Annotated in this window: 53 protein-coding genes, 4 tRNA genes and 2 pseudogenes; 26 read left to right on the top strand and 33 right to left on the bottom strand. The window is 64.4% G+C overall.

Annotation, left to right across the window (positions count from 1 at the left end; translation table 11 throughout):
* Positions 1–141: 141 nt before the first annotated feature.
* The 7 genes from RN02_RS26475 to RN02_RS32815 all read right to left on the bottom strand — a co-directional run bounded on the left by RN02_RS26475 (position 142) and on the right by RN02_RS32815 (position 4,543).
* Positions 142–369, bottom strand: coding sequence for a DUF433 domain-containing protein (locus tag RN02_RS26475; protein WP_009617646.1), 228 nt, complete (start codon positions 367–369; stop codon positions 142–144).
* Positions 370–434: 65 nt separating this feature from the next.
* Complete coding sequence (locus tag RN02_RS26470) at positions 435–776, bottom strand: type II toxin-antitoxin system HicB family antitoxin (protein WP_043318088.1); 342 nt, start codon at positions 774–776, stop codon at positions 435–437.
* Positions 773–1,024 carry a type II toxin-antitoxin system HicA family toxin gene (locus tag RN02_RS26465; RefSeq protein ID WP_043318085.1) on the bottom strand — a complete coding sequence of 84 codons (252 nt, stop codon included), beginning with the start codon at positions 1,022–1,024 and terminating at the stop codon, positions 773–775. Before RN02_RS26465 ends, RN02_RS26470 begins: the two co-directional genes overlap by 4 nt.
* 246 nt (positions 1,025–1,270) lie before the next feature.
* Positions 1,271–2,344, bottom strand: coding sequence for a diguanylate cyclase (locus RN02_RS26455; protein ID WP_043318080.1), 1,074 nt, complete (start codon positions 2,342–2,344; stop codon positions 1,271–1,273).
* A 150-nt stretch (positions 2,345–2,494) separates the two neighbouring features.
* Positions 2,495–2,570, bottom strand: a tRNA-Thr gene (locus tag RN02_RS26450).
* A gap of 59 nt (positions 2,571–2,629) precedes the next feature.
* Entirely contained in the window at positions 2,630–4,063 is a 1,434-nt protein-coding gene (locus RN02_RS32820; protein WP_082033897.1) for an O-antigen ligase family protein, read from the bottom strand.
* Positions 4,064–4,123: 60 nt separating this feature from the next.
* On the bottom strand, positions 4,124–4,543 hold the full coding sequence (locus RN02_RS32815) for a pilin (protein WP_043318077.1): 420 nt from the start codon (positions 4,541–4,543) through the stop codon (positions 4,124–4,126).
* A gap of 229 nt (positions 4,544–4,772) precedes the next feature.
* Between RN02_RS32815 and pilB the strand changes: the two genes are divergently transcribed.
* The 8 genes and pseudogenes from pilB to RN02_RS34770 form a co-directional block, all read left to right on the top strand.
* On the top strand, positions 4,773–6,476 hold the full coding sequence (gene pilB / locus RN02_RS26440) for a type IV-A pilus assembly ATPase PilB (protein WP_043318075.1): 1,704 nt from the start codon (positions 4,773–4,775) through the stop codon (positions 6,474–6,476).
* A 3-nt stretch (positions 6,477–6,479) separates the two neighbouring features.
* Positions 6,480–7,697, top strand: a complete 1,218-nt coding sequence (locus RN02_RS26435) for a type II secretion system F family protein (protein ID WP_043318073.1) — start codon at positions 6,480–6,482, stop codon at positions 7,695–7,697.
* Entirely contained in the window at positions 7,698–8,570 is an 873-nt protein-coding gene (locus tag RN02_RS26430) for a prepilin peptidase (RefSeq protein ID WP_043318069.1), read from the top strand.
* Between the two features lie 73 nt (positions 8,571–8,643).
* Positions 8,644–9,252, top strand: a complete 609-nt coding sequence (gene coaE / locus RN02_RS26425) for a dephospho-CoA kinase (RefSeq protein WP_043318067.1) — start codon at positions 8,644–8,646, stop codon at positions 9,250–9,252.
* On the top strand, positions 9,249–9,458 hold the full coding sequence (gene yacG / locus RN02_RS26420; protein ID WP_043272268.1) for a DNA gyrase inhibitor YacG: 210 nt from the start codon (positions 9,249–9,251) through the stop codon (positions 9,456–9,458). The genes coaE and yacG overlap by 4 nt, the downstream gene beginning before the upstream one ends.
* Before the next feature lie 309 nt (positions 9,459–9,767).
* Complete coding sequence (locus tag RN02_RS26415) at positions 9,768–10,007, top strand: ribbon-helix-helix domain-containing protein (RefSeq protein ID WP_043318065.1); 240 nt, start codon at positions 9,768–9,770, stop codon at positions 10,005–10,007.
* A pseudogene (locus tag RN02_RS26410) lies at positions 10,007–10,416 on the top strand (putative toxin-antitoxin system toxin component, PIN family). Before RN02_RS26415 ends, RN02_RS26410 begins: the two are co-directional and overlap by 1 nt.
* Before the next feature lie 24 nt (positions 10,417–10,440).
* Positions 10,441–10,551, top strand: a pseudogene (locus tag RN02_RS34770) (DNA gyrase inhibitor YacG); the annotation flags it as partial.
* Positions 10,552–10,931: 380 nt separating this feature from the next.
* On the opposite strand, the gene RN02_RS26405 reads toward RN02_RS34770, so the two are convergent.
* The 4 genes from RN02_RS26405 to RN02_RS26390 form a co-directional block, all read right to left on the bottom strand.
* The gene (locus RN02_RS26405; RefSeq protein WP_043318062.1) at positions 10,932–11,147 is read right to left on the bottom strand and encodes a hypothetical protein; all 216 of its coding nucleotides are present in this window, start codon (positions 11,145–11,147) and stop codon (positions 10,932–10,934) included.
* A 107-nt stretch (positions 11,148–11,254) separates the two neighbouring features.
* Positions 11,255–11,971: an energy-coupling factor ABC transporter permease gene (locus RN02_RS26400; protein ID WP_043318060.1), complete on the bottom strand. Its 717-nt coding sequence runs from the start codon at positions 11,969–11,971 to the stop codon at positions 11,255–11,257.
* The gene (locus RN02_RS26395) at positions 11,968–12,444 is read right to left on the bottom strand and encodes a hypothetical protein (RefSeq protein WP_043318058.1); all 477 of its coding nucleotides are present in this window, start codon (positions 12,442–12,444) and stop codon (positions 11,968–11,970) included. The genes RN02_RS26400 and RN02_RS26395 overlap by 4 nt, the downstream gene beginning before the upstream one ends.
* 2 nt (positions 12,445–12,446) lie before the next feature.
* Complete coding sequence (locus RN02_RS26390; RefSeq protein ID WP_043318056.1) at positions 12,447–12,863, bottom strand: GNAT family N-acetyltransferase; 417 nt, start codon at positions 12,861–12,863, stop codon at positions 12,447–12,449.
* A gap of 132 nt (positions 12,864–12,995) precedes the next feature.
* Between RN02_RS26390 and RN02_RS26385 the strand changes: the two genes are divergently transcribed.
* The 3 genes from RN02_RS26385 to RN02_RS26375 all read left to right on the top strand — a co-directional run bounded on the left by RN02_RS26385 (position 12,996) and on the right by RN02_RS26375 (position 15,213).
* Positions 12,996–13,625, top strand: a complete 630-nt coding sequence (locus RN02_RS26385) for a DUF1780 domain-containing protein (RefSeq protein WP_009617612.1) — start codon at positions 12,996–12,998, stop codon at positions 13,623–13,625.
* Between the two features lie 69 nt (positions 13,626–13,694).
* Complete coding sequence (locus RN02_RS26380) at positions 13,695–13,868, top strand: DUF3094 family protein (RefSeq protein WP_009617611.1); 174 nt, start codon at positions 13,695–13,697, stop codon at positions 13,866–13,868.
* A gap of 46 nt (positions 13,869–13,914) precedes the next feature.
* Positions 13,915–15,213, top strand: coding sequence for an NAD(P)/FAD-dependent oxidoreductase (locus tag RN02_RS26375; RefSeq protein WP_043318053.1), 1,299 nt, complete (start codon positions 13,915–13,917; stop codon positions 15,211–15,213).
* Between the two features lie 383 nt (positions 15,214–15,596).
* Here RN02_RS26375 and cyoE read toward each other — a convergent pair whose 3' ends face one another.
* Genes cyoE through cyoA form a run of 5 tightly spaced genes read right to left on the bottom strand, consistent with a single transcriptional unit; the run spans position 15,597 to position 20,377 of the window.
* Positions 15,597–16,484, bottom strand: a complete 888-nt coding sequence (gene cyoE / locus RN02_RS26370) for a heme o synthase (RefSeq protein WP_009617609.1) — start codon at positions 16,482–16,484, stop codon at positions 15,597–15,599.
* Positions 16,485–16,494: 10 nt separating this feature from the next.
* The gene (gene cyoD, locus RN02_RS26365) at positions 16,495–16,833 is read right to left on the bottom strand and encodes a cytochrome o ubiquinol oxidase subunit IV (RefSeq protein WP_009617607.1); all 339 of its coding nucleotides are present in this window, start codon (positions 16,831–16,833) and stop codon (positions 16,495–16,497) included.
* Complete coding sequence (cyoC, locus tag RN02_RS26360; protein WP_009617605.1) at positions 16,833–17,462, bottom strand: cytochrome o ubiquinol oxidase subunit III; 630 nt, start codon at positions 17,460–17,462, stop codon at positions 16,833–16,835. Before cyoC ends, cyoD begins: the two co-directional genes overlap by 1 nt.
* 3 nt (positions 17,463–17,465) lie before the next feature.
* Positions 17,466–19,442, bottom strand: coding sequence for a cytochrome o ubiquinol oxidase subunit I (gene cyoB, locus RN02_RS26355; RefSeq protein ID WP_009617603.1), 1,977 nt, complete (start codon positions 19,440–19,442; stop codon positions 17,466–17,468).
* 8 nt (positions 19,443–19,450) lie between these two features.
* A complete protein-coding gene (gene cyoA, locus RN02_RS26350) occupies positions 19,451–20,377 on the bottom strand; it encodes a ubiquinol oxidase subunit II (RefSeq protein ID WP_009617601.1) in 927 nt (308 codons plus the stop codon).
* A gap of 1,061 nt (positions 20,378–21,438) precedes the next feature.
* Here cyoA and RN02_RS26345 point away from each other — a divergent pair.
* Positions 21,439–22,071, top strand: a complete 633-nt coding sequence (locus RN02_RS26345; protein ID WP_082033896.1) for a CatB-related O-acetyltransferase — start codon at positions 21,439–21,441, stop codon at positions 22,069–22,071.
* 363 nt (positions 22,072–22,434) lie between these two features.
* Here the strand turns inward: RN02_RS26345 and RN02_RS26340 are convergent.
* From RN02_RS26340 to RN02_RS26330, 3 genes are all read right to left on the bottom strand, one after another.
* Positions 22,435–22,510, bottom strand: a tRNA-Lys gene (locus RN02_RS26340).
* A gap of 6 nt (positions 22,511–22,516) precedes the next feature.
* Positions 22,517–22,593, bottom strand: a tRNA-Pro gene (locus RN02_RS26335).
* A 9-nt stretch (positions 22,594–22,602) separates the two neighbouring features.
* A tRNA-Asn gene (locus RN02_RS26330) sits at positions 22,603–22,678 on the bottom strand.
* 209 nt (positions 22,679–22,887) lie between these two features.
* Here RN02_RS26330 and RN02_RS26325 point away from each other — a divergent pair.
* Positions 22,888–25,233 carry a DUF1631 domain-containing protein gene (locus RN02_RS26325; RefSeq protein WP_043318051.1) on the top strand — a complete coding sequence of 782 codons (2,346 nt, stop codon included), beginning with the start codon at positions 22,888–22,890 and terminating at the stop codon, positions 25,231–25,233.
* A gap of 3 nt (positions 25,234–25,236) precedes the next feature.
* The gene (locus RN02_RS26320) at positions 25,237–25,569 is read left to right on the top strand and encodes a PilZ domain-containing protein (protein ID WP_009617596.1); all 333 of its coding nucleotides are present in this window, start codon (positions 25,237–25,239) and stop codon (positions 25,567–25,569) included.
* Between the two features lie 410 nt (positions 25,570–25,979).
* Here RN02_RS26320 and clpB read toward each other — a convergent pair whose 3' ends face one another.
* From clpB to rluD, 4 genes are all read right to left on the bottom strand, one after another.
* Positions 25,980–28,544, bottom strand: a complete 2,565-nt coding sequence (clpB, locus tag RN02_RS26315; protein ID WP_043318049.1) for an ATP-dependent chaperone ClpB — start codon at positions 28,542–28,544, stop codon at positions 25,980–25,982.
* Positions 28,545–28,622: 78 nt separating this feature from the next.
* A complete protein-coding gene (locus tag RN02_RS33790) occupies positions 28,623–28,787 on the bottom strand; it encodes a hypothetical protein (RefSeq protein ID WP_161796264.1) in 165 nt (54 codons plus the stop codon).
* A 97-nt stretch (positions 28,788–28,884) separates the two neighbouring features.
* Complete coding sequence (gene pgeF / locus RN02_RS26310; protein WP_043318047.1) at positions 28,885–29,613, bottom strand: peptidoglycan editing factor PgeF; 729 nt, start codon at positions 29,611–29,613, stop codon at positions 28,885–28,887.
* Positions 29,610–30,569, bottom strand: coding sequence for a 23S rRNA pseudouridine(1911/1915/1917) synthase RluD (gene rluD, locus RN02_RS26305; RefSeq protein WP_043318043.1), 960 nt, complete (start codon positions 30,567–30,569; stop codon positions 29,610–29,612). Before rluD ends, pgeF begins: the two co-directional genes overlap by 4 nt.
* A 146-nt stretch (positions 30,570–30,715) precedes the next feature.
* On the opposite strand from rluD, the gene RN02_RS26300 reads away from it, so the two are divergent.
* The 4 genes from RN02_RS26300 to RN02_RS26285 all read left to right on the top strand — a co-directional run bounded on the left by RN02_RS26300 (position 30,716) and on the right by RN02_RS26285 (position 35,029).
* A complete protein-coding gene (locus RN02_RS26300) occupies positions 30,716–31,729 on the top strand; it encodes an outer membrane protein assembly factor BamD (RefSeq protein ID WP_009617585.1) in 1,014 nt (337 codons plus the stop codon).
* Positions 31,730–31,867: 138 nt separating this feature from the next.
* Entirely contained in the window at positions 31,868–32,098 is a 231-nt protein-coding gene (locus tag RN02_RS26295; RefSeq protein ID WP_043318040.1) for a PP0621 family protein, read from the top strand.
* Positions 32,091–33,680, top strand: coding sequence for a sensor histidine kinase (locus RN02_RS26290; RefSeq protein ID WP_043273654.1), 1,590 nt, complete (start codon positions 32,091–32,093; stop codon positions 33,678–33,680). The genes RN02_RS26295 and RN02_RS26290 overlap by 8 nt, the downstream gene beginning before the upstream one ends.
* Positions 33,681–33,691: 11 nt before the next feature.
* The gene (locus tag RN02_RS26285) at positions 33,692–35,029 is read left to right on the top strand and encodes a sigma-54-dependent transcriptional regulator (protein ID WP_009617580.1); all 1,338 of its coding nucleotides are present in this window, start codon (positions 33,692–33,694) and stop codon (positions 35,027–35,029) included.
* A 44-nt stretch (positions 35,030–35,073) separates the two neighbouring features.
* Here the strand turns inward: RN02_RS26285 and thiO are convergent, their stop codons facing one another.
* Positions 35,074–36,183 carry a glycine oxidase ThiO gene (gene thiO / locus RN02_RS26280; protein WP_043318038.1) on the bottom strand — a complete coding sequence of 370 codons (1,110 nt, stop codon included), beginning with the start codon at positions 36,181–36,183 and terminating at the stop codon, positions 35,074–35,076.
* 178 nt (positions 36,184–36,361) lie between these two features.
* On the opposite strand from thiO, the gene RN02_RS26275 reads away from it, so the two are divergent.
* The 7 genes from RN02_RS26275 to RN02_RS26245 all read left to right on the top strand — a co-directional run bounded on the left by RN02_RS26275 (position 36,362) and on the right by RN02_RS26245 (position 44,801).
* Complete coding sequence (locus tag RN02_RS26275) at positions 36,362–36,874, top strand: GspH/FimT family protein (protein WP_009617575.1); 513 nt, start codon at positions 36,362–36,364, stop codon at positions 36,872–36,874.
* 149 nt (positions 36,875–37,023) lie between these two features.
* Positions 37,024–37,503 (top strand): GspH/FimT family pseudopilin, encoded by a 480-nt coding sequence (locus tag RN02_RS34380; RefSeq protein ID WP_043273648.1) that lies wholly within the window; start codon positions 37,024–37,026, stop codon positions 37,501–37,503.
* Positions 37,500–38,054 (top strand): type IV pilus modification protein PilV, encoded by a 555-nt coding sequence (gene pilV, locus RN02_RS26265; RefSeq protein WP_043273646.1) that lies wholly within the window; start codon positions 37,500–37,502, stop codon positions 38,052–38,054. The genes RN02_RS34380 and pilV overlap by 4 nt, the downstream gene beginning before the upstream one ends.
* Positions 38,055–38,065: 11 nt before the next feature.
* Positions 38,066–38,845, top strand: a complete 780-nt coding sequence (locus RN02_RS26260) for a prepilin-type N-terminal cleavage/methylation domain-containing protein (protein ID WP_043318036.1) — start codon at positions 38,066–38,068, stop codon at positions 38,843–38,845.
* Positions 38,842–39,375, top strand: a complete 534-nt coding sequence (locus tag RN02_RS26255; RefSeq protein WP_043318034.1) for a pilus assembly PilX family protein — start codon at positions 38,842–38,844, stop codon at positions 39,373–39,375. Before RN02_RS26260 ends, RN02_RS26255 begins: the two co-directional genes overlap by 4 nt.
* Positions 39,376–39,390: 15 nt before the next feature.
* The gene (locus RN02_RS26250; RefSeq protein WP_043318032.1) at positions 39,391–44,358 is read left to right on the top strand and encodes a PilC/PilY family type IV pilus protein; all 4,968 of its coding nucleotides are present in this window, start codon (positions 39,391–39,393) and stop codon (positions 44,356–44,358) included.
* An 11-nt stretch (positions 44,359–44,369) separates the two neighbouring features.
* Entirely contained in the window at positions 44,370–44,801 is a 432-nt protein-coding gene (locus RN02_RS26245; protein ID WP_043273641.1) for a type IV pilin protein, read from the top strand.
* Between the two features lie 254 nt (positions 44,802–45,055).
* On the opposite strand, the gene ispH is transcribed toward RN02_RS26245, so the two are convergent.
* From ispH to murJ, 6 genes are all read right to left on the bottom strand, one after another.
* Positions 45,056–46,000, bottom strand: coding sequence for a 4-hydroxy-3-methylbut-2-enyl diphosphate reductase (gene ispH / locus RN02_RS26240; protein WP_043318030.1), 945 nt, complete (start codon positions 45,998–46,000; stop codon positions 45,056–45,058).
* 81 nt (positions 46,001–46,081) lie between these two features.
* Positions 46,082–46,534, bottom strand: coding sequence for an FKBP-type peptidyl-prolyl cis-trans isomerase (gene fkpB / locus RN02_RS26235; RefSeq protein WP_043273639.1), 453 nt, complete (start codon positions 46,532–46,534; stop codon positions 46,082–46,084).
* On the bottom strand, positions 46,527–47,030 hold the full coding sequence (gene lspA, locus RN02_RS26230; RefSeq protein ID WP_043318028.1) for a signal peptidase II: 504 nt from the start codon (positions 47,028–47,030) through the stop codon (positions 46,527–46,529). Before lspA ends, fkpB begins: the two co-directional genes overlap by 8 nt.
* Entirely contained in the window at positions 47,023–49,857 is a 2,835-nt protein-coding gene (gene ileS / locus RN02_RS26225) for an isoleucine--tRNA ligase (protein WP_043318026.1), read from the bottom strand. The genes lspA and ileS overlap by 8 nt, the downstream gene beginning before the upstream one ends.
* Before the next feature lie 23 nt (positions 49,858–49,880).
* Positions 49,881–50,819 (bottom strand): bifunctional riboflavin kinase/FAD synthetase, encoded by a 939-nt coding sequence (gene ribF / locus RN02_RS26220; RefSeq protein WP_009617557.1) that lies wholly within the window; start codon positions 50,817–50,819, stop codon positions 49,881–49,883.
* A gap of 106 nt (positions 50,820–50,925) precedes the next feature.
* Positions 50,926–52,464, bottom strand: coding sequence for a murein biosynthesis integral membrane protein MurJ (gene murJ / locus RN02_RS26215; protein WP_043273634.1), 1,539 nt, complete (start codon positions 52,462–52,464; stop codon positions 50,926–50,928).
* 243 nt (positions 52,465–52,707) lie between these two features.
* On the opposite strand from murJ, the gene rpsT reads away from it, so the two are divergent.
* The gene (gene rpsT / locus RN02_RS26210; protein WP_009617555.1) at positions 52,708–52,977 is read left to right on the top strand and encodes a 30S ribosomal protein S20; all 270 of its coding nucleotides are present in this window, start codon (positions 52,708–52,710) and stop codon (positions 52,975–52,977) included.
* 360 nt (positions 52,978–53,337) lie between these two features.
* Here the strand turns inward: rpsT and RN02_RS26205 are convergent, their stop codons facing one another.
* The 3 genes from RN02_RS26205 to cgtA all read right to left on the bottom strand — a co-directional run.
* Positions 53,338–53,799 (bottom strand): CreA family protein, encoded by a 462-nt coding sequence (locus RN02_RS26205; protein WP_043318128.1) that lies wholly within the window; start codon positions 53,797–53,799, stop codon positions 53,338–53,340.
* 26 nt (positions 53,800–53,825) lie between these two features.
* Complete coding sequence (gene proB, locus RN02_RS26200) at positions 53,826–54,944, bottom strand: glutamate 5-kinase (RefSeq protein ID WP_009617553.1); 1,119 nt, start codon at positions 54,942–54,944, stop codon at positions 53,826–53,828.
* Between the two features lie 62 nt (positions 54,945–55,006).
* Positions 55,007–56,046, bottom strand: a 1,040-nt coding sequence (cgtA, locus tag RN02_RS26195; protein ID WP_043318024.1) for an Obg family GTPase CgtA, incomplete at its 5' end; no start/stop codon positions are given.

Raw genomic sequence — 56,046 nt, 5'->3', positions numbered from 1 at the left:
CAGCTGCGCCAGGCCGATATGCTCGTCTTCCAGGCTCCTTTTCAATTGCTCTGCCGAATTTGGGCGATCGCCTGGTTCGAACTGCTGCCCTTCTTCAGAAAGGGCAACATGCGCCGGGAAAGATTTCGTCCAGCAGCAGCTTCATGCCGCCTCGATCCTGGCCGAATGTTTCATGCGGGCCACCGCGAAGGCCAGGCAAGCGAGAATGTCTTCACGCTCGAGCTCCGGGTAGTCAGCGATGATTTCTTCCTGGCTCATTCCGGCGGCCAGCCAGCTCAGGACATCCTCCACGGTTATCCGCAGCCCACGCACACAGGGCTTCCCGCCACGCCTGCCGGGCTCCAGGGTAATCCTCGATTCATCCGCCATGGCTCTGTCTCGACTTATGTTCGTTCGATGATCCGGGAGCCATCCGAATCCGCTTCGTTTGCGCCTCAGCCGTGGTGCTGCAAATACTCGCTCAGCGCCTGCCGGGTGAGGTCGTTCAGGCTCATGTGCTGCCGGTTGGCTGCCAGGCTCGCTGCCAGATGCAAGTCATGGCCGACCCGCACGTTGAACGATCCCTTGCAAGGCACTTCCGGCTCCTGCCCCTGCGCCTGGCATGTGGCCAGGTAGTCGTCCACCGCCTCGCGGAAAGCGGCCTGCAGTTCGGCCACCGTCTCGCCTTCGTAGTTGACCAGCGCGCGGATGAAGAGCAGCTTGCCGAACAGGCAGTTGTCCTCGGTGCTGGCTTCGATGGAGCCGTAATAGCCCCGGTATTGCAGCAGGTTGTTCACGGAATCAGTTCCCCCGCCTTGAGGTGCTCGATGATCTGGCGCCGGACATAGGCTTTCAGCTCGTTGCACGGGTGCGGCTTGTGAAGGTTGATCAACGCCTGCGGGTCGCCGTTGTCGAACTTGACCCGGCTCCCGCTGCCCTCCAACTGCCTGTAGCCCAGCCAACGCAGCAGTGTCACAAGCTCCTGCCAGGTAAAGCTGGCGCTTTCGTTGAGTAGCTTGGCCAGCAGTTTCTCGTTCCTGGACATGGAGCCCCTTTCATGCAACTAAAAATAGTTGCATGCCATTTGATCGTCAACGGTCCTCTACCCCAGAGACTTGCTTGCCCTGGACCTTGCCAAGGTATGTGATGTGGCCCGGCCAGCCCAAGTCATACGCGCTCAATTGCAAGCGGTGGAAAAGGTGCTGGCGAGCCACCCCGGGCTCTGCGAGCAGGCGCCCCAGGTGGTGGCCGCCATCCAGCACAGCGCCGAGCCTTTCGCCAGGACCTTCGGCTAGGCCCGGCGCGCCGCGGCGTCCAGCTCGGAAGCCAGGACGATGCGGTCGCGTCCCTGCCCCTTGGCCTCGTACAGCGCCTGGTCGGCCCGACGCAGCCACTCGGTGGCGTCGGGCATGGCCGGATCGAAGCCGGCGATGCCGATGCTCAGGCTGACGCGCAATTCCGGCACCCGCTCCCACTCCTCCCCGGCCAGCTCGCGGGACAGCCGCGCCAGGACCTCCCGCGCCGCCTCCGGCTGCAGCCCCGGCAGCAGCACGCAGAACTCATCGCCGCCATAGCGCCCGGCCAGGTCCTCGGCGCGCAGGTGGCTGCGCATGAACTCGCTGAGCCGACGCAACACCAGGTCGCCGATCACGTGCCCGTGGCGGTCGTTGGTGGTCTTGAAGTGGTCGACGTCGATCAACGCCAGCGAAGCGGGCTGCTGCGCCTGCCGGCAATGCTCGAAGGCCTGCTGCAGGCGCTCCTTCCAGTAGCCACGGTTGAACAGTTGGGTCAGGCTGTCGGTGCGGCTCAGGTCGCGCAGCGCCTTCTTGTGTCGCGACAGCTGGATGGCCAGGCGATAGAGCACCAGGCCGATGGTCATGGGGTGGATAACCAGCATGGGAATGCAGGCGTACATCTCGGCCTGGGAGGTATCAGGCGAAAAACCGAAGCCCAGCACCAGGCCGGACAGCGCCATGCCAAACGCCTGCAGCACGAAGCCCTGGGCCACGAACCGCGCCCCGCCCGCCGCGGTGTTGTTCATCGCCAGCATGGAAAGCATCATCACCGAGGGCAGCACGTTGAACTGGATGGTGGCGATCCAGAACCCGCCCATCAGCGAATCGAAGAGCACGAAACGCCGCTCCAGCTCCTTGGGCCGCGGCGAACGCGAAGTGATCTGGTAGGCCATCAGCGGCCACAGATAGCAGAACCACAACAGCAGCCCCCACAGCCAAGGCGAATGCCACTTCCCCCAGAGCACGCCGGCGACACAGAAGAACCCCACGGCCAAACCCACCGCGCGCGGCAAGAGCACGCGCTGGGCATAGGAACGGCTGAACCTGGCGGACTCACTCGACTGCTTCACAGACCGCTCCCTTCCTCACCGAAAGCTTCCCTGGGCAGCGGGAGTATAGTCTGGCAAATGATGGCAGTTCGATAGCACCCGAGCGGCAAGTACGGCAGTTTCGGATCCGGAAAGCAAAAAGCCCCGCCGAAGCGGGGCCTTTGCCAGAGATGGTGCCGGTAAGAGGAATCGAACCCCCGACCTTCTCATTACGAATGAGCTGCTCTACCGACTGAGCTACACCGGCGGGCGGGAGGCGAATCTAGCATTTCGGTAAAAAGAACTTCAACCCCCCAAATCTACTATCTAATCAGAACGCCTCCCAGAGCTGGACGCGCATTCCGACTCAGGAAGCTTCTTGATAATACCGGCCGACCAGAACCTGGGGCGCTCAACCCAGCAAGTCTGCGAAACCACACCACTTTTATTGCGCTCGATAATCCCAGGGACATCCCTGAAAATTACGAAGATCAAGACAGAGCAGAAGGCCATCGAGAAAAACCTCCTAGCACTCAGAGCTGCCCGAGAAATTGGTGATATGGCGTCCTTCTTCGCCACTAACCCCCAGGCCCAACCAACCAGAACAGACAACCAGACCTGTGTGTAGGGCATGACCAAAGACCCATCAAACATTGCATGAGCAAGTGAAGCAATGAAGCTTGCCAGCAGGCAGATCTTGATAGCTCCCGTTGAGCCCCGCTCTTCAAGCCAACCCATTGACCTCAAATACAACAACCAGAGCAACCGAAGTAGAAGAAGTGCCACTAGAACTGCTGAAATACTCCCCCACTCCGACGTCCACTGGAGTATTGCCTGATGCGGATGAGCCCCATATAAATTGGCCAACGCAGCATACTGCATCGGCCCAGCGCCTAACCATGGATGCTCCATCGTCATTTTCCATGCCTGCTCCCACAGGTACTCTCGACCAGAAAGTGACATATTCAGGCGCTCCTCGGCGAGCCCTGAAATTTGTAACCCAAAAAATCCTGGTATTAACTTGAAGAAAACAACGTAGAACCCCAAACCAGCTACTAGCGCTCCCCCTTGATATAGGGAAAACAACCACCCACGCTTGATAAAGATCGGCAGCAACAGGATCGTACAGGCCATACCCAGCCAACTGGCACGAGTGCCTACGCTTATAGTCGAGAACCACCATAGAGAACACAGAAGAAAGAACCAATACCGCCGTCGCCAATTTGCCAACATTGGGACAGCTAGAAGCGGCAGTGACAAAGTCTGAAACTGCCCAAGAAAACGTGGCCAACTGAAGCCATCGAAGAGAAACCACACGATTATTTTCTCGCGAGCCACCACAGCGAAAAAATAAGAAAAAAAGAACTTAGAAAGCAATCCAACCACAACAAAAGTCAACAACCACCATACAGCATTGTCAACAATTTCCCCACAACGAATCCTCCACTCACAAACACAACACACGACAATATAGCAACAAAAGAAAACAGACAACTCGACAAAAGACCAGAATACCTGACTAGAATGCAAGCATGAAACGATCGAGAGAAAGAATATACCTAAGAGAAAAGCTCTAGAATAAAAATCCTCACGCCTGCACCGAAACACCCAAAATAAAATCACTGAAAACAAGAAAATAACGACTTGACCAATTCGTTGCTGGTCATGCCATGACAAATCAGGAGAAACACTGACTAAAGGCAAGAAAAAGAGCAAAATGCACGCTGCTCCGCCTAGAGTTTTTTGTAGCAAATTAAGCATTTAGCCCCCCAAAAAAAAGCCCCGCATATGCAGGGCTTTTATCTCCCGAGCCAGCCGATATCAGCTACCACCTGCACCACAGCTGCCTGGACGATATTTAGCAGCAAGCGTAGTAGTACAGGCCCAAGAACCATCAGCAGCAGTACGAGTCCAAGTAATATTTTTATTATTGAAGTTAGTCTCATTGCCGCCTTTAGTGGCGCAAGCAATAGTAGTTGCAGTAGCTGTTACCGTGCAGTAGGTAGTAGTTCCAGGAACACCAATATAACCAGGATCACTAGCAGTAGTCGAAGGAGTCTTACCTTCGTTCACTGCGACCTCAAAAGCGGTTTTCCCGGGGGTAATTTCGGAAAGAGCCGCAGCAGCCTGGGAACGTACGGTGTAATCCTGATAGGCCGGCAGGGCGATTGCAGCCAGAATACCGATGATCGCGACCACGATCATCAACTCGATAAGGGTGAAGCCTTTTTGAGCCTTCATGAAACTCTCCTTGAGATGGGTAGAGGTCTAGCGACCTGTCAGAAACCAAGCACGTGTCGTGCCAAAATTCCCACACCCAAAATCCAAAGGCTTAGGCAAAAACCTACAGCCAAAGAAATCATTCGAAGGCAATATCTGACAAAAAATGGCACATCGCTACTGGCGCATTTGGCACAGTCGAGTCGGTGCGTTATAAGACCTTCCATCTCAGCTCGAACAATGCCTCCCCATGAACGATCAAGTCGTGCTATCCGGCCTCGCCCGTCAGTTGGTCATCGCCGAGCTACTGGACGAAAGAAGCGCTCAGCAGGCCCAGCAGCAGGCTCAACGCAACAAACTTTCGCTGGTGACTTACCTGGTGCAGAACAAGCTGGTGAAGAGCCGGCCTCTGACCGAGCTAGCCGCCGATCAGTTCGGTGTCGCCTTCTGCGATCTGACGGCCATCGACAAGGACGGCATTCCAAAGGAATTGATCAGCGAGAAGCTAGTACGTCAGCATCGCGTCATTCCGCTCTGGCGGCGCGGCAACAAGCTATTCGTAGGTATATCTGATCCCACGAATCATCAAGCCATCACCGATGTCCAGTTCAGCACCGGCCTGACCACCGAGGCGATTCTGGTCGAGGACGACAAGCTCGGCGACACCATCGAAAAACTCTTCGAAAGTGCCACCGGCGGCCTGGACGATCTGGCCGATGTCGATCTGGATGGGCTGGATATTGAAAGTGGTGACGCAGACCGCAAGGAAGAAAGCATTGGAGGCGATGCTGACGACGCTCCGGTAGTCCGCTTCGTCAACAAGATGCTACTGGACGCCATCAAGGGAGGTTCATCGGACCTGCACTTCGAGCCCTACGAGAAGATCTACCGCGTACGCTTCCGTACCGACGGCATGCTGCATGAGGCGGCCAAGCCTCCTATCCAACTGGCTAGCCGTATCTCGGCGCGCCTAAAGGTGATGGCTGGTCTGGATATTTCCGAAAGGCGCAAGCCTCAGGACGGCCGCATCAAGATGCGGGTGTCCAAGAACAAATCCATCGATTTCCGCGTCAACACCCTACCTACTCTGTGGGGGGAGAAGATCGTGATGCGGATCCTCGACTCGGCCAGCGCGCAAATGGGGATCGACTCGCTCGGCTACGACGAGGATCAGAAAGAGCTCTACCTGGAGGCACTCAAGCAACCTCAGGGCATGATTCTGGTGACAGGTCCGACCGGCTCCGGCAAGACCGTCTCCCTGTATACCGGCCTGAATATCCTCAATACTCCGGACATCAATATCTCCACCGCCGAAGACCCGGTGGAGATCAACCTTGAGGGCATCAACCAGGTCAACGTCAACCCCCGCCAAGGCATGGACTTCGCCCAGGCGCTGCGTGCCTTCCTGCGCCAGGACCCCGATGTGATCATGGTCGGCGAGATTCGCGACCTGGAAACCGCCGAGATTGCCATCAAGGCGGCGCAGACCGGCCACATGGTGATGTCCACCCTGCACACCAACAGTGCCGCGGAAACCCTGACACGCCTGCTGAACATGGGCGTGGCCTCCTTCAACCTGGCCACCTCCACCAACCTGATCATCGCCCAGCGCCTGGCGCGCAAGCTCTGCCCGCACTGCAAGAAGGAACACGACATCCCCAACGAAACCCTCCTCCACGAAGGCTTCCCGGAGGACAAGATCGGCAGCTTCAAGCTGTATTCCCCCGTGGGGTGTGAAAATTGCAAGAACGGCTACAAGGGCCGCGTGGGTATTTATGAAGTGGTTAAAATCACGCCGGCGCTGCAGCGGATTATCATGGAGGAAGGCAACTCCATTCAGATCGCGGAGCAAGCCCGCAAAGAAGGCTTCAATGACCTGCGCACCTCGGGCCTGCTCAAGGCCATGCAAGGCATTACCAGCCTCGAGGAAGTCAACCGCGTGACCAAGGATTAATCCATGGCGGAAAAAGCACTGAAGATGAGCGTCTTTACCTGGGAGGGTACGGATCGCAAGGGCGGGAAGGTAAAAGGGGAGCTTTCCGGCACCAATACCGCGCTGGTCAAGGCGCAACTGCGCAAGCAGGGCATCAACCCGACCAAGGTACGCAAGAAAGGCATTTCGCTGCTGGGCAAGGGCAAGCGAATCAAGCCCCTGGACATCGCCCTCTTTACCCGGCAGATGGCCACCATGATGGGCTCGGGGGTTCCGCTCCTGCAATCCTTCGACATCATTGCCGAAGGCTTCGACAACCCCAACATGCGCAAGCTGGTCGAGGACATCAAGCAGGAAGTCGCGGCCGGTAACAGCCTCGCCAACTCGCTGCGCAGGAAGCCGCAATACTTCGACGACCTCTACTGCAACCTTGTCGATGCTGGTGAACAGTCCGGTGCACTGGAAACGCTGCTGGACCGCGTCGCCACCTACAAGGAAAAGACCGAGTCACTGAAAGCCAAGATCAAGAAAGCGATGACCTATCCCATCGCAGTCATCATCGTGGCACTTGTAGTTTCGGCAATCCTGCTGATCAAAGTCGTCCCCCAGTTCCAATCGGTGTTCGCAGGTTTCGGAGCCGAACTGCCCGCCTTTACCAAGATGGTCATCAACTTGTCAGAAGTGCTCCAGAAATGGTGGATTATTGTCCTGATAGCACTATTTATAATTGCCTTCGCCCTGAAGGAGGCACATAAACGATCGGAGAAATTCCGCGATTCTGTTGACCGCAGCATTCTGAAACTACCGATCGTAGGCGGCATTATCTACAAGTCCGCTGTTGCCCGGTATGCACGCACGCTAGCAACCACCTTCGCAGCAGGTGTTCCCTTGGTGGAGGCGCTGGACTCGGTTGCCGGCGCTACTGGCAACGTCGTTTTTCGTAATGCCGTGAACAAAATCAAGCAAGACGTCTCTTCGGGTACTCAACTCAACTTTTCCATGCGTACCACTGGAGCGTTCCCCACGCTGGCGATACAAATGGCCGCCATTGGTGAAGAATCCGGCTCGCTGGACGCAATGCTGGACAAAGTAGCCACCTACTACGAAGAAGAAGTCGATAACGCCGTCGACAACCTCACCACTCTGATGGAGCCAATGATCATGGCCGTTCTTGGTGTATTGGTAGGCGGCTTGGTCATCGCCATGTACCTCCCCATCTTCCAACTCGGCAACGTCGTCTAAATGTCTGTACTCGACTTCCTGGCCAGCCACGCGCTGGCCTTTGTTTTATGCGCCGCCCTACTCGGCCTGCTGATTGGCAGCTTCCTCAACGTAGTTATCCACCGCCTGCCAAAGATGATGGAACTGGAGTGGCAGCAACAAGCGCGTGACGCTCTTTCCCTGCCTCAGCCTGAGCAGGAGCCCACCTACAACCTGGTCCTACCCAACTCGGCGTGCCCGCACTGCGGCCATGAAATCCGTGCCCGGGAGAATATCCCCGTAGTCAGCTACCTAGCCTTGCGCGGCAAGTGCTCGGCCTGCAAGGCGCCGATCAGTGCGCGTTATCCACTGGTCGAGCTGGCCACCGCTCTGCTCTCCGGCTTCGTTGCCTGGCATTTCGGTTTTACCTGGCAAGCCGGGGCCATGCTGTTGCTGACCTGGGGGCTGCTGGCCATGAGCCTGATCGACGTCGATCACCAGCTACTGCCGGACGCCTTGGTGCTGCCGCTGCTCTGGCTGGGGTTGATCGTCAATTACTTCGGGCTTTTTGCCAGCCTGGGCGATGCGCTCTGGGGCGCGGTGTTCGGTTACCTGAGCCTGTGGTCGGTGTACTGGTTGTTCAAGCTGCTGACCGGCAAGGAAGGCATGGGTTATGGCGACTTCAAGCTGCTGGCCATGCTCGGTGCCTGGGGTGGCTGGCAGCTGTTGCCGCTGACCATTCTGTTCTCGTCCCTGGTCGGGGCCGTGCTGGGGGTCATTCTGCTGCGTCTGCGCAATGCCGAGACCAGCACGCCGATCCCCTTCGGGCCCTATCTGGCCATTGCCGGCTGGATTGCGCTGCTCTGGGGTGATCAAATAACCACTACCTATCTGCAGTTCGCCGGTTTCCGGTAGCTCCTGCTCGAACGCTGGCTCGCCCGGGCCCCCGCGTTCGCGGAGCGACGGGGAGCCTGGCGCGAGGAGTACGATGAAACCCTGGATCCTAGGCCTCACCGGCGGCATCGGCAGCGGCAAGAGCGCCGCCGCCGCCCACTTCGCCAACCTTGGCGTGCACATGGTGGATGCCGACCATGCCGCGCGCTGGGTCGTCGAGACCGGCCGGCCGGCGCTGGCGAGCATCGTGGAGCGCTTCGGCGAAGCCATGCTGCAGCCCGACGGCACCCTGAACCGCGCCGCCCTGCGCGAGCGTATCTTCCAGTCCCCGGAGGAACGCCGCTGGCTGGAGCAGTTGCTGCACCCGCTGATCGGCCAGGAGATCGCCAGCAACCTGGCGCAGGCCGAGTCGCCCTATGCCATCCTGGTTTCGCCGTTGCTGGTGGAGTCCGGGCAGCATCGCATGGCCCAGCGGGTGCTGGTGGTGGATACGCCCGAGCACCTGCAGCTGGAGCGCACCGTGCGCCGGGACAACGTTTCCGAGGAGCAGGTGCGCGCCATTCTGCAGGCGCAGGCGCAGCGCGACGACCGCCTCAAGCATGCCGATGACATACTGCTGAACGACCGCGATCTCGGCCACCTGCAGCGCGAAGTGGAGCGCCTGCACGACTTTTATCTCAGCCTGCGCGGAGGACGCCCATGAGCCAGCCCCTGACCGTTGAATGCCCGACCTGCGGCGCCCCGGTGGAGTGGAGCGCCAAGAGCCTCTACCGCCCCTTCTGTTCCGAACGCTGCAAGCTCATCGACCTGGGCGCCTGGGCCGCCGAGGAGCATGCGATTCCCGGCAACGACCTGGAGGACGATGTGTTCTCCGGGGAGTTGGATGCCCCGCCACTGCGGGGGCATTGAGGGTTCGCGAGGTGGGATGGGCCGGCCTGTTGGCCGGCATCGCGGATGAATCCGCTCCTACACCTTCCGGCAAAACACCCCGTAGGATGGCGTTGAGCGAAGCGATACCCATCACCACCGCATGGGTTTCGCAAGCTCAACCCATCCGTTGAGGCGCACCTCGGCGGCATCGGACGGCTTCACTCCTACATCTAGCGGCCTGTGATTTGCGCGCAGGAACATGCTTCTTCATTGAGGCACTGTTGCACGAACGCCAGAGCTCAGCGCATAAGCACATAAACACACAAGCACCTATTGCAGGAGCTCATCATGGAAACCGTTCGCTGGAACGTCGCTGTCTCAGCCGATACAGACCAGGCGCTACGCATGTTCCTGGCCAGTCAGGGCGGCGGGAGAAAAGGCGACCTGTCTCGCTTCATCGAGGAAGCGGTGCGCGCCCATATCCTGGAACTGAGCGCCGAGCAGGCCAAGGCCGCCAATACCCACCTGAGCGAAGCCGAACTAACCGAGGCGGTTGACGAAGCACTGGCCTGGGCACGTAAACGCTGATGCGGGTCGTACTGGATAGCAATATTCTGTTCAGTGCCCTGATCTCGCCCACGGCGCACACGACGCCATCTACCGCGCCTGGCGGGCAGCTCGCTTCGAGGTAGTGACCTCTCGCCAGCAACTCGACGAAATCCGTAGAGCCAGCCGCTACCCCAAGCTCCAGGCCATCCTCCAGCCAGCCAAGGTCGGCGCCATGATCAACAACCTGCAACGGGCGGTACTCTTGGAACGGTTGAGCATCGAAGCCGAAGCCGACGATCCTGACGATGCCTTCCTGCTGTCCATGGCCGTTGAAGGCGCGGCAGACTACCTGGTGACCGGGGATCGTTGCGCCGGCTTGTTGCAACGTGGTCACATCGGCCGTACCCGGATCATCACACCTGCCCAGTTCTGTGCCGAGGTGCTTTGACCGAAAGCCGGTCGACTGGTCGCGGACCATGTCCAGTTCATCGACCTGGCCGAGGAGCATGCGATTCCCGGCAATGACCTGGAGGACGATGTGTTTTCCGGGGAGTTGGATGCCCCGCCACTGCGGGGGCATTGAGGGTTCGCGAGGTGGGATGGGCCGGCCTGTTGGCCGGCATCGCGGATGAATCCGCTCCTACACCTTCCGGCAATCCCATCCTCCGGGTCCGATGGGTATCGCAAGCTCAACCCATCCTACGAAAAGCACCTCGGCGTAGTCGGCAAGACAGTTGCTCCTACCCCGTCAGCACGCTCCGTAGGATGGTGTTGAGCGAAGCGATACCCATCAACGCGGCCGCATGGGTTTCGCCAAGGCTCAACCCATCCTACGAAAAGCCCCCCGGCGCGGCTTGCAAGACAGTTGCTCCTACATCACCGGCTGGCGGCGATTTTCGTAGGCATGATGGGTATCGCTTCGCTCAACCCATCCTACGGGTGGCCTCGGAGCAATCGGGAGGATCACGGCCGCATGAACGCGTAGTCACGCTCCTCGTCGAGGTTGTCGGCGAGGAAGTGCAGTTCGTGCGCCAGGTCTTCTTCCGTGCGGACCTGGGCGTTGGCCCGCACCACCGAGCTGAGCAGGGCGCGCAGCACCAGTTGCGTGTCCATGCCTGCCGCTTCGGCTTCCAGCAGCAGTTCGTGAAGGCGTTGTTCGGCCCAACTGTGAATGCTCATGCCGTTCTCCATTGCTGTGGGGCAGCAGAGTGTCCTGGCATGGCGGTTATGACGAACTGACCTGAATCAATCCGAGGAAAGGGATGACAGCGGCGAATTGGCTGTCATCAACGCGGCTCATCCTCGTCGTCCTTGCCCTCTTCCTTCTTCTCTTCCTTCCATGGCGCCTGCAGGTAGCGGGTGCGGTTGAAGGTTTCCAGCCAGTCCGGGTAGAACACCACCAGGCCGGTGACCACGGTGCCGTTGATGAAGGCCTCGGGGAACATGATCAGCCACAGGTAGCCGATGAAGTCGTCCAGCCAGGGCGGCATCGGGAAGATGCCGTCGACCCACAGCAGGCCCAGGCCCAGCAGCATGCAGCACAGGGCCGCCAGCGCCGCGGGGAAGAAGCCCGAGCAGAAGATGTAGACGAACAGGTTGCGTGGCTGGCGGCGCTCGACGAACAGCGCGGCCATTTCGGTGATGAACACCGGTACCAGCACCAGCAGCACGCCGTTGACACCGATCGCCGCCCAGTCCTGGCGCCCCAGCAGGCACAGGCCGAGCTGCGCCACCAGGCCGACGAGCAGCGCCAGCGGCCAGTCCAGCAGCAGGGTCACCGCGGTCATGCCGATGAAATGGAACGACAGCCCCGAGGCGAAGTCCCGGCGCACCAGCCACAGCAGGAACAGCGCCAGCATGGTGCCGAACACCAGGTGCTGACGGCGGAAGTCGCTGACCATTTCCACCCAGGGCGCTCGCCACGCGGCGAGCGCCAGCGCGGGCAGGTAGATCGCCCAGCCCAGGGTCAGGCTCTCTTCCGAGAGCAGTTGCGCGGCTATCACTTGGCGACCTGCTCCAGCGCCTCGCGCAGCGCGGGTGCCGAGGCATAGGGCTGGCTGGCCACCACCCTGCCCTGCTGCAGGCTTATCCATAGCACGCTGTCTTCCGGCACCTGGAAGTGGCTGACCACCCGCGGCTCGCGGTCGAGCAGCACGCGGTAGTTGTAGTCGCGCATGGCCGGCACGGCGAACATCTTCGAGATCAGCGAGGGCATGCGGCTGATGTCGGCGACGAAGGCCGCATGGCGTTGCTCCAGGTAACCTTGCGGGCGCCCTTCCAATGCTGCCTTCATCAACTTGCCGCCGGCCATGTCGCGGGCCACCAGCAGGACCTTCAGGTCATCGTTCTGGGTGTAGGGCTTGTCGTACTGGTCGAGCAGCGTCCAGCCCGTCGGGGCGCCCTCCTCGCCGGCGGCCAGGGCCAGCAGCGGGACCAGGGACAGCAAGAGTGCGGCGCAGGTTCTTCTGATGTTCATGCTCAGGCTCCGGCGGAATAGACCAGGATGTCGTCGCGCCGCCCCCAGTCGGCCTGGCCCTCCCAGAAGGCCAGCGCTTCGGGGGCGTCGCGCAGGACGAAGACATGGGACTTGCCGATGCCCAGCCGCGCCAGGCGCGCCAGGGCCTCGTCGAGCATCCGCCGGGCCAGTCCACAGCCGCGGTAGGGCACATCCACCACCAGGTGTTGCAGGTAACCACGGCGGCCGTCGTGGCCGACCAACAGGCTGCCGATCAGCATCCCCTCGGCCTCCAGCACCAGGCTGAGATCGGGGTTGCGCGCCAGGTAGGCGGCGAAGGGTTCGAATTGGTCGTCGCGGCGCAGCTGGATGCCCGGCGTGCGTTCCCAGAGGGCAATGAGCCGCGGGTGGTCGGCGGTCGAGGCGCTGCGCAGGAACATGCTGAAGGGCTCCGGGGAAGGATCGCCACAGTGTACACAGGGCGCCGCCGATTCCGCCGCTTTTGCCCGGCCACGGGGTGAGGCGCCATGTCGCAGCGGGACCGAAGCGCCAGCAGCGGCTAAGCTGTTGATATGAATGAAGCCGATTACCTGCACCTGCTCCGGCGCCAGGCGGAACTGGCCAATGAGTTCCTCTCCAACGCGCGCAAGTGGGACCGGGAGTGCTGGGCCTGCGAGCGCCTGCTGCAGACGCTCAAGGTGCCCTTTCGCCAGGACGAGTTCATCGCGCCGGAACAGCAGCCGCCGGACGTGCTGTTTCGCGATGCCTGCTTCGAGGTGTTCTTCGTCCTCGACGAGGGCCGCCGGCTCAACGAGGAATGGCGCGACGAACTGCAGCGCCGGCGCCTGGCCCAGAGCCTGCGCCAGCTGATCCGCCGCGAGCAGAAGCCCAGGCGGATCAACTGCGCAGAGCTGCAGCGGCGCCTGGCGCCGACCCTGCGCAAGAAGGCGCACAACTACAGCGAGCGCGGCATCGACCCGGGCGAGCTGGACCTGCTCGCCTTCGTCAGCCTCAAGCGCGAAACGCCGGACTTCAACACCCCTTTTCCGCCGCCCACCGAGTTCCTGCGCCAGGGCTGGCGTTCGCTGTCGCTGGTGGGGCCGAACTTCGCCCGGGTGATCTTCGCCCACGACGACGCCCCGGACTTCCTGCGCGACCAGCTCGGTCGCGTGGTGCTGCTGGATAATGGTGTCGGGCTCTGACCGCCGGGTCGGATTGAGCGCGAGCCAACAGCCGACTAGAATGCTCGGCATTAGAAACGGAGGCCGCCCATGCCCAGTCGCTTGAGCCCCGAAGACCAGCAGAAGGTCGAGCAGTACCTCAGCTCGCCCGTTCACCAAGTCGAGCGTGCACCTTTCAAGCCCTGGCTGATGATGGCCGGGCTCACCCTCGTGGTCATCGTCCTGGGACTGCTCAGCCGCCTCCTGGCCTACCTCGCGCACTAGCAGCGCCGCCGGCCCGCACAGGATTCCCTAGCTATGAGTACGTCCCATGTCCCATCGTATCGTGATCGTCGGCGGCGGCGCCGGCGGGCTGGAGCTCGCGACCCGTCTCGGCCGCACCCTGGGTAGGAAGGGCCGCGCCCAGGTCACCCTGGTCGACGCCAACCTCACCCACATCTGGAAACCCCTGCTGCACGAAGTGGCCGCCGGCTCGCTCAACTCCTCGGAGGATGAGCTGAACTACGTCGCCCAGGCGAAATGGAATCACTTCCAGTTCCAGCTCGGCCGGATGAGCGGGCTGGACCGCGCGACCAAACGCATCCAGTTGGCCGCCACTCTCGACGAGGACGGCCGCGAGCTGTTGCCGGCGCGCACCCTGGACTACGACACCCTGGTCCTGGCCATCGGCAGCACCACCAACGACTTCGGCACCACCGGGGCCGCGCAGCACTGCATCTTCCTGGACACCCGCGAGCAGGCCGAGCGCTTCCACAAGCAGCTGCTCACCCACTACCTGCGCGCCCATGCCCGCCAGGGCGAGGACGACCAGATCAGCGTGGCCATCGTCGGCGCCGGCGCCACCGGCGTCGAGCTGTCGGCCGAGCTGCACCATGCCGCGCAGGAGCTGGCCGCCTACGGGCTGACCGGCATCCAGCCGGAGAACATGCGCATCACCCTGATCGAGGCCGGCCCGCGGGTGCTGCCGGCGCTGCCCGAGCGCATCAGCCAGCCGGTGCACCGCACCCTGGAGAAGCTCGGCGTGCGGGTGATGGTCGGCTCGCCGGTCAGCGAGGTGACCGCCGAGGGCCTGAAGACCGCCAGCGGCGAGTTCATCCCCGCCAGCCTCAAGGTCTGGGCCGCCGGCATCCGCGCCTCCAGCCTGCTGAAGGACCTGGACGGCCTTGAGAGCAACCGCATCAACCAGTTGGTGGTGCGCCCGACCCTGCAGACCACCCGCGACGAGAACATCTTCGCCTTCGGCGACTGCGCCGCCTGCCCGCTCGGCAATGGCAGCGAACGCAACGTGCCGCCCCGCGCCCAGGCGGCGCACCAGCAGGCCTCGCTGCTGGCCAAGTCGCTGGTGGCGCGCCTGGACGGCAAGCCGCTGGGGGAATACCGCTACACCGACTACGGCTCGCTGATCTCGCTGTCGCGCTTCAGCGCCGTGGGCAACCTCATGGGCAACCTGATGGGCAGCGTGAAGCTGGAAGGCTGGCTGGCGCGGATGTTCTACATCTCGCTGTACCGCATGCACCAGATGGCGCTGTATGGCGTGACGCGCACGGCGCTGATGATGATCGGCGACCGCATCGGGCGCAGCACCGAGCCGCGGTTGAAGTTGCATTGACGCGCCGGGAAACGGCGGATAACCGCGAACGGTTATGCGCCCTACGCCGAGGCACCTTTCGTAGGATGGGTTGAGTTTACGAAACCCATGCGGTCGTGGTGATGGGTATCGCTTCGCTCAACGCCATCCTACGCCAGGGGGCCCGTACGCCTGTAGGAGCGGATTCATCCGCGATCCGCCCCGTGCTCCCTGTAGGAGCGGGCCCTGCCCGCGATTCGCGCGCAGGGCGCGCTCCTACAGGAGGGTTCGACGGTGGCCTATTGTTCGCGAGCAAGCTCGCTCCTACGAAAAGCCGTGCGCGATCGCAGCGTAACGTTTGCGATGTTTTTCCAGGCATGAAAAAGCCGCCCCGAGAGGCGGCTTTTTCGTACCACTGGCTTGCCTTAGAGCGCGGCGACCAGCGCCGGGGCCGGGAGGCCCTGGAAGTCGATCGACATCATCAGGCTCAGCACGCTGATGGCGATGATGGAGAACGCGAACAGCTTGCGTGCCCACAGGCGATCGTCTTCGGCGCGGAAGCCCGACACGGCGATGAACAGCCACCAGGCGCTGACCGCCAGGGCCACCACCAGGTAACCGTAGCCGGCGAAGCCGGTCAGGGTCAGCAGCAGGGTGGCGGCGCCGAAGGCCAGCACGTAGTAGAGGATCTGCCGCTTGGTCGCTTCGATGCCGCGCGCCACCGGCCACACCGGGATACCCGCCGCCTTGTAGTCGTTCAGGCGGAAGATGGCGATGGCGTAGGAGTGCGGCATCTGCCACAGGCAGAAGATCAGCAGCAGCACCGCGGCGCCCATGTCGAAATGACCGGCCGCGGCGCAGTAGCCCACCACCGGCGGCATGGCCCCGGAGAGGCTGCCCACCAGGGTGCCGTAGATCGAGGTGCGCTTGAGCCACAGGCTGTAGAAGCCGACGTAGACCACGAAGCCGAACGCCGCCATCAGGGTCGCCTGCAGGTTGGTCTTCCACAGCAGCAGGCCGAAGCCGGCCAGGCCGAGCACCACGCCGTGGGCCAGGGCGGCCTTCAGCGAGATCTGCCCGGTCACGGTCACGCGGCCGCGGGTCCGCTCCATGTGGCGGTCGATGTCGCGGTCGATGCAGTTGTTCAGCACGCACCCGCTGGCCACCACCAGCGACAGCCCGATCACCGTCGCCAGCAGCAGCATCGGGTCGACACTGCCGCGCGCGGCGAGGAAGAAGCCCCCCGCCACGGCGATCAGGTTGCCGAAGATGATGCCCGGCTTGGTCACCAGGAGATAACGCTTCAGCTTCACGTCGTCAGCCTCAGTTCACCATCGGCATCATCAGGCCATCGGCGCTGAAGATGATCCACAGCGACAGGCCCACCACCAGCAGGATGACGATCACCGTGAAGATGAACGCCATCACGTTCCAGCGGCCTTCCGAGGACATGTTCATGTGCAGGAAGCACACCAGGTGCACCACCACCTGCACCAGGCCGAGGATGACCATGGTGAGGATGGTCGCGTGGCGGGTGAAGCCGCCGTCCATGACCATGTAGAACGGAATCGCGGTGAGGATGATCGACAGCACGAAACCGATTGCGTAGGAACCCAGGCTGCCGTGGCCGGCGCCGTGGTTGTCGTGTGCAGCGGCGCTCATTACACGGCCCCCATCAGGTAGACGACTGTGAATACGCAGATCCAGACGATGTCCAGGAAGTGCCAGAACAGGCTCAGGCACATCATGCGGGTGTTGGTCTGCGCGGTCAGGCCACGGCTGCCGATCTGCGCCATCAGCACCAGCATCCACAGCAGGCCGGCGGTCACGTGCAGGCCGTGCATGCCGACCAGGGTGAAGAAGGACGACAGGAACGCGCTGCGGCTCGGGCCGAAGCCTTCGACGATCAGGTGATGGAACTCGTTGACTTCCATCGCGATGAACGCGGCGCCGCAGAGGAAGGTCACGCCCAGCCAGGCAATGGCCTTGGCCTTGGCGCCCTTGTGCGCGGCCAGCATGGCCAGGCCGTAGGTGCAGCTGGAGATCAGCAGGATCGCGGTTTCGACGGCCACGTAGGGCAGTTCGAAGATGTCCTTGCCGCTGGGGCCGCCGGCCGTATGGCCGACGAGCACAGCGTAGGTGGCGAAGACACTGGCGAACAGGATGCAGTCGGTCATCAGGTACAGCCAGAAGCCGAAGACCGTCATGCCACCCGCGTCGTGGTGTTCGTGATCGTGGTCATGCCCCGCTTCGTGGGCGACCGAGTGTTTGCTCAATACTGCCGTAGACATGGATCAGACCTGTTTGGCGAGTTGCTGGAAGTGGCGGTTCTCGATGCGCTCGATCTCGTCCGGCTGGACGTAGTAGTCCAGGTCGGTGACGTAGCTGCGCACGATGACGGAGGCGATCATGCCGACGAAGCCGATGCCCGCGAGCCACCAGATGTGCCAGATCGCAGCGAAGCCGAAGATGAAGGCGAACAGCGCGATGGAGAAGCCAGCGGCGGTGTTCTTCGGCATGTGGATCGGCTTGTACGAGGCCGGGGCCTGGTAGGCGCGGCCGTTCTGCTTCATTTCGTGGAAGGCGTCGACGTCACGCACCACCGGCAGCTCGGCGAAGTTGTAGTACGGCGGCGGCGAGGAAGTGGACCATTCCAGGGTACGGCCGCCCCACGGGTCGCCGGTCACGTCGGCCAATTGCTTGCGGTTCTTGATGGAGACGAACAGCTGGATCAGTTGGCTGAGGATGCCGAACAGGATCAGTACGGCGCCGAAGAACGCCACCACCAGGTACGGCTTCCACAGCGGGTTGTCGTAGTGGTTCAGGCGACGGGTCATGCCCATGAAGCCGAGGATGTACAGCGGCATGAAGGCCATGTAGAAGCCGACCAGCCAGCACCAGAAGGAACGCTTGCCCCACTTCTCGTCCAGCTTGAAGCCGAAGGCTTTCGGGAACCAGAAGACGAAGCCGGCCAGGTAGCCGAACACCGCGCCACCGATGATGGTGTTGTGGAAGTGGGCGATCAGGAACAGGCTGTTGTGCAGCAGGAAGTCAGCGCCCGGAATAGCCAGCAGAACGCCGGTCATGCCACCGATGGTGAAGGTGATCATGAAGCCCAGGGTCCACAGGATCGGGGTGTCGAAGCGCAGGCGGCCACGGTAGATGGTGAACAGCCAGTTGAACAGCTTCACCCCGGTGGGGATGGAGATCAGCATGGTCGCAACGCCGAAGAAGCCGTTGACGTCGCCGCCCGAACCCATGGTGAAGAAGTGGTGCAGCCACACGGTGAAGCCGAGGAAGGTGATCGCGGCGCTCGCCCACACCATCGAGGTGTAGCCGAACATACGCTTGCCGGCGAAGGTGGCGGTGACTTCGGAGAAGATACCGAAGGCCGGCAGGATCAGGATGTACACCTCAGGATGGCCCCAGGCCCAGAAGAGGTTGATGTACATCATGGCGTTGCCGCCGAGCTCGTTGGTGAAGAAGTGCATGTCCAGGTAGCGGTCCAGCGACAGCAGGCCCAGGGCCGCGGTCAGGATCGGGAAGGACGCGACGATCAGGATGTTGGCGAAGGTGCAGGTCCAGGTGAAGATCGGCATCTGCATCAGCTTCATGCCCGGGGTGCGCATCTTGAACACGGTGACCAGGAAGTTGATACCGGTCAGCAGCGTACCCATGCCGGATATCTGCAAGGCCCAGATGTAGTAGTCCACACCCACGCCCGGGCTGTAGGCCAGCTCGGACAGCGGCGGGTAGGCCACCCAGCCGGTACGGGCGAATTCGCCCAGGCCCAGGGACACGTTGACCAGCATCGCACTGACCACCAGCAGCCAGAAGCTGAGGGAGTTCAGGAACGGGAAGGCCACGTCGCGGGCGCCGATCTGCAGCGGCACGGCCAGGTTCATCAGGCCGGTCATGAAGGGCATGGCCATGAAGATGATCATGATCATGCCGTGCGCGGTGAAGATCTGGTCGTAGTGCTCAGGCGGCAGGAAGCCGTGGTTGGCGCCTTCGGCCAGGGCCAGTTGGCCGCGCATCATGATGGCGTCGGCGAAGCCGCGCAGCAGCATGATCAGGGCGACGATGATGTACATCACGCCGATCTTCTTGTGGTCGATGGAGGTCAGCCATTCGGTCCACAGGTAGGTCCACTTGCGGTAGTAGGTGATCGCGCCGAAGACGCCGATGCCCAACAGGGCAACGACCGCCAGCGTGACCATGATGATCGGCTCGTGATAAGGCACGGCCGACAGAGTCAGTTTCCCGAACATCTGCGCGGTTACTCCTGGATACTCGGATTGGATTGCGATTCTGCTTCGCCTTCGGCGTGCTCGGCCTTGCCCTTGCCCATGGCCAGACCGGCACGCTCGTGCTTGGTCAGGATGTGCTGGAACAGGTCCGGGGTGACCGAGGAGAAGTAGGTAGCCGGAACGTTCTCGCTCGGCTTGGCCAGCTCGGGGAAGCCTTCCTCGGTGAGGCCGGCCTGGGCGGACTTGACCTTGGCGACCCAGTCCTGGAAGCCCTGCTCGGAAGTGGCGATGGCCTTGAACTTCATGCCGGAGAAGCCGCTGCCGCTGTAGTTCGCGGAGATACCGTCGAACACGCCTTCTTCGTTGGCGATCAGGTGCAGCTTGGTCAGCATCCCGGTCATCGAGTAGATCTGGCTACCCAGTTGCGGGATGAAGAAGGAGTTCATCACGGTGTCCGAGGTGATCTGGAAGTTCACCGGGGTGTCTTTCGGGAAGGCGATCTCGTTGACGGTCGCGATGCCCTGTTCCGGATAGATGAACAGCCACTTCCAGTCCAGCGAGACGGCCTGGATGGTGATCGGCTTGACGTCGGAATCCAGCGGGCGATAGGGGTCCAGCTTGTGGGTGGATTCCCAGGTCAGCCAGCCGAGGATGGCGATGATGATGCAGGGCACCAGCCACACCACCACCTCGATGCGGGTGGAGTGCGCCCAGTCGGGCATGTAGGTGGCCTTGGTGTTGGAAGCGCGGTATTTCCAGGCGAATGCCAGGGTCATGACGATGACCGGCACCACCACGAGCAGCATCAGCAGGGTGCAGGTGATGATCAGCGACTTCTCGTCGACGCCGATCTGCCCCTTGGGGTCGAACAGGACCATGTTGCAGCCACCCAGCGAGAGCAGGGGGAGCAGCACGGACAATCTCTTCAGGTATCCAGAGTACTGGTCTATTTTCATCTTGCGGCCTTAATGGATGAACATAGCTACACCGCCCATGAGATTTACCCACGCAGGGTTCATGCTCGACGAACTGCCCGCCGCGCCTTCCAAGGCGAGACGTCTTAGTGGATCCATGGGGTAGCGAATCGGCGCTGCAAGAAAACAAGGCAAAAGGAACCCAGCCCGGCTTTCGCGTAGCGAAACCGATCCGTGTGCTGATTCGTTCCGTGTTATTCAGCGTGTTGGCGCCTGCCCTGCCGCTTCCTCGGAAGCCTGCCTGGCCGACACCTGTTCACGAGCGGATTGCCCTACTCGTTGTTGAGCGGAAACCCACCACAGTCAGCCCCTCGTTGTTATTCCAGCACCGCCTGCGGCGGGTGCCTGCCAAGGTTCTGCGACGCTGGAACCGAGGCGCTATGGGGTCAGGAATGGGCGGGCGATATTACAAGACATTTCAGAAACCACTGGCAAGGCCTGATGGTCTCATTTTTAACAAGACATTATCTCGCCAGGGTTAAGAGTGGCCGCTGCGACTGCTCGAAAAACGAGCAATCCCCACAGGAAATGCAAGGTTGGAAAGGCGCTTTCCGGAGCCCTCCGAAAGCCCTCGCCAGGAGGCCTGAATGCCACGGCTGGCGCGGCATCCAGCCGCATCGGAAGGAGCCTTGGCGAGGTGCCTTAGAACAACCTCGCAAGGCTGGAAATGATCTCGATCAAGAGAGCCGAAAAAGCTGTCGCAAACGCCCTGCGCAGAGTGCGACACATCGCCGCAGCAAGCGATTCGGGCGGGAAAAGCGTTTCAGATTCTAACGGCGTGGCCGTTTTTGACTGGGCAAAATCCGGCCGGATATGACTGATTTTGCGATGAGTACAAACGGCGAAAAACATTAGCTCGGCGAAGCACTGCTTGGCTTCATACCCGCCCGATCAGGATCGACTGAACCCCGACCGGAAGATAGCGCATTCGAAATGCCTGCGACCTAGCCCCGAAGCCTCGGCATCCGGGCTCATGTATCATTCGCCTTACATACAGTTGCCTGCCGTGCAGGCGCCCTCGAACACAGCCCAAGCGGTGCACCGTGCTCAAGCAGTTCCTGAAATTCCGCAAGCGCGCAGAGCGGCGCCAGATCCGCGAACTCCCGAAGCTCCACCGGGAAACCCAGCGCCTGAAGAATCGCTACCCGAACTACAGTTTCGGGCCGGGCACCTACGGCGAGCCGGAGGTATACGACTGGAACGAAGGCTCGACGCTCAGCGTCGGCGCCTACACCTCGATTGCCGCCGGCGTCGAGATCTACCTCGGCGGCCACCATCGCACGGACTGGATCAGTTGCTTCCCCTTCCCCGCCAAGGTCGAGGAAGCCGCCCATGTCACCGGATACGGCGGCACCAACGGCGACGTGGTCATCGGCAACGACTGCTGGATCTGCTCCAACGTCATGATCCTCTCGGGCGTGACCATCGGCGACGGCGCCGTGGTGGCAGCGGGCGCGGTGGTAACCAAGGACGTGCCGCCCTATGCGGTGATCGGCGGCAACCCCGCGCGCTTCATCCGCTGGCGCTTCGAAGAAGCGGAGCGCGAACTGTTGCTGGCATCCGCCTGGTGGACCTGGCCCGAGGAAGAACTGCGGCGCATCTCACCGCTGCTCTGCTCCAGCGACTTCGCGGCCTTCCGCCGGTACGTCGAAAGCCGCGCAGTGCTTCACCCGTAGCGTAGGTGCTTTAGATTGACTCCGCCCCTCTCCCCAGCCCTCGGCTACGCGCCCCGCCCTAAAGGGAGAGGGGGCTAGTCCGTGCCGAGAGGAGGAATGGTTTCAGCTGGAAACCTTCGGCGCTGCCGGCTAACTCAGGAATACCCACGCACTCCGAACGGTCCCCTCTCCCTTCAGGGAGAGGGTTAGGGAGAGGGAGCGGAGTGGAACCAAAGCGCAGATATCACCGGCCGGTTCGCGAGCAAGCTCGCTCCCAAATCCCAGCGCCAGGCACAACCCCAAGCCGAAAAACAAAAAAGCCCGCAATCTCAACGAGACCGCGGGCTTTTCGATTGCCGTTCACCTGGGCGACCGGCTGGAAGATGGTGGGTCGTGTAGGATTCGAACCTACGACCAATTGGTTAAAAGCCAACTGCTCTACCGACTGAGCTAACGACCCTCGATATGGTCGGGGTAGAGAGATTCGAACTCCCGACATCCTGCTCCCAAAGCAGGCGCGCTACCGGACTGCGCTATACCCCGCTTGGAAGTTGGCTCCGCGACCTGGACTCGAACCAGGGACCCAGTGATTAACAGTCACTTGCTCTACCGACTGAGCTATCGCGGAACGACGAGCCTTCCAATCCCTTCTACGTTTCGGCGTTGCCGTTTCCCGTATCAGAGGCGCGCCATTTTACGGGTCTCGAACGGACTGTCAACCCTCTGATCCAAAAAGTTTTTCTTCTTTTTCTTTGCAGGCCGGCAGGCAGATTGCTATATCTGCATAAAACAAGTTGCCCTCGCCTGCAGGCGCTGAGATCACGGACAGGATCGCCCATGAGTTCGAAGGACACCCCGCCGTCTTCCAACGTCGCCAGCCGGGCCATCCAGCCACGCTTCGGCGAGCTGGTACAGGGCTGCCGGCAGTTGGCGATGAACCACCTGGCGGAACTCCTGGCGGCGGTTTTCGCCCAGGTCGACGACACCCTCTTCGAATGCGCCGAGAAGGCCGAGAACAACCAGGTGCAGGCGCTGTTCTTCGACAGCATGCGCGAGATCCGCCGCCAGCGCCCCACCCTCGAGCGCCTCTATCACCAGCGCTTCGCCAAGGGCCTTGGCGACTTCATGCAGGGCACCCTGCCCTCCCGGGCGCACCTGGAGGAGCTGGACGTCGAGCAGTTGTCCCTGGTCGGCAACGAGGAATACGAGGAAACCCTGCTCATCACCAACATGGTGAACCAGGTCAAGGCGCAGTGCGCGCAATCCCTGTTCGCCCTGGACCAGCGCCTGGCCCTGCTCAACAACGGCAGCAAGCTGGCCGAGGACAGCAACCCCTTCGGCCCCCAGGCGATCGCCCAGTGCTTCCGCGAGATGCTCGCGGAAAGCCGCTTCGCCCTGCGCATCAAGACCGTGCTCTATGTCTTGTTCGACCAGCAGGTGATGCGCAACCTGCCACCTCTATATGAACAACTGAACCGACGCCTGACCGAGGCCGGCATCCTGCCCAACCTGCGCTACCGCGCCCAGCAGGGCTCGCGCCCGGCACCACGCCCGAGCGCAGCGGCCCCCGGACAAGCCACGCCAGCGACGCCGGCAGAGACCAGCGGCGGAGGCAGCAACGCCGCGATGCCTCCCGGCGCCCCGGGCTCATCCGCCAGCACCGAAGCGCCGCCGCTGGACTTCAGCGAGCTGCCGCCCTACCCGCCCAGCGACCAGCAGGCCCTCTACGGCGGCCTCAACGCCCTGCTCGCCGAACACCGGCGGCGCGGCCTGGAGAACTTCGGCCATAGCGACAGCATCGCCCGCCTGACGCCACGCGGGGCGACCCGCACCTACAGCGCCGGGGAACTGCTCGACGCGCTCAATCGCCTGCAGCGTATCTCCGCCCAGGACCTCGCCCGGCGCATCCGCCAGCCCCAGGCGGTCCAGCAGTTCAAGGAAGACCTGCACCAGCAACTGGAAGCCGGCAGCGACCGCCCCGGGCAGAACAAGCTGACCGACCAGGAAGCCGACGTCATCGACCTGGTCGGCATGGTCTTCGACTTCATCCTCGACGACGAAAGCCTGCCGGACAGCTGCAAGACCACCCTCTCCCACCTGCACACGCCCTTCCTCAAGGTGGCCCTGCAGGACAAGGCGCTGTTCACCCAGCACCACCACCCGGCCCGCCGCCTGCTCAACGCCATGGCCCAGGCCGGTTCGCTGTACGGCGGCGACGGCGAGGAGCGCGGGCTGCTGGCGAAGATGCACTGGGTGGTCGAGCGGGTGATCCAGGACTTCGCCGGCGACCTGCGCCTGTTCGACGAGCTGCTCGGCGACTTCAACGAATACATCGGCAACATCCGCCAGAAGGCCGAACTGCGCGAACGCCGCGCCACCGAGGCGGCCCGCGGCCGCGACCGCCTGCTGGGCGCGCGCGAACAGGCGATCGAGGTCATCCGCAAGGCCTGCGCCGAACGCGAGCTGCCGCAGCTGGTGCGCAACTTCCTCGACCTCAGCTGGGCCGACGCCCTGACCTTCATCCTCCTGCGCAACGGCGAGGACAGCGACGAATGGCGCCGCGCCTGCGAGATCGCCGAGCAACTGGCCTGGAGCGTCACACCGCAGGACAGCACCGGCCGTGCGCGCCTGCAAGCCATGCGCCCGGCGCTGCTGGAAGACCTGCGCAAGGGCCTGGAAGTGCTCGGCGGCTACCACGAGGAAGGCATCCGCCGCCTGCTGCAGGACCTGGTCGCCTGCCAGCACGCGATCCAGGCGCAGCAGCCGGAAATCGCCGCCAGGCTGCACCCCGAACTGCCGGAAAGCCCGCTGGGGGCGATGCTCGACGGCGAAAGCGTGGCCGAGCGGCAGACCGAGGAAAGCCTGTCCATCCGCGCCCGGGCGATCATGGAGGAACTGCGCCGCATCGAATTCGGCACCTGGTTCGAGTTCACCGACAGCACGCCGCCACGGCGCCTGAAGCTGTCCTGGTTCAGCCCCACCACGCGCAACTATATGTTCGTCGATCACCTGGGGCAGCGCGTCGCCGTCAAACCCATCGGCCAGTTGGCGCTGGAGATGGAACAGGGCAAGGTGCGCCTGGCCGGAGCCGGGGCCCAGCCCCTGGTCGACCGCGCGCTCGGCGCCATCTACCGCATGCTGCAGCGCTTTGCCGGGCGCCCCAACAGCCCATCCGAGGAGTAAGCGATGGACGAACGCCGCCAGCACAACCGGCACAGCACGGACCTGAAGGTCGAGGTCTTCGACCGCCACACCGGACGCAGCCTCGGCCGCCTGGCCGACCTGTCCGTCGAAGGCTTCATGCTCTGCGGCGTCGACGTGCCGGCAGCGGATTCGGTGCTGGAATGCCGCCTGGTGCCCCTGCCGCCGCTGCACGAGGTGGGCGAGATCACCCTGGGCGCCGACTGCCTGTGGAGCCGCAAGGGCACCGACGGGCAGCTGGGCTGGGCAGGCTTCCACATCATCGACCTGGCGGACGACCAGGCGAAGGCGCTGGAGGAGTTGATAGCGCATCTTTGAGGGGGCTTCGCGCTACGCGAACCATCCTCCGATATCCCATCATTTGCCGCGTTCCTCGTAGGAGCGAGCTTGCTCGCGAATGGTGTTCTGCCGGAAGGAGTTGGCAGGATTCCAAAGAACGCCCTCTCCCTAACCCTCTCCCTGAAGGGAGAGGGGACCGTTGGGCAGACGCTGATGTTCTGGAATCAGCTGGCTAGCACAGAGATTGCCGGCTGAAACCACGCCATTTCTCGGCACGGACAAGCCCCCTCTCCCTTCAGGGAGAGGGCTGGGGAGAGGGAGCGGAGCCACTCCAAGGCACCTGTGCTGCCGGTAAGCACCATTCGCGAGCAAGCTCGCTCCTACAAAAGCAAAAAGCAAAAAAAGAAAAAGCCCCGCAATGCGGGGCTTTCTATCTATAGGCACCAAGATCAGGCAAACACGATCTCGTCGCCCTCCACCTTGGCATGAATCTTCGCCCCCGGAAGGAACTTGCCGGCCAGGATCAGTTGCGCCAGCGGGTTCTCGATCCAGCGCTGGATCGCCCGCTTCAGCGGACGCGCGCCGTACACCGGGTCGAAGCCGACGGCGATCAGCTTGTCCATCGCCTCCGTGCTCAGCTCCAGGCTCAGCTCGCGTTCGGCCAGGCGCTTGCGCAGGCGGCCCATCTGGATTTCGGCGATGCCGGCGATCTGCTCGCGGGCCAGCGGTTCGAACACCACCACTTCGTCGATCCGGTTGATGAACTCCGGACGGAAGTGCGCGTTCACCGCGTCCATCACCGCCGCGCGCTGGGCCTCCTGGTCGCCGACCAGCTCCTGTATCTGCGCCGAACCGAGGTTGGAGGTCATCACCACCACCGTGTTGCGGAAGTCCACGGTGCGGCCATGGCTGTCGGTCAGGCGGCCGTCTTCCAGCACCTGCAGGAGGATGTTGAAGACGTCCGGGTGGGCTTTCTCCACCTCGTCCAGCAGCACCACCGAGTACGGCTTGCGGCGCACGGCCTCGGTCAGGTAGCCGCCTTCCTCATAGCCGACGTAGCCCGGCGGGGCGCCGATCAGGCGGGCCACCGAGTGCTTTTCCATGAACTCCGACATGTCGATGCGCACCAGCGCCTCTTCGGTGTCGAAGAGGAATTCGGCCAGGGCCTTGCACAGCTCGGTCTTGCCCACCCCGGTCGGGCCGAGGAACAGGAAGGAACCGCTGGGCCGGTTGGGGTCGGCCAGGCCGGCGCGGGAGCGGCGCACGGCGTTGGCCACCGCCACCACCGCCTCGTGCTGGCCGATGACGCGCTTGTGCAGCTCGTCTTCCATGCGCAGCAGCTTCTCGCGCTCGCCTTCGAGCATCTTCGACACCGGGATGCCGGTCCACTTGGACACGACCTCGGCGATTTCCTCGTCGGTCACCTTGTTGCGCAGCAGCTGGTTCTCCGCCTTGCCGTGCTGGTCAACCATCTGCAGGCTGCGCTCAAGGTCCGGGATAACCCCGTACTGCAGCTCGGCCATGCGGTTCAGGTCGCCCTTGCGGCGAGCCAGTTCCAGCTCGGTCTTGGCCTGCTCGATCTTCTGCTGGATCTGCGCCGAGCCTTGCACCTCGGCCTTCTCCGACTTCCAGATCTCTTCCAGGTCGGCGTATTCGCGTTCGAGCTTGGCGATGTCTTCTTCCAGCTTGGCCAGGCGCTTCTTGGTGGCCTCGTCGTCTTCCTTCTTCAGCGCCTCGCGCTCGATCTTCAGTTGGATCAGGCGGCGGTCCAGGCGGTCCAGCTCCTCCGGCTTGGAGTCGATCTCCATGCGGATGCGGCTGGCGGCCTCGTCGATCAGGTCGATGGCCTTGTCCGGCAGCTGGCGGTCGGTGATGTAGCGGTGCGACAGCTTGGCCGCGGCGATGATGGCGCCGTCGGTGATGGTCACCCCGTGGTGCACCTCGTAGCGCTCCTTGAGGCCACGCAGGATGGCGATGGTGTCTTCCTCGCTGGGCTCGTCCACCAGCACCTTCTGGAATCGCCGCTCCAGGGCCGCGTCCTTCTCGATGTACTGGCGGTACTCGTCCAGGGTGGTGGCGCCGACGCAGTGCAGCTCGCCGCGGGCCAGGGCCGGCTTGAGCATGTTGCCGGCGTCCATGGCGCCCTCGGCCTTGCCGGCGCCGACCATGGTGTGCAGTTCGTCGATGAACAGGATGATCCGCCCTTCCTGCTTGGACAGCTCGTTGAGCACCGCCTTCAGGCGCTCTTCGAACTCGCCGCGGAACTTGGCGCCGGCGATCAGCGCGCCCATGTCCAGGGCCAGCAGGCGCTTGTCCTTGAGGCCGTCGGGCACTTCGCCGTTGACGATGCGCTGGGCCAGGCCTTCGACGATGGCGGTCTTGCCCACGCCAGGCTCGCCGATCAGCACCGGGTTGTTCTTGGTGCGCCGCTGCAGGACCTGGATGGTGCGGCGGATCTCGTCGTCACGGCCAATCACCGGGTCGAGCTTGCCGTCCTCGGCGCGCTTGGTCATGTCCACGGTGTACTTGTCCAGGGCCTGGCGCGACTCCTCGGCATTGGGGTCGTTGACCGCCTCGCCGCCGCGCAGGTTGTTCACCGCGTTCTCCAGGGCCTTCTTGCTCACGCCCTGGCCGAGCAGCAGCTTGCCGAGCTTGGCGTTGTCGTCCAGGGCGGCGAGCAGCACCAGCTCGCTGGAGATGAACTGGTCGCCCTTCTGCTGGGCCAGGCGGTCGGCCTGGTTGAGCAGGCGCGCCAGGTCCTGCGAGAGGTTCACGTCGCCGGTGGGATTCTGGATTTTCGGCAGCGCGTCCAGCTCTTTATTCAGGGCAGCGCGCAGGGCCGGGATATCGAAGCCGACCTGCATCAGCAGGGGCTTGATGGAGCCGCCCTGCTGGTCGATCAGGGCGCAAAGCAGGTGCACCGGCTCGATGGCCGGGTGATCGTGGCCAACGGCCAGGGACTGGGCATCGGACAGCGCCAGTTGCAGCTTGCTGGTCAAACGGTCGATTCGCATGGAGTTCGTCCTTCCTTCTAGATAGCGGGTCGGGGCGATACCTGCCCCTGATGAAGAAACAACCCGCCGGGATGCCAGTTAGATAAGGACGATTTTGGCCGCTTCAAGCCAAATCGCCATGACGCCGGTCAGTTCGTGCCGGCGCAAGGCCACCACGGCAGCGGCATCCGAATGCAGGGGAAGGGTGTTGCCGACCGCGCCGAGGCGCTCTTCGTAGGATGGGTTGAGCGAAGCGATACCCATCAAGGCAGCATGGGTTTCGCAGGCTCAACCCATACTGCGGGGCTGCGGAACCTGTTCGCGAGCAAGCTCGCTCCTACGAAGATCGGGACCTACAGAGTCAGGTCAACCAGACCAGGCTGGCCTGGCGCCCGGTGCGCGGGTTGCGGCGGTAGGAATAGAAGCGCTCGGTATCGCTGAAGGTGCACAGCCCTCCGCCGTAGACGGCGGTCACGCCACGCGCGGCCAGGCGGATGCGCGCGAGCTGGTAGATGTCGGCCATGTAGCGGCCGGCATTGACGCTGGGCACGAAGGCCGCCGCGGCCTCGGCGTGATCGGCCATGAAGGCTTCACGGACTTCCGGACCGACCTCGAAGGCCTGCGGGCCGATGGCCGGGCCGAGCCAGACCAGCACCTCGCCAGCCGGCACCGCCAGCCTGTCCAGGGTGGCTTCCAGCACGCCGCCGGCCAGCCCGCGCCAGCCGGCGTGGGCTGCCGCAACACGGGTGCCGGCGCGGTCGCAGAACAGCGCCGGCAGGCAATCGGCGGTGAGCACCGCGCAGGCGATGCCCGGCGTGGCGCTCCAGCTGGCGTCGGCAGTGGCGACGCGGGACGGGTCGGCTTCCACCACCTCGATGCCGTGCACCTGGCTCAGCCAGGCCGGCCGGCAGCCCTGTGCCTGTTCCAGGCGGCGGCGGTTCTCGGCCACCGCGGCCGGCTCGTCGCCGACGTGGTCACCGAGGTTGAAGCTGTCGAACGGCGCCTGGCTCACTCCGCCGGCGCGGGTGCTGACGCAGGCGCGCACGTTGGCCGGCGCCGGCCAGTCGGGGATGAGCCAGGGCGAGGTCATACGAAGGACTCGTTGTCCTGACGCAGCAGGCTGAGCAGCCAGGTGAAGTCGTCGGGCAGCGGCGACTCCCACTTCATGCGCATGCCGGTGGCCGGGTGGTCCAGTTCGAGGAAGCGCGCGTGCAGGGCCTGGCGCGGGAAGTCGCGCAGCGACTCGACCAGCGTCGGGCTGGCCCCCGGCGGAATGCGGAAGCGCCCGCCGTAGACCGGGTCGCCCACCAGCGGGAAGCCGATGTGCGACATATGTACGCGAATCTGGTGGGTGCGGCCGGTCTCCAGCTTCACCCGGGTGTGGGTGTGCGAGCGGAAGCGCTCCAGCACCCGGTAATGGCTGATCGCCTGCTTGCCGGTGGACACCACCGCCATCTTCTGGCGCATCACGCCGTGGCGGCTGATGGGCGCATCGATCTTGCCGCCGGCGACGATCACCCCGACCACGATGGCCTCGTAGATACGGCTCACCGAGCGCGCCTGCAGCTGGGCGACCAGGTTGGTGTGGGCTTCGAGGGTCTTGGCCACCACCATCAGGCCGGTGGTGTCCTTGTCCAGGCGGTGCACGATGCCGGCGCGCGGCACGTTGGCCAGGTGCGGCACGTGGTGCAGCAGGGCGTTGAGCAAGGTGCCGTCCTGGTGCCCGGCGGCCGGGTGGACCACCAGCCCCGCGGGCTTGTCGATCACCAGGATGTGCTCGTCCTCGTAAACGATGTCCAGCTCAATGTCCTGGGCCTTCCACTCGCCCTGGGCCTCCAGCTGCACCTCCAGCGCCAGGCGCGAGCCGGCGTGGACGACGTCCTTCGGGCGCAGCACGGCGCCGTCGACGGTCAGGCGGCCGTCCTTGATCCAGCCGGCCAGGCGCGAGCGGGAGTGTTCGGGGAAGAGTTGTGCGGCGACCTGGTCGAGGCGTTGGCCGCCCAGGTCGAACGGCACTTCTGCCGCCAGTTGGATGAGATCGGACATGATGGGACACAGTAGGCGCGCCACCTTTTGGTGGGCGGCACGCTGTGGTTAAATACGGGGCCTTTGTCCCAGGGGTTCGCCTGGGGCGCCAATCATAACAGACGGATGCGGCCGCGACAGCCGACCGTCCAGGGACGCAAGCCGCCATGCAAGTGAAACACCTGCTGCTGATCGCCACCCTCGTCTTGGTCTCCGCCTGCTCGTCCAAGGGCGACAAGGTCGACGAGAACCTGAGCGAGAGCCAGCTGTACCAGCAGGCGCAGGAAGACCTCGGCAACAACAGCTACACCAACGCCATCAACAAGCTGAAGGCGCTGGAGTCGCGCTACCCGTTCGGCCGCTACGCCGAACAGGCGCAGCTGGAGCTGATCTACGCCAACTACAAGAACGCCGAGCCGGAAGCCGCGCGTTCGGCGGCAGAGCGCTTCATCCGCCTGCACCCGCAGCATCCGAACGTCGACTACGCCTACTACATGAAGGGCCTGGCCTCCTTCGACCAGGACCGCGGCCTGATGGCGCGCTTCCTGCCGCTGGACCTGACCAAGCGCGACCCGGGCGCGGCGCGCGACTCCTTCAACGAGTTCGCCCAGCTCACCAGCCGCTTCCCCAACAGCCGCTACGCCCCGGACGCCAAGGCGCGCATGGTCTACCTGCGCAACCTGCTGGCGGCCTACGAAGTGCACGTCGGCCACTACTACCTCAAGCGCAAGGCCTACGTGGCCGCCGCCAACCGTGGCCGCTACGTGGTGGAGAACTTCCAGGAGACCCCGGCCGTCGGCGATGGCCTGGCGATCATGACCGAGGCCTACCAGCGCCTGGGCCTGAACGACCTGGCCGACAGCAGCCTGCAGACCCTCAAGCTCAACTACCCGGACAACCCCAGCCTGAAGGACGGCCAGTTCGAGCCCCGCGAGGACGACGACAGCAGCCGCTCCTGGCTGGCCAAGGCCACCCTCGGCCTGATCGACTCCAACACCGCGCCGCCGCAGATGGAAACCCAGGCGAGCAAGGACGTGATGCGCCAGTACGAAGACGCGCGCCAGCAGATTCCGCGCGAGCTGCAGCCCGAGCACCAGGACGAGGAAGTCGAGAAGCCCGACACCAGCGGCAAGAAGAGCCACTCCTGGTGGCACTACCTGACCTTCGGCCTGGTCGACTGATCGACCCGCCATGCAGAGGGAGGCTCCGGCCTCCCTTTTTCATGCCCGCGCGAATCTGCCGCACAGTACCGGTCCGCGCGACTTGTACGCCGTGGTGGCTCGGATAAACTGCGGCTCTTCACGAAAAAAGGGAACGCCATGGTCCGCCTGCTGTTCTGGATCCTCCTCATCGCCCTGATCTGGTGGCTGTGGCGCAAGGCTACCCGCCCGCAACGTCCGCCCCAGACGCCGCCGGACGACCCGGCCGAGCCCATGGTCCGCTGCGCCCAGTGCGGCGTGCACGTACCGCGCGCCAACGCGCTGCAGCACGAGCAGCGCTGGTACTGCAGCCAGGCGCACCTGCAGCAGGACAGCCAGCGGCATGGCTAAGGCCATCCCCATCAGCGGCCAGCAGGGGCAGCGCATCCTCCGCCTGTACCACCTGTACCGCCTGAGCATCGGCCTGCTGCTGGTGCTGCTGATTTCCAGCGACCTCGACGACCGCGTGCTCAACGTCGGCCAGTCGGCGCTGTTCCATGCCAGCTGCTGGAGCTACCTGATCGTCAACATCCTGATCGCCGTGCTGATGCCGACGCCGCGCCAGTTGCTGCCGATCTTCCTCCTGGCGCTGTTCGACATCCTCGCGCTGTGCGGCCTGTTCTACGCCGCCGGCGGCGTGCCCAGCGGCATCGGCAACCTGCTGGTGGTGGCGGTGGGCATCGCCAACATCCTGCTGCGCGGGCGCATCGGCCTGCTGATCGCCGCCGTCGCCGCGATCGGCATGATCTACCTGACCTTCTACCTCAGCCTCAGCCAGCCCACGGCGATCAACCACTACGTCCAGGCCGGCAGCCTCGGCGCCCTGAGCTTCGCCGCCGCGCTGCTGCTGCAGGGCCTGGCGCGGCGCCAGCAACTCACCGAGCACCTGGCCGAGGAACGCGCCACCACCGTGGCCAACCTCGAAGAACTCAACGCCCTCATCCTGCAGCGCATGCGCACCGGCATCCTGGTGCTGGACAGCCGGCACCGAGTGCTGCTGGCCAACCAGAGCGCCCTGGGCCTGCTGGCCCAGCCGGAACTGGCCGGCAAGCTCGCCACCGAGCATTGCCCGGAGCTGCTCGACAGCCTGCAGCAGTGGGAGCGCAACCCCTCGCTGCGCCCGCCCAGCCTGCAGGCGCCCGAAGGCGGCCCCATGCTGCAGCCGAGCTTCATCCCGCTGCGCCGCGGCGAGGAGCAGCACACCCTGGTGTTCCTCGAAGACATCTCGCAGATCGCCCAGCAGGCCCAGCAGCTCAAGCTGGCGGCCCTGGGCCGGCTCACCGCCGGCATCGCCCACGAGATCCGCAACCCCCTGGGCGCCATCAGCCACGCCGCGCAGCTGCTGCAGGAATCCGAAACGCTCGACGCCCCCGACCGGCGCCTGACGCAGATCATCCAGGACCAGTCGCGACGCATGAACCTGGTGATCGAGAACGTCCTGCAACTGTCGCGGCGACGCCAGGCCGAGCCGCAACAGCTGGACCTCAGGCAGTGGCTGCAACGCTTCACCGACGAGCAGCGCGAAGGCCTGCGCGGCGACCAGCAGATCCACCTGCAAATGGGCGGCGGCGAGATTCAGACGCGCATGGACCCCAGCCAACTCACCCAGGTGCTGGGTAACCTGGTGCAGAATGGGTTACGGTACAGTGCCCGGCAGAATGGCAGCGGCCAGGTGTGGTTGAACCTGTTCCGCGACCGGGACAGCGACCTGCCGGTGCTGGAGGTGCTCGACGACGGCCCCGGCATCGCCCCGGAGCAGCTGGGCAAGCTGTTCGAACCCTTCTTCACCACCGAGAGCAAGGGCACCGGGCTGGGCCTGTACATTTCCCGCGAGCTGTGCGAAAGCAACCAGGCTCGCATCGACTTCAAGAACCGCGACGAAGGCGGTGGCAGCTTCCGCATCACCTTCGCCCACCCGCGCAAGCAGAGCTGAAAGAAAAGAGCATGAGCCGGCAAAAAGCCCTGATCGTCGACGACGAACCGGATATCCGCGAGCTGCTGGAGATCACCCTCGGCCGCATGAAGCTGGACACCCGCAGCGCCCGCAACGTCAAGGAGGCCAAGGAATACCTGGCCCGCGAGCCCTTCGACCTGTGCCTGACCGACATGCGCCTGCCCGACGGCACCGGCATGGACCTGGTGCAGCACATCCAGCAGCGCCACCCGCAGGTGCCGGTGGCCATGATCACCGCCTTCGGCAGCCTGGACACCGCGGTCAACGCGCTCAAGGCCGGCGCCTTCGACTTCCTCACCAAGCCGGTGGACCTCGGCCGCCTGCGCGAACTGGTGGCCACGGCCCTGCGCCTGCGCTCGCCGGGCGCGGAGGACGCGCCGGTGGACAACCGCCTGCTGGGCGATTCGCCGCCCATGCGGCAGATGCGCAACCAGATCGCCAAGCTGGCGCGCAGCCAGGCGCCGGTCTACATCAGCGGCGAATCCGGCAGCGGCAAGGAGCTGGTGGCCCGGCTGATCCACGAACAGGGCCCGCGCAGCGAAGTGGCCTTCGTCCCGGTGAACTGCGGCGCCATCCCGTCCGAGCTGATGGAAAGCGAATTCTTCGGGCACAAGAAAGGCAGCTTCACCGGCGCCGTGGAAGACAAGCAGGGCCTGTTCCAGGCCGCCAACGGCGGCACCCTGTTCCTCGACGAAGTGGCCGACCTGCCCTTGCCGATGCAGGTGAAACTGCTGCGCGCCATCCAGGAAAAGGCCGTGCGCGCAGTGGGCGGCCAGCAGGAAGTGGCGGTGGACGTGCGCGTGCTCTGCGCCACCCACAAGGACCTGGCCGCGGAAGTCGCCGCCGGCCGCTTCCGCCAGGACCTCTACTACCGCCTGAACGTCATCGAACTGCGCGTGCCGCCGCTGCGCGAGCGCCGCGAGGACATCCCGCTGCTCACCGAGCGCGTGCTCAAGCGCCTGGCCAGCGACAGCGGCCTGGCCGCGGCACAGGTCAGCCCCGAAGCCCTGGAAAAGCTCAAGAGCTACCGTTTCCCGGGCAACGTGCGCGAGCTGGAGAACATGCTCGAGCGCGCCTACACCCTGTGCGAAGACGACGTCATCCAGCCCAACGACCTTCGTTTCGCCGAGGCCACCGGCGGCGGCGAAAGCGGCGAGGCCAGCCTGGCGCAAATCGACAATCTCGAGGATTACCTCGAAGAGATCGAGCGCAAGCTGATCATGCAGGCGCTGGAGGAAACCCGCTGGAACCGCACGGCCGCAGCCCAGCGATTGGGTCTGACGTTCCGTTCGATGCGCTATCGCTTGAAGAAGCTGGGTATCGATTGAGCAAGGGGCATGCCCTTATGCCCTGCCTGTCTTCGCGAACGGGATCACGCCAACGGCGTCGCCACCAACCGCCCTTCCGGCGCATAGGGTTGCGCCTCGATGATCGGCTCGCGCTTCGACATCAGGTCCGCCAGCAACCGGCAGGACGCCGGCGCCAACACCAGGCCGTTGCGGTAGTGCCCGGTGTTCAGCCAAAGCCCTTCGTACCCCGGCACCTGGCCGATGAAGGGAATGCCCTCGGGCGAACCCGGCCGCAGCCCTGCCCAATGCCCCACCGGCGCCTGCCCGGCGAGCGCCGGCAGCAATTCCTCGGCGGAAGCGCGCAGGCTGGCCAGGGCCTCGTCCGTGGGCGTCTTGTCGAAGCCGGCGTGCTCCAGGGTGCTGCCCACCAGGATATGGCCGTCGCGCCGGGGAATGGCGTAGCGCCCCTTGGCCAGCACCATGCTCGACAGGAAATCCGCCACGCACTTGTAGAGAATCATCTGCCCCTTCACCGGCGCGACCGGCAGTTCCAGGCCCAGGCCGGCCAGTAGCTCGCCGCTCCAGGCGCCGGCCGCCAGCACGGTCGCATCGGCCCGCAGCTCGCCGGCGGCGCAGCGCACGCCGCGAATGGCGCCCTGCTCCTGGATGAAACCGCTGACCTCGCAACCCTCAAGCACCTCGACGTTCGGCATGCGCCGCAGCGCCTCGCGCAGCGAACGCGCCAGGCGCGGGTTGCGCACGTTGGCCACGCCCGGCATGTGGACCGCTTTCTGGAAACCGGCCCCCAGCGCGGGGACGGCATCATGGACCGCCGAAATGTCTACCTCCTGCAACGGGCGGTCGTTGGCGCGGGCCCAGGCCAACGCCTCGGCCTGGTCGTCCAGGTCCAGCCAGTAGAGGCCGGTGACGTGCACCTCGGGGTCGACGCCGGTGTCCTCCAGCAGTTGCTGGCCCAGCGCCGGATAGAAGTCCTGCGACCAGTGCGCCAGGTTCGCCACCGCCCGGCTGTAGCGCCAGGGGTAGAGCGGGGAAACGATGCCGCCGCCGGCCCAGGAGGCCTCGCGCCCGGTCTCGCCACGCTCGACCAGAGTCACCCGCAGCCCCTCGCGCCCCAGGGTCCAGGCGCTCAACAGCCCGACAACGCCACCACCGACAAGCAGAACATCCGACATACCGCTGCACCTCGAACCGACAGGAAACCGGACGGTCATCCGGCGCGCCACTATACCAACCCCACCAGAGCGAAGCGCCCTACACCTTCGACGGAATCGACGCACGACATCCAAGGCCCAGATAACGGACCAAAAGAAAGATACTGCGGCAGCAAGGCAAAGCCAGGGACGGCTCCTCATGCCCAAGAATCGCGGATTCAGCCTGCTGGAAGCATTGCTCTCGATTCTCCTGCTCTCGCTGCTCGCCAGCCTGGCCGTACCGGCCTTCGACAACCTGCTCCAGTCAAATCGCGCCCTTGTCGCCCTGCACAGCCTGCATGGCGCCCTGAGCCATGCCCGGCAAACCGCGGTACTGACCGGCCGCCCGGTCAGCGTCGTGGCCCACGAAGGCGATTGGGCCAAAGGCTGGGCGCTGTTCCACGACGACAACAACGACGGCCAGCAGCAATCCGGCGAACCCCGGCTGCGCCTCCACCCGCCCCTGGAAGGCGTGCAGATATACCCGGACGAAACCTCCCGCAGCTACATCCACTACCGCCCCCAGGGCCAGGCCATCCGCCCCAACGGCGCCTTCCACGCCGGCCATTTCCGGATATGTGCCCAACACGCCACAGCCCACCGGATCGTGATCAACCGCAGCGGCCGCATCCGCCACGAAAGCGCCCCCAGCGCCAGCCTCTGCCCACGCTGACCAGCGCACAGCCGCTCTGCGACCGAGGTCACAGAAGACCAGCGGACATGACCGGACATCGCGCGTTTTGTATCGGCCATCCAACAAAAAGGGACATTTCCCACACAAATTGGCAGCATTTCCTTCAAGGCAAATAGGAGGAATGCGCCATGTCGCGCCCCCAGAAAATGGCGGGGTTCACATTGGTCGAGCTGATGATCGTCGTAGCGCTGCTGGTGATATTCGCCACCATCGCGCTACCCAGTTTCAGCTACCTGATCAAGACCAACCGGACTCAGAGCGCCGCCAGCGAACTCGCCTCCCTGCTGCAATACGCCCGCGCCGAGGCGGTGACGCGCAATGTCGATATCACTGCAGCAGCCAGCAGCGGAGCCTGGACAGTCAGCCAGGGCAATACCGTCCTTCGCCAACTGGATAGCCAGCAAAGCACCCTCAGCATCCTGCCGGCCACTGCCTCGGTGACCTTCTATCCGAACGGCACCGCCTCCGCCAATACCAACATCTACATCTGCAACGACGGTGATGCCGCCACCGGCTATCAATTGACCGTCAGCGTGGCCGGACAGGTGAGACTGTGGCCTCGCGGCACGTCGGACGCAGGTGAAGCACTCGGGAGTTGCGGATCATGAATGACGTTCGCAGGCAATCCTCCGGCTTCAGCCTGATCGAGGTGCTGGTCGCCCTGCTGCTGATCTGCATCGGGGTGCTGGGCATGGTCGCCATGCAAGGACGCACGGTGCAGTACACCCAGGACTCCGTGCAACGCAGCACCGCCGCCATGCTGGCCAACGAGATGCTGGAGACCATGCGCAGCAACCGCGACCAGGTCTATACCGCCAGCGGCAACCTCAACCCGAACTCGGCGTATTTCACCGGTAGCGACGGCTACCCGGAGGCGCCCGAGGAGGGAAGCTGCCAGCCGCTCCCCGCCAACGCCAACCCCGCCGAGCAGCTCAACTGCTGGCTGACTCGCGTGCAGGAGACACTGCCCGGCGCCAGCGGTCTGGCAGCCGAGGTGCACGTCTGCCGCGCGGGGAGCAGCGCCGGCACTTGTGGCAGTGCGGGCCGCGCCATCGAAATCCAGGTGGCCTGGCGGGTGAAGAGCGGCGAGTGCATGGATGCGGCGGACAGCGGCGACGACAAGACCATCTGCCGCTATCGGGTAAGAGCGGAAATCTGAGGCGGACCAGCATGCAGAAGCGCCAGCAAGGCCTGTCCCTGATCGAGCTGATGGTCGCCCTGACCGTCAGCAGTTTCCTGATCATCGGGATAGTGCAGATCTTCATCGACAACAAGAACACCTTCGTCTTCCAGCAGGCCCAGACGGAGAACCAGGAAAACAGCCGCTACACCTTCCTGCTGCTCGACCAGGAACTGAGCAAGACCGGCTACCGGCGCCAGCCCGACCGTGGGTTCGATACCAGTTTCCCGGCGGCAGACTCAAGCAGCGGAGCCCCGGAGGGATGCGCATTCGCCAAGGGTCAGACTGTCACGCTGGCCAGCGACAGCGGCATCTGCATCCGCTATGAACCCCGCGACCCCGACGAGCGCAACTGCCTGGGGGCGAAGCCCGCCGACGGAACCGTTCCCGACGAGCCCTACACCACCAGCACGCTGACCGTGATGGAAAAGTTCTTCATCGAAGACAACGAACTCAAGTGTGCAGCGGGTGAAGATGAGCCAGGGACCATCCTAAGAGGCGTCGCCGACATTCAGTTCGAGTACGGCGTCGGTCCGCAGACCGATGAACGCCAGGTCAACACCTACACGACCTCCCCGGGCACCCTGCCGATCCGGGCCGTGCGCTATGCCGCCCTGATGGTGAGTTCGGTCAATGCCCGCCAGGGCATGGATAGCGCCACCCTGACGCAATGGAAGGCCCGCTATCCCGACTCCGGCATCGGCACCGACAGCGGGCAGCTCTACCAGATCGCCCAAGGCTCGATCACCCTCAGGAACCTCATGCCATGAATGCATCCCGCCATTCGCAGCAGGGCGCGATCCTGTTCGTCTCGCTGATCATCCTGCTGGTCATCTCCGTGCTGGCCATCTCCAGCGTCCGCCAGTCGGCGCTGGAAGCCCGTATCACCGGCAGCGTGGCCGAGGAGAAGCGCCTGTTCAACGGCGCCGAATCGGCGCTACGCAACACCGAGGAGAGCCTCAGCGAGTCGCTGCTGCCGCCCGACCGCTGCCCGGCGGACGCCACCACCGATGACCTGCCCTGTATCTGGAACAAGACCGCCAACGATTATGCCCAGGACTTCTCCGACGCCATGGGCTACACCGGCACGGGCGTTACGCCCTCCACGCAGACCACCACTGTCAGTCGCTACATGATCGCCGCCCCAAGCGGCAACGTCGGCGGCCAGTCGATCAACCCCGAGTACGGCTCGATGATGCTGGGCAACGGCACCTTCTTCTATGAAGTGAACAGCCGCGCCTCCAGCAACAACCGCACGGCCCCACTGCGCTCCGTGGTGGCCCGGGTATACAACAACTGACTCCCAGGCACTGACATGAAGACTCTCCGTCAAACCGCGATCAACGCCAGCGCCAGCCTGCTCTGCGCCCTCCTGCTTCCGTGCGCCAGCGCCTGGGCAGACATCGACATCTCGCGCACCCCGGTCTTCGTCAACGACTCGGTGCCACCGTTGAACATGCTGGTCATGGGCCGTGACCACAAGCTGTATTACGAGGCCTACAACGACGCTTCCGACCTCAACGGCGACGGCATTCTCGACGTGGGCTACAAGGGGCACCTGGACAAGGAACACGGCGGCATCGACTACTACGGCTACTTCAACTCGTTCGCCTGCTACGACTACAGCGACGGCCGCTTCAGCCCGGTCAGCGCCACCACCGACAAGAAGTGCCCCGGCCACTGGAGCGGCGACTTCCTCAACTACCTGGCCACCTCGCGCATGGACGCCCTGCGCAAGGTGCTCTACGGCGGCTACCGGGTGGAGGACACCACCACCTCCACCGTGCTGCAAGGCTCCTATGTTCCCCAGGACGACCACGCCTGGGGCAAGGAATACCTGAGCGAGGCCTACGACGGCTACCGCATTTCCGACTACACCCCGCTGAGCCAGCCGGCGGCCGGCGGCTACCGCCACCTGTTCGCCGTGGTGTCGCTGACCCAGGACACCGGCGTGCCGCAGTTGCGCACCCTGACCAACACCAGCTTCCGCATCTGGAACTGGGTGTCGAAGGAGCGGCCGGTAGCCGGCAGCACCTGCGTGAACAGTTCCGGCTCGGAGGTCAACTGCACCAGTGGCGGCCCCAGTGGCGGCAACTGGACCATCGTGCCCGCCGACCAGATGTCGGGCCTGACGCTCACCACCTGGAAGGACTCGCGCTCGACTTCCACCAACAAGTCGCAGATGGACGACCTGTTCAACAACTACAGCAGCAACTCTGCAAAATGCGGTAGCGGAACGCCATCATTCACCAACATAAGCACCGGCCAGAACTTCACCAACCCCTACTCCGCTAACGGCTGTGGCCAGGATGGCTATCACACGCTGATCACCGGCACCCTGACCCCGGCGCTGACGGGCGTCTACCAGTTCTCGGTGGACGGTGACGACGCGGTCGAATTCCAGGTCAATGGCGTTACCGCGTCCTACTATGGCGACCACGGCAAGGCCGGCGGCGGCGGCAACGGCACCACCGCCTCGGTGACGCTCACCGCGGGTACCGCCTATACCTTCAAGTTCCGTCACGAGGAAAATAGCGGCGACGCCAACTTCTACCTGTACTGGAAGACCCCGGCCACCGGCACCAGCGAGATGACCGACAGGAACGTCAAGGTCTCGGTCTGCCCCAGCGGCACCGACAACGCCGGCCTGCGCGAAAGCAACTGCACCGCCTACGGCAACGGCTTCAAGCCGACCGGTATCCTTCACGACTACGGCGCCACCAACAAGATGTACTTCGGCCTGCTCACCGGCTCGTTCCAGAAGAACATCAGCGGCGGCGTGCTGCGCAGCCAGTTGCAGAGTTTCTCCAAGGAGTACAGCTCGACCACCGGGCAATACTGCTTCGCCGGCACCAACGTGTGCGGTTCCGACGGCGTGACCAACGGCATCGTGGCGACCATCAACAAGCTGCGCATCATCGACTTCAACTACGGCGACCATACCTACGGCTGCGGCTGGATCACCACGCGCCCGATCACTCAGAACGACACCTGCTACATGTGGGGCAATCCGATCGGCGAAATGATGTACGAGACGATGCGCTACTTCTCTGGCGAGACCAGCCCCACCAGCACCTATGACTATGGCTCCGGCAACAGCAAGGACAAGGACGTGCTGGGCCTTCCGCGCATCGGCACCTGGACCCCGCCCTACAAGTCGACCGCCAACCCCAATGGCTACCCCGTGTGCTCGGTCCCGGCCATGACGGTCATCAGCGACATCAACCCGTCCTATGACTTCAAGCTGCCGGGCAGCAAATGGTCCACCGACGTTTCGGCGCCTTCCTCAGGATCGCTGGCGGGCCTGAACGTCTCCACCGAGGCGGACAAGATCTGGGCAGCCGAAGGGGGTGGCAGCAAGTCCATCTTCATCGGCGAATCCAACGGTGTCGCCGACAGTGCCCCCACAGCCAAGACCGTCAGCAACCTGTCCACCGTCCGCGGTTTGGCGCCGGAGGAACCCAGCAAACAGGGCACTTACTACTCCGCTGCCGTGGCGCGCTATGGCGCGAACAACAAGATCGGCGGCGACAAGGCCCTGTTGACCTACTCGGTAGCACTGGCCTCGCCCCTGCCGACCATCAAGTTCCCCGTCACCAGCAATGGCGTCACCAGCGTGGTGACCGTGGTGCCCTTCGCCAAGTCCGTCGGTGGCAGCAGCATCGACGCGAACGGCAGCTTCCAGCCCACCGACCAGATCGTCGACTACTACGTGGAGAAGTTCGCCAATACTTCGCCAGCCTGTAATGGCGGCACGCCCAGCCTGGTCAGCGACTGCGACGCCACCCTCAACGGCGGCCGTCCCTACGCCAAGTTCCGCATCAACTACGAGGACGTGGAACAGGGCGCCGACCATGACATGGACGCCATCGCCCTGTATGAATTGCTGGTCAACGATCAGGGCAAGCTGGTCATCAACATGACCTCCGAATACGCCGCCGGCGGCATCGACCAGCACATGGGCTACGTGATCTCCGGCACCACCAAGGACGGTATCTACCTTGAGGTCAAGGACCAGGGCGGCAACAACGTCGCCTACAAGCTGGATACTCCCGATGGTCGCGATCCCAACTACTGCAACGCGACCACCAAACCCAACGACTGCACCCTGAGCCGGCTCAGCTCCTCGCGCACCTTCACCCTGTCGGGCACCCCGGCGGCCACCTTCCTGGAGAACCCGTTGTGGTACGCCGCCAAGTACGGCACCAACGCGACCAACAACGACACCGATGGCAACGGCGTGCCGGACAACTACTTCCTGGTCACCAACGCCCTGACGCTGAAGGACCAGTTGAACAAAGCGTTCAACGACATCTACCAGCGCAACAGCTCCGTCTCCACCCCGTCGGTGGAGCGCCTGCAACCCGGCGCCTCGATCAGCGACGCGCGCTCGGTATACCGCTCCAACTTCCTGGTGGACGACTGGTCGGGCGACCTGATCAAGGAGACCATCAACCCGGCCACCTTCGCCCGCACCGTGGTCTGGCACGCCAAGGACCAGTTCCCGAGCACCCGTAACATCAAGTTCAAGGGCAGCAACGGCAGCCTGACCACCCTCACCCACAGCAACCTGTCGGGTGTGACCTACAACGGCGTCGACCTGCAGACCACCCTGACCTCCGCGCAGCTCGGCTACGTGCTGGGCGACCGCAGCGGCGAAGGCAGCAGCTTCCGCCGGCGCAGCACCCTGCTGGGCGACATCATCAACTCCAACCCGGTGGTGGTCTCCGGCGCCCAGTACCTGGCCTACCTGGCAGGCGCCATCGATGGCGGCTACCAGAAGTACGCCGACTTCATCGAAGCCAAGAAGACTCGCCGCACCCAGGTCTACGTCGGCGCCAACGACGGCATGCTGCACGCCTTCGACGGCACCACCGGCGTGGAGAAATTCGCCTTCGTGCCCCGCGCCGTCATCCCGAACCTGCAGTACCTGAGCAGCAAGGACTACACCGCCGCCCAGCACCGCTGGTTCGTCGACGGCAGCCTGACCGTGCGCGACGTCTACTACGACGACGCCTGGCATACCGTGCTGGTGGGCACCCTGGGCGCCGGCGGCAAGTCCGCCTTCGCCCTGGACGTGACCGACCCGGACAACATCGCCCTGCTCTGGGAGTTCGACGACGACAACGCCAGCAGCAAGGACAGTACCAACACGACGCTGAGCAACCTCGGCTTCACCATCCCCACCCCGGTGGTCGCCCGCCTGCACAGCGGGCAATGGGGCGTGCTGCTGCCCAATGGCTACAACAGCGCCAACAACAGCAGCGGCAAGGCGGTGATGTACGTGCTGGACATCAAGACCGGCGCCGTCCTCAAGACACTGGAGGCACAGGGAGCTGCAGGGACCAATGGCCTGTCCAGCATCCGTGGCGCCGACAACAACAGCGATGGCATCATCGACTACGCCTACGCCGGCGACCTGCAGGGCAACCTGTGGCGCTTCGACCTGATCGACAGCTCCGCCACCAACCCCTTCGCCAACACCAACGTCCAGGCCTCGACCTTCAAGACATCCTTCAACGGCACCCCGCTGTACGTGGCCAAGGATGCCGACGGCAGTGGCGGTGTGCGCCAACCGATCACCGCGCCGCCATCGCTGGTACGCCATCCCTCGACCACTGGCTATCTGGTGATCTTCGGTACCGGCCGCTACCTGGGCACCGTCGACAAGACCAGCCCGTTCCAGTTGCAGACGCTCTACGGCATCTGGGACAAGAAGACCAAGGGCGAAGCGGTCACCAGCACGCCAACCCTGTCGCGGGCCAACCTGCAAGGGCAGACCATTTCGTCCCAGGTGAACGGTGCGACCTTCGCCGACAACACGGCCAACACCTTCGATATCCGTCTGCTCAGCCAGAACAGCGTGGACTGGACGACGAAAAGCGGCTGGTACCTGAACCTCCAGGTCACCGGGGGCAGCCTGGTAGGCGAGCGGATCGTCGACGAAATGGCGGCCCGTGGTCAGGCCCTGCTGATCAACACCCGCACACCCAGCCTGGATGTGTGCCAGGCTGGTGTGGAAGGCTGGTCGTACGGCCTCGACCCTTATACCGGCGGTCGCGCCGACTTCAACATCTTCGACTTCAGCCAGAACTTCGTGGTCGACCAGGGCGACGCCTACGTTTCCGGCGACACCAGCCAGGTGGTCTCCGGCTACAAGACCCCGGCCGGTGGCGCGGCGCTTTCCGGCAATACCCGCTTCACCGCCGACGGAGCGCCGATGAACATCAGCTTCGGCCCCGAGTCCACCGGACGCCAGACCTGGCGCGCAGCCCCGCAATGAGGAAGCAGTACATGAAGAAGACAGCGGGTTTCACCCTGATCGAGATGATGATCGTGGTGGCCATCATCGGCATCCTGGCGGCCATCGCCTATCCCAGCTACCAGGAATACGTCCTGCGCGGCAACCGCAGCGAAGGGCAGGCTCTGCTCAACGACGCGGCCGCGCGTCAGGAGCGCTACTTCGCCCAGAACAATGCCTATGTCACTGACCAAGACGACATCGGCAATTTGAATATGCGCAATACAAACGGCACGACCGTGACCTCGGATACCGGCAAGTACGCGCTGACCATCAGCAACCCCAACGGAAGCGGTGGCTACCTGCTGACGGCAACCCCGCAGGGCGTGCAGACGAGAGATACCAAATGCGGGAACCTGACGCTCAATGCCATGGGCACCCGCGGCGTCAGCGGCAGCACCAGTGTGAACGACTGCTGGAAGTGAAACGCTGCCCCTACGGAGCAGGAACAGGAGAAATGCCGTCGTAGGATGGGTTGAGCGAAGCGATACCCATCACCACGGCAGCATGGGTTTCGCAAGCTCAACCCATCCTACGCAGAGCGCCTAGGCGCAGTCGGCAAGCCCCAGGCGGGATACAGCGTGGGAGCGGACTTATCCGCGATTCCGCCGGCAAGGCCGGCGTTCGGTCGAATATGGCTCCTGGAGGGGACGGAAGATGCCGCCTGGCAGGAACGGGTTTAAACCGCCTTCACCCGCAGTTCCTTGGGCATCGAGAAGGTAATGTTCTCCTCCCGCCCATCCAGCTCCACCTCGGGCTCCGCGCCCCATTTGCGCAGTTGTTCGATCACCCCGCGCACCAGCACTTCCGGGGCGGAGGCGCCGGCGGTGATGCCGATGCGCCGCTTGCCTTCGAACCATTCGCGCTTGAGGTCCTCGGCGCCGTCGATCAGGTAGCCGGGGGTGCCCATGCGTTCGGCGAGTTCGCGCAGGCGGTTGGAGTTGGAGCTGTTCGGACTGCCCACCACCAGCACCAGGTCGCACTGGTCGGCCAGGTCCTTGACCGCGTCCTGGCGGTTCTGGGTGGCGTAGCAGATGTCGTTCTTGCGCGGGCCCTTGATGTGGGGGAATTTCGCGCGCAGGGCGTCGATCACCTTGGAGGTGTCGTCCATCGACAGGGTGGTCTGGGTGACGAAGTGCAGGGCCTCGGGGTTGCGCACTTCCAGCGCCGCTACATCTTCCTCGTCCTCGACCAGGTAGATGTCGCCGCCGTTGTCGCGGTTGTACTGGCCCATGGTGCCTTCCACCTCGGGGTGGCCTTCGTGGCCGATGAGGATGCACTCCTGGCCGTCGCGACTGTAGCGCACCACTTCCATGTGCACCTTGGTGACCAGCGGGCAGGTGGCGTCGAAGACCTTCAGGCCGCGGTTCTCGGCCTCCTTGCGCACGGCCTGGGACACGCCGTGGGCGCTGAAGATGACGATGGTGTCGTCCGGCACCTGGTCGAGTTCCTCGACGAACACCGCGCCGCGGTTGCGCAGGTTCTCCACCACGAACTTGTTGTGCACCACTTCATGGCGCACGTAGATCGGCGGGCCGAACACGTCCAGGGCGCGGTTGACGATTTCGATCGCCCGGTCGACGCCGGCGCAGAAGCCGCGGGGGTTGGCGAGTTTGATTTGCATGGTCGGTCTGTCTCGGCGCGCAGAGGGGATGGCGCGATGGGTGTCGCTTCGCGATACCCATCCTACGCCAGCGAAGGGCCCTCAGAGCGCCCTTACGTCGATGATTTCCACTTCGAAGGTCAGGCTCTTGCCGGCCAGCGGGTGGTTGAAATCGATGGTCACCTGCTGTTCGTCGAAGGCCTTGACCACGCCGGGCAGCTCGGTCTTGGCGGCGTCGTTGAAGATCACCAGCAGGCCTTCGGCCAGTTCCATGTCCTGGAACTGGTCGCGCGGCATCACCTGCACGTTGGCCGGGTTCGGCTGGCCGAAGCCCTGCTCCGGCTCGATGTTCAGGGTGCGCTTGTCGCCGGCCTTGAGGCCGAACAGCGCCTGCTCGAAGCCCGGCAGCAGGTTGCCGTCGCCGACCTTGAAGGTGGCCGGCTGCTTGTCGAAGGTGCTGTCGACGACGTTGCCGTCTTCCAGCTTGAGGGCGAAGTGCAGGGTGACTTCGGTATCCGCTCCGATGCGCTGGATATCGCTGTTGCTGTCAGCCATGGGCGGTCTCTCCGGATTTCTTCGTCTTGAACATGTCCAGCGCCAGCATGATGGCGCCTACGGTGATGGCGCTGTCGGCCAGGTTGAACGCCGGGAAGTACCAGCGGTTCTGCCAGTGCACCAGGATGAAGTCGATCACGTGGCCGAGCACGATGCGGTCGTACAGGTTGCCCAGCGCGCCGCCCAGCACCAGGGCCAGGGCGATGGCCAGCCAGGTGTCGCTGGGCTTCAGGCGCTTGAGCCAGATGACCAGCACCGCGCTGACCACGATGGCGATCAGGGCGAACAGCCAGCGCTGCCAGCCGGAGCTGTCGGCCAGGAAACTGAAGGCCGCGCCGGTGTTGTAGGCCAGGGTCCAGCTGAACAGGTCGGGGATGACCACGATCTGCTGGTACAGGCTCAGCGTGCCCTCGAAGTAGGCCTTGCTGACCTGGTCGAGGACCAGGACCAGCACGGTTATCCACAACCAGCCAAGGCGGCCGAAGCGGTTAGGCATAGTGGCGAACCTCGCCGGCGCCTTCGATGTTCTCCACGCAGCGGCCGCAGATTTCCGGGTGCGCGGCGTTACTGCCGACGTCCTCGCGGTGGTGCCAGCAACGGGCGCACTTGGCGTGGGCCGACTTCACTACCTTCAGCTTGAGGCCGGGCAGTTCGCTCTGCACGGCATCGGCCGGGGCATCGGCCAGGGGCGCGAGGGTGGCGGTGGAGGTGATCAGCACGAAGCGCAGCTCGTTGCCCAGCTTGCCCAGGCTGCGGGCCAGGTCGTCCTCGGCGTAGAGGGTGACCTCGGCCTGCAGGTTGCCGCCGATGGCCTTGGCGGTGCGCTGGTTCTCCAGTTCCTTGTTGACCGCGGCCTTGGCGGCCATGACCTGCTCCCAGTAGGCACGGCCCAGCTCGGCGTCGGCCGGCAGTTCGGACAGGCCGTCGTACCAGGTGCTCAGCATGACCGACTCGGCGCGCTCGCCGGGCAGGAACTTCCACACTTCCTCGGCGGTGAAGGCCAGGATCGGCGCGACCCAGCGCACCAGCGCCTCGGCGATGTGGAACAGCGCGGTCTGGCAGGAGCGGCGGGCGACGCTGTCGGCCTGGGTGGTGTACTGGCGGTCCTTGATGATGTCCAGGTAGAAGCCGCCCAGCTCCTGCACGCAGAAGTTGTGCACCTTGGAGTAGACGTTCCAGAAGCGGTACTCGCGGTAGGCCTCTTCCAGCTCGCGCTGCAGCAGCAGGGCGCGGTCCACGGCCCAGCGGTCCAGGGCCAGCAACTGGTCGTTGGGCAGCAGGTCCCTGGCCGGGTCGAAGCCGGTCAGGTTGGAGAGCAGGAAGCGCGTGGTGTTGCGGATGCGCCGGTAGGCGTCGGCGCTGCGCTGCAGGATGGTCTGGGAGACCGCGATCTCGCCGGAGTAGTCGGTGGAGGCCACCCACAGGCGCAGGATGTCGGCGCCCAGGGTGTCGATCACGGTCTGCGGCACCACGGTGTTGCCCAGGGACTTGGACATCTTGCGGCCGGACTCGTCGACGGTGAAGCCGTGGGTCAGCAGCTGGCGGTATGGCGCGTGGCCGTCGATGGCGCAGCCGGTCAGCAGCGAGGAGTGGAACCAGCCGCGGTGCTGGTCGGAACCTTCCAGGTAGAGGTCGGCGGCGGGGCCATTGGCATGGCCCAGCTCGGCGTGGGAGCCGCGCAGCACGTGCCAGTGGGTGGTGCCGGAGTCGAACCAGACGTCCAGGGTGTCGCTGATCTTGTCGTACTGCGTGGCTTCGTCACCGAGCAGCTCGGCGGCGTCGAGCTTGAACCAGGCCTCGATGCCCTCCTTCTCCACGCGCTGGGCGACTGCTTCCATCAGCTCGACGGTGCGCGGGTGCAACTCGCCGGTGGCCTTGTGCAGGAAGAACGGGATGGGCACGCCCCAGTTGCGCTGGCGCGAGATGCACCAGTCCGGGCGGCCGGCGATCATGCCGTGCAGGCGCGCCTGGCCCCAGCTGGGCACGAATTCGGTCTGGGTGATGGCTTCCAGCGCGCGCTCGCGCAGGGTGGCGCCGCTCTCCGGCTGCTTGTCCATGCCGACGAACCACTGCGCGGTGGCGCGGTAGATCAGCGGGGTCTTGTGGCGCCAGCAGTGCATGTAGCTGTGGTTGATGCTGGCGTGCTTGAGTAGCGCGCCCACTTCGTCCAGCTTGGCGACGATGTTCGGGTTGGCCTTCCAGATGAACTGGCCGCCGAAGAACGGCAGGTCCTGGACGTACACGCCGTTGCTCTGCACCGGGCTGAGGATGTCGTCGTTGCTCATGCCGTACTGCTTGCAGGTACGGAAGTCGTCCTCGCCGTAGGCCGGCGCGGAGTGGACGATGCCGGTGCCGGCGTCCAGGGCCACGTACTCGGCCAGGTAGACCGGCGAGAAGCGCTCGTAGAATGGGTGACGGAAGCGGATCAGGTCCAGCGCCTCGCCCTTGGCCGTGGCGATGACCTGGCCTTCCAGGCCGTAGCGCTGCAGGCAGGACTCGACCAGTTCCTCGGCCAGCACCAGCAGGCGTGCGCCGGTATCGACCAGGGCGTAGGTGAATTCGGGGTGGACGTTCAGCGCCTGGTTGGCCGGGATGGTCCAGGGGGTGGTGGTCCAGATGACGATGGCGGCGGGCTTGGCCAGGCTCTGCAGGCCGAAGGCGGCGGCCAGTTTGCCTTCGTCTTCCACCAGGAAGGCGACGTCGATGGCGTCGGACTTCTTGTCGGCGTACTCGACTTCCGCCTCGGCCAGGGCCGAGCCGCAGTCGAAGCACCAGTTCACCGGTTTCAGGCCCTTGAACACGAAGCCCTGCCTGACCATCTCGGCCAGGGCGCGGATTTCGCCGGCCTCGTTGGCGAAGTTCATGGTCTTGTAGGGGTTGTCCCACTCGCCGAGCACGCCCAGGCGGATGAAGTCGGCCTTCTGCCCTTCGATCTGCTCGCTGGCGTAGGCGCGGCACAGTTCGCGGGTCTTGTCCGCCGGCAGGTTCTTGCCGTGGGTGGTCTCGACCTTGTGCTCGATGGGCAGGCCGTGGCAGTCCCAGCCCGGCACGTAGGGGGCGTCGTAGCCGGCCAGGGTGCGCGAGCGGACGATCAGGTCCTTGAGGATCTTGTTGACCGCGTGACCGATGTGGATGCTGCCGTTGGCGTAGGGCGGGCCATCGTGCAGGATGAATTTCGGGCGACCTTCGCCGGCCTTCCGCAGCTTCTGGTACAGGCCGATGTCGTTCCAGAACTTCAGGGTTTCCGGCTCGCGCTGGGGCAGGCCGGCTTTCATCGGGAACTGGGTATCGGGAAGGTTCAGCGTGGCTTTGTAGTCGGTCATCTCAGGGCCTGTTCGGAATTTCTTCAATCAAGCGGTTGGCCCAGCCAGTAGGCCCGGGCGGCGGCTATGTCGGCGAGGATCGCCGCCTTCAGTGCCTCGAGGGAGGCGAAGCGCTGCTCATCTCGCAGCTTCTGGTGGAAGGTCACATCCAGGTGCAGGCCGTAGAGGTCGCCGGCGAAGTCCAGCAGATGCACTTCCAGGTGGGGCCGGCCGTCGCCGTTGACCGACGGCCGCGTGCCGATGTTGGCCACCCCGTTGACGCGCTGGCCGGCCACTTCCGTGCTGACCAGGTAGACGCCGTTCAGCGGCGCCTTGCGGCGCTTGAGCTGGATGTTGGCGGTGGGCGAACCCAGGGTGCGGCCGAGCTTCTGCCCGTGCAGCACCCGCCCGCTCAGGCGGAACGGCCGGCCCAGCAGGCGCTCGGCCTGGTGCAGGTCGCCGTCGGCGAGCACCTTGCGGATGCGCGAGCTGCTCACCCGCATGCCGTCGACTTCCACCGTGGTGGCGGCCTCGACGGTGAAGCCCTGCTCGGCGCTGGCCCGGACCAGGAAGGCGAAGTCGCCGGAACGGTCGCAGCCGAAGCGGAAGTCGTCGCCCACTTCCAGGTGGCGCACCGCCAGGCCGTCCACCAGCACCTGGCGGACGAACTCGGCGGCCGACAGTTCGCGCAGGCGGCGGTTGAAGGTCAGGCACAGGACGAAGTCGACGCCCTGCTCGCGCAGCAGTTCGAGCTTCTCGCGCAGGCGCGTCAGGCGCACCGGCGCGGCATCCGGGGCGAAGTACTCGCGCGGCTGCGGCTCGAAGATCACCACGCAGCTGGGCACGCCCAGCTCCTGCGAGCGCTCGCGCAGACGCGCCAGGATCGCCTGGTGGCCAAGGTGGACGCCGTCGAAATTGCCGATGGTGGCAACGCAGCCCCCGGACAGGGGCCGCAGGTTGTGGAGGCCTCGAAGCAGCTGCATAGCGCGCGTATTGCTCAGAAAGTGGTCGATTATACCTGCACCCGCCGCCGCGCGACAGGCACAAAGCCGCCGCGCGTCACGGATGCACCCAAGTGCCGGCGCCGGGCTAGCTCACCGCCCGCCGCGAGAAGTCGCGCAGGCGGAAGCCCAGCAGCGCCAGCATACCGAAATAGGCCACCACGCCGGCCGCCACCAACGCGCCCAGGCGCGCCAGGCGCAGCGGCATGCCGCCCAGGTCCCAGGCCGGCATGAAATGCATCAGGCCCAGCAGCACGGCGGACATCACCAGCACCGCCAGCACCAGCTTGCCGAGGAACTTCGCCCAGCCCGGCTGCGGCTCGAACAGGTCGTGCTTGCGCAACTGCCAGTACAACAGACCGGCGTTGAGGCAGGCCGCCAGGCTGATGGCCAGGGCCAGGCCCGCGTGCTTGAGCGGGCCGATGAAGACCAGGTTCATCGCCTGGGTGGAAACCAGGGTGAAGAGTGCGATCTTCACCGGCGTGCGGATGTTCTGCCGGGCATAGAAGCCCGGCGCCAGCACCTTGACCAGAATGATCCCGAGCAGGCCCACGGCGTAGGCGATAAGCGCGCGCTGGGTCATGAGCGCGTCGTTGGCGCTGAACTTGCCGTACTGGAACAGCGACACGGTCAGCGGCTCGGCGATCAGCGCCAGGGCCAGGGCGCAGGGCAGCACCAGCAGGAAGCACAGGCGCAGGCCCCAGTCCATCAGGCGCGAATACTCGTGGCGGTCGTCGCTGGCGTAGGTCTTGGCCAGGGACGGCAGCAGGATGGTGCCCAGGGCCACGCCCAGCACGCCGGAGGGCAGCTCCATCAGGCGGTCGGCGTAGTACATCCAGGACACGGAGCCTGCGGCCAGGAAGGAGGCGAAGATGGTGTTGATGATCAGCGAGATCTGGCTCACCGACACGCCGAGGATCGCCGGGCCCATCTGCTTGAGCACGCGCCACACGCCGCTGTCACGCAGGTTAAGGCGCGGCAGCACCAGCATGCCGATCTTCTTCAGGTGCGGCAGTTGGTAGAGCAGCTGCGCCAGGCCGCCGGCCAGCACCGCCCAGCCCAGGGCCATCACCGGCGGGTCGAAGTACGGGGTGAGGAACAGCGAGAAGGCGATCATGCTGACGTTCAGCAGGGTCGGCACGAAGGCCGGCACCGAGAAGCGGTTCCAGGTATTGAGGACGGCCCCGGCCAGGGAGGCCAGGGAAATCAGCAGGATGTAGGGGAAGGTCACCCGCAGCAGCGCTGTGGTCAGGTCGAACTTCTCCGGGGTGTCGGCGAAACCCGGCGCGGTGATCCAGATCACCCAGGGCGCGGCGAGGATGCCCAGCGCGGTGACCAGCGCCAGCACCAGGGTCAGCAGGCCGGAGACATAGGCTATGAAGGTGCGGGTGGCCTCCTCGCCCTGCTGCGTCTTGTATTCGGCGAGGATCGGCACGAAGGCCTGGGAGAAGGCGCCCTCGGCGAAGATGCGGCGCAGCAGGTTGGGCAGCTTGAAGGCGACGAAGAAGGCGTCGGTGGCCATGCCGGCGCCGAACATGCGCGCGACTATGGTGTCCCGGACGAAGCCGAGCACCCGCGAGATCATGGTCATGGAGCTGACCGCGGCCAGCGATTTGAGTAGGTTCATTGCATCCGGGACTTGTCAGCGCAGGGTGGCCCTGCCCGCGGGGCGGCCGGATCGCCCGGCGGCCAGTAAAGGGCGTCGAGTGTATGGCCGCCGGTCGAATAAATCACCCACCCAGTCCGCGAATCCCCGGCCATGCCGCTCGTCGGAGGCCGCTCATACCCTTGACAAGGCACGGACTCGACGGCATCATTCACGGCCTTAATTTATTCGCTATATCCCAAGTTTTTCTCGAGGAGCTCGACGGTGGCCAACACACCTTCCGCCAAAAAACGCGCCAAACAGGCTGAGAAGCGTCGCAGCCACAACGCCAGCCTGCGTTCCATGGTTCGTACCTACATCAAGAACGTAGTCAAGGCAGTCGATGCCAAGGACCTGCCCAAGGCCCAGGCCGCTCTGGTTGCCGCCGTACCGGTCATCGACCGCATGGCTGACAAAGGCATCATCCACAAGAACAAGGCCGCTCGCCACAAGAGCCGTCTGAACGCCCACGTGAAGGCCCTGGCCACCGCGTAAGCGTTCCGTTCTTGAAAAACCGGCCCCAGTGGCCGGTTTTTTATTGCCTGCGAAAAGCCTAAACCCGGCCCCAGACCGTAGGAGCGGAGCTTCTCCGCGAGCCGTAATCCCCTGCGCGATTCGCGGATAAGATCCACTCCTACGCCGCCCCACCCACGCATTCCCCTGTAGGAGCGCGCCCTGCGCGCGAATCGCGGGCAGGGCCCGCTCCTACACCTCCAGGGAAGCACGGCTTTTCGTAGGATGGTGTTGAGCGAAGCGATACCCATCACCACGGCAGCATGGGTATCGCAAGCTCAACCCATCCTACGACGAGCACATCGGCGCAAGACAGTTGCTCCTACGAAAAGCAAAAGGCTTTTATTTCGCCGGCCAGGGCATGATCGGGATGGCGGTCACCGCGTTCTGCGGGCTGCCTTCGATGATGCGGTCGCTGTAGACGAGGTAGACCAGCGCGTTGCGCTTCTTGTCGAAGAAGCGCACCACCTGCATGGACTTGAACACCAGCGAAGTGCGCTGCTTGAACACCTCCTCGCCATCCTTGAGCTCGCCGACGAAGCGGATCGGTCCGACCTGGCGGCAGGCGATGGACGCCTCGGCACGGTCCTCGGCCAGGCCCAGGCCACCCTTGACGCCGCCGGTCTTGGCCCGCGACAGGTAGCAGGTCACCCCTTCCACCTTGGGATCGTCGAAGGCCTCGACCACGATCTTGTCGTTCGGCCCCACCCACTTGAACACCGTGGAGACCTCGCCGATCTCCTCCGCACCCGCCAGCGCCGGTAGCATCAGCAGGCCGGCGCACACGCTCTTCCACAGCCTCATGGACGACAGCTTCATCGGTAACTCCTTCAGACCAGCACGAGGTTGTCGCGGTGCACCAGCTCCGGGCCGTCGACGTAGCCAAGCAGGCCCTCGATGGCATCGGTCGGCTGGCCGATGATCTTCTGCGCCTCCAGGGCGCTGTAGTTGGCCAGGCCGCGGGCGATCTCGCGGCCCTGCGGGTCCACGCAGACCACCATCTCGCCGCGACGGAAGCTGCCCTGGACCTGCTTCACGCCCACCGGCAGCAGGCTCTTGTGGTCCTCGGCGATGGCCTTGACCGCGCCGGCGTCCAGCACCAGGGTGCCGCGCATCTGCAGGTGGCCGGCCAGCCACTGCTTGCGAGCGGCCTTGCGGCTTTGCTCGGGGGTCAGCAGGGTGCCCAGGCGCTCGCCGGAGCGCAGGCGGTCGAGCACGCGCTCGATGCGCCCGCCGACGATCACCGTGTGCGCGCCGGAACGCGCCGCCAGGCGCGCCGCGCGCAGCTTGGTCTGCATGCCGCCGCGGCCGAGGGCGCCGGCACTGCCGCCAGCTACCAGGTCGAGCTGGGCGTCGTCGGCGCGGGCTTCGTAGATCAGCTGGGCTTCGGGATTGTTGCGCGGGTCGGCGTCGAACATGCCGTCGCGGTCGGTGAGGATCACCAACAGGTCGGCCTCCACCAGGTTGGCCACCAGGGCCGCCAGGGTGTCGTTGTCGCCGAAGCGGATTTCGTCGGTGACCACAGTGTCGTTCTCGTTGATCACCGGGATCACGCCGAGGTCGACCAGGGTGCGCAGGGTGTTGCGGGCGTTCAGGTAGCGCTTGCGGTCGGACAGATCGTCATGGGTCAGCAGCACCTGGGCGGTCTGCAGGCCGTGCTGGCCGAAGCTGGACTCCCAGGCCTGCACCAGGCCCATCTGGCCGACCGCCGCCGCGGCCTGCAGCTCGTGCATGTCGCTCGGCCGGGAAACCCAGCCCAGGCGGCTCATGCCCGCCGCCACGGCGCCGGAGGACACCAGCACCAGCTCGACGCCCGCGCAGTGCAGCGCGACCATCTGCTCGACCCACACCGCCATGGCGTCGCGGTCCAGCCCGCGGCCATCGGCCGTGAGCAGGGCGCTGCCGATCTTCACCACCCAGCGCCGCGCGCCGGTCACTTTCTCACGCATACATCAACCTTACGAAGTCAGGTTTCACCAGGTTGCTTCGGGACCGGCGCACGCGGCGCCGGTCAGGGCACGTAGAAGATTTCCGGCCCGTCGCCGTCGTCCTCGTCGTCGAAATCATCGTCGTCGTCGAGGTCGTCGGCATTCTTCAGGCCGGCGCGGCGCAGCGCACGCACGTCATCCAGGGCCTGCAGACGGGAGCGCGCCTCGTCCTCGATGCGCTGGTCGAGCTCGGCCAGGGCTTCGCCGTAGGCCGGGTCCTCCTCGATGCGCAGGCTGCGCTCGTCGAGGTACTTCATGACGTCCTGGCTGAGCGCCTCGGTGCCTTCGCGCTCCAGGGCGGAGATCACGTAGACCGGACCTTCCCAGCCCAGGCGCTCGACCACCTGCTGCTTGCGTCGCTCCTGCTCCTCGGGCTCGAGGATCTGGTCCATCTTGTTCAGCACCAGCCAGCGGTCACGCTCGGTGAGCGCCGGGCTGAACTTGGCCAGCTCGTTGACGATGGTCTCGGCGGCATCGGCCGGGTCGCTCTCGTCCAGCGGCGCCATGTCGACGATGTGCAGCAGCAGGCGGGTACGCGCCAGGTGCTTGAGGAAGCGGATGCCCAGGCCGGCGCCTTCGGCGGCGCCTTCGATCAGGCCGGGGATGTCGGCGACCACGAAGCTCTTGAAGCGCCCGACGCTGACCACGCCCAGGTTCGGCACCAGGGTGGTGAAGGGGTAGTCGGCGACTTTCGGCTTGGCCGCGGAAACGGCGCGGATGAAGGTGCTCTTGCCGGCGTTCGGCAGGCCCAGCAGGCCGACGTCGGCCAGGACCTTCAGCTCCAGCTTGAGGTCGCGGGCCTCGCCGGGCTTGCCAGGGGTGGTCTGCCGCGGCGCGCGGTTGGTGCTGGACTTGAAGCGGGTGTTGCCCAGGCCGTGCCAGCCGCCCTGGGCGACCATCAGGCGCTGGCCGGGCTCGGTCAGGTCGCCGATGACTTCATGGGTACTCGCATCGATCACGGTGGTGCCCACCGGCACCGGCAGGACCAGGTCGTCGCCCTTGGCGCCGGTGCAGTCCTTGCTGCCGCCGTTCTGCCCGCGCTGGGCGTCGAAACGGCGGGGGG

Origin of the sequence: Pseudomonas sp. PI1 (genome assembly GCF_000812405.1) — a bacterium.
Taxonomy (GTDB): domain Bacteria; phylum Pseudomonadota; class Gammaproteobacteria; order Pseudomonadales; family Pseudomonadaceae; genus Pseudomonas; species Pseudomonas citronellolis.
This window is presented reverse-complemented; position numbering and strand designations above follow the sequence as displayed.

Coding starts and splice junctions, on each gene's coding strand:
- RN02_RS26475 (WP_009617646.1), bottom strand. CDS start 369: ATGGCGGATGAATCGAGGATTACCCTGGAGCCCGGCAGGCGTGGCGGG.
- RN02_RS26465 (WP_043318085.1), bottom strand. CDS start 1,024: ATGTCCAGGAACGAGAAACTGCTGGCCAAGCTACTCAACGAAAGCGCC.
- RN02_RS32820 (WP_082033897.1), bottom strand. CDS start 4,063: ATGCTTAATTTGCTACAAAAAACTCTAGGCGGAGCAGCGTGCATTTTG.
- RN02_RS32815 (WP_043318077.1), bottom strand. CDS start 4,543: ATGAAGGCTCAAAAAGGCTTCACCCTTATCGAGTTGATGATCGTGGTC.
- pilB (WP_043318075.1), top strand. CDS start 4,773: ATGAACGATCAAGTCGTGCTATCCGGCCTCGCCCGTCAGTTGGTCATC.
- RN02_RS26435 (WP_043318073.1), top strand. CDS start 6,480: ATGGCGGAAAAAGCACTGAAGATGAGCGTCTTTACCTGGGAGGGTACG.
- RN02_RS26430 (WP_043318069.1), top strand. CDS start 7,698: ATGTCTGTACTCGACTTCCTGGCCAGCCACGCGCTGGCCTTTGTTTTA.
- coaE (WP_043318067.1), top strand. CDS start 8,644: ATGAAACCCTGGATCCTAGGCCTCACCGGCGGCATCGGCAGCGGCAAG.
- yacG (WP_043272268.1), top strand. CDS start 9,249: ATGAGCCAGCCCCTGACCGTTGAATGCCCGACCTGCGGCGCCCCGGTG.
- RN02_RS26415 (WP_043318065.1), top strand. CDS start 9,768: ATGGAAACCGTTCGCTGGAACGTCGCTGTCTCAGCCGATACAGACCAG.
- RN02_RS26405 (WP_043318062.1), bottom strand. CDS start 11,147: ATGAGCATTCACAGTTGGGCCGAACAACGCCTTCACGAACTGCTGCTG.
- RN02_RS26395 (WP_043318058.1), bottom strand. CDS start 12,444: ATGAACATCAGAAGAACCTGCGCCGCACTCTTGCTGTCCCTGGTCCCG.
- RN02_RS26390 (WP_043318056.1), bottom strand. CDS start 12,863: ATGTTCCTGCGCAGCGCCTCGACCGCCGACCACCCGCGGCTCATTGCC.
- RN02_RS26385 (WP_009617612.1), top strand. CDS start 12,996: ATGAATGAAGCCGATTACCTGCACCTGCTCCGGCGCCAGGCGGAACTG.
- RN02_RS26380 (WP_009617611.1), top strand. CDS start 13,695: ATGCCCAGTCGCTTGAGCCCCGAAGACCAGCAGAAGGTCGAGCAGTAC.
- RN02_RS26375 (WP_043318053.1), top strand. CDS start 13,915: ATGTCCCATCGTATCGTGATCGTCGGCGGCGGCGCCGGCGGGCTGGAG.
- cyoD (WP_009617607.1), bottom strand. CDS start 16,833: ATGAGCGCCGCTGCACACGACAACCACGGCGCCGGCCACGGCAGCCTG.
- cyoC (WP_009617605.1), bottom strand. CDS start 17,462: ATGTCTACGGCAGTATTGAGCAAACACTCGGTCGCCCACGAAGCGGGG.
- cyoB (WP_009617603.1), bottom strand. CDS start 19,442: ATGTTCGGGAAACTGACTCTGTCGGCCGTGCCTTATCACGAGCCGATC.
- cyoA (WP_009617601.1), bottom strand. CDS start 20,377: ATGAAAATAGACCAGTACTCTGGATACCTGAAGAGATTGTCCGTGCTG.
- RN02_RS26325 (WP_043318051.1), top strand. CDS start 22,888: ATGAGTTCGAAGGACACCCCGCCGTCTTCCAACGTCGCCAGCCGGGCC.
- RN02_RS26320 (WP_009617596.1), top strand. CDS start 25,237: ATGGACGAACGCCGCCAGCACAACCGGCACAGCACGGACCTGAAGGTC.
- clpB (WP_043318049.1), bottom strand. CDS start 28,544: ATGCGAATCGACCGTTTGACCAGCAAGCTGCAACTGGCGCTGTCCGAT.
- RN02_RS33790 (WP_161796264.1), bottom strand. CDS start 28,787: ATGGGTATCGCTTCGCTCAACCCATCCTACGAAGAGCGCCTCGGCGCG.
- pgeF (WP_043318047.1), bottom strand. CDS start 29,613: ATGACCTCGCCCTGGCTCATCCCCGACTGGCCGGCGCCGGCCAACGTG.
- rluD (WP_043318043.1), bottom strand. CDS start 30,569: ATGTCCGATCTCATCCAACTGGCGGCAGAAGTGCCGTTCGACCTGGGC.
- RN02_RS26300 (WP_009617585.1), top strand. CDS start 30,716: ATGCAAGTGAAACACCTGCTGCTGATCGCCACCCTCGTCTTGGTCTCC.
- RN02_RS26295 (WP_043318040.1), top strand. CDS start 31,868: ATGGTCCGCCTGCTGTTCTGGATCCTCCTCATCGCCCTGATCTGGTGG.
- RN02_RS26290 (WP_043273654.1), top strand. CDS start 32,091: ATGGCTAAGGCCATCCCCATCAGCGGCCAGCAGGGGCAGCGCATCCTC.
- RN02_RS26285 (WP_009617580.1), top strand. CDS start 33,692: ATGAGCCGGCAAAAAGCCCTGATCGTCGACGACGAACCGGATATCCGC.
- thiO (WP_043318038.1), bottom strand. CDS start 36,183: ATGTCGGATGTTCTGCTTGTCGGTGGTGGCGTTGTCGGGCTGTTGAGC.
- RN02_RS26275 (WP_009617575.1), top strand. CDS start 36,362: ATGCCCAAGAATCGCGGATTCAGCCTGCTGGAAGCATTGCTCTCGATT.
- RN02_RS34380 (WP_043273648.1), top strand. CDS start 37,024: ATGTCGCGCCCCCAGAAAATGGCGGGGTTCACATTGGTCGAGCTGATG.
- pilV (WP_043273646.1), top strand. CDS start 37,500: ATGAATGACGTTCGCAGGCAATCCTCCGGCTTCAGCCTGATCGAGGTG.
- RN02_RS26260 (WP_043318036.1), top strand. CDS start 38,066: ATGCAGAAGCGCCAGCAAGGCCTGTCCCTGATCGAGCTGATGGTCGCC.
- RN02_RS26255 (WP_043318034.1), top strand. CDS start 38,842: ATGAATGCATCCCGCCATTCGCAGCAGGGCGCGATCCTGTTCGTCTCG.
- RN02_RS26250 (WP_043318032.1), top strand. CDS start 39,391: ATGAAGACTCTCCGTCAAACCGCGATCAACGCCAGCGCCAGCCTGCTC.
- RN02_RS26245 (WP_043273641.1), top strand. CDS start 44,370: ATGAAGAAGACAGCGGGTTTCACCCTGATCGAGATGATGATCGTGGTG.
- ispH (WP_043318030.1), bottom strand. CDS start 46,000: ATGCAAATCAAACTCGCCAACCCCCGCGGCTTCTGCGCCGGCGTCGAC.
- fkpB (WP_043273639.1), bottom strand. CDS start 46,534: ATGGCTGACAGCAACAGCGATATCCAGCGCATCGGAGCGGATACCGAA.
- lspA (WP_043318028.1), bottom strand. CDS start 47,030: ATGCCTAACCGCTTCGGCCGCCTTGGCTGGTTGTGGATAACCGTGCTG.
- ileS (WP_043318026.1), bottom strand. CDS start 49,857: ATGACCGACTACAAAGCCACGCTGAACCTTCCCGATACCCAGTTCCCG.
- ribF (WP_009617557.1), bottom strand. CDS start 50,819: ATGCAGCTGCTTCGAGGCCTCCACAACCTGCGGCCCCTGTCCGGGGGC.
- murJ (WP_043273634.1), bottom strand. CDS start 52,464: ATGAACCTACTCAAATCGCTGGCCGCGGTCAGCTCCATGACCATGATC.
- RN02_RS26205 (WP_043318128.1), bottom strand. CDS start 53,799: ATGAGGCTGTGGAAGAGCGTGTGCGCCGGCCTGCTGATGCTACCGGCG.
- proB (WP_009617553.1), bottom strand. CDS start 54,944: ATGCGTGAGAAAGTGACCGGCGCGCGGCGCTGGGTGGTGAAGATCGGC.